The organism is Arthrobacter sp. NPDC058097, assembly GCF_042884885.1.
GTDB lineage: Bacteria > Actinomycetota > Actinomycetes > Actinomycetales > Micrococcaceae > Arthrobacter.
In genome coordinates, this window is record NZ_JBHVSZ010000009.1 from 56,894 (window position 1) to 113,129 (window position 56,236).

The 56,236-nt window shown below is 63.2% G+C and carries 56 protein-coding genes (1 of these 56 only partly in view); 34 read left to right on the top strand and 22 right to left on the bottom strand.

Going from position 1 to position 56,236, the window contains the following annotated elements; all coding sequences use genetic code 11:
- Nucleotides 1-1,285, bottom strand: the 5' portion of a protein-coding gene (locus ACFVTE_RS16175; RefSeq protein WP_387102005.1) for a CitMHS family transporter. It extends 158 nt beyond the left edge of the window; the window shows 1,285 of its 1,443 coding nt (coding positions 1-1,285); its start codon is at nt 1,283-1,285; the stop codon falls past the left edge of the window.
- Between the two features lie 125 nt (nt 1,286-1,410).
- Here ACFVTE_RS16175 and ACFVTE_RS16180 point away from each other — a divergent pair, with 125 nt between their 5' ends.
- Nucleotides 1,411-2,127 carry a GntR family transcriptional regulator gene (locus ACFVTE_RS16180; protein WP_387102007.1) on the top strand — a complete coding sequence of 239 codons (717 nt, stop codon included), beginning with the start codon at nt 1,411-1,413 and terminating at the stop codon, nt 2,125-2,127.
- A 4-nt stretch (nt 2,128-2,131) separates the two neighbouring features.
- Here ACFVTE_RS16180 and ACFVTE_RS16185 read toward each other — a convergent pair whose 3' ends face one another.
- On the bottom strand, nt 2,132-2,449 hold the full coding sequence (locus ACFVTE_RS16185; protein ID WP_387102009.1) for a putative quinol monooxygenase: 318 nt from the start codon (nt 2,447-2,449) through the stop codon (nt 2,132-2,134).
- Nucleotides 2,450-2,560: 111 nt separating this feature from the next.
- Here ACFVTE_RS16185 and ACFVTE_RS16190 point away from each other — a divergent pair, with 111 nt between their 5' ends.
- Both ACFVTE_RS16190 and ACFVTE_RS16195 read left to right on the top strand, forming a co-directional pair.
- Nucleotides 2,561-3,646, top strand: a complete 1,086-nt coding sequence (locus tag ACFVTE_RS16190) for an Ldh family oxidoreductase (RefSeq protein ID WP_387102011.1) — start codon at nt 2,561-2,563, stop codon at nt 3,644-3,646.
- A complete protein-coding gene (locus ACFVTE_RS16195) occupies nt 3,643-3,834 on the top strand; it encodes a hypothetical protein (protein ID WP_387102012.1) in 192 nt (63 codons plus the stop codon). Before ACFVTE_RS16190 ends, ACFVTE_RS16195 begins: the two co-directional genes overlap by 4 nt.
- A 361-nt stretch (nt 3,835-4,195) precedes the next feature.
- On the opposite strand, the gene ACFVTE_RS16200 is transcribed toward ACFVTE_RS16195, so the two are convergent.
- The 5 genes from ACFVTE_RS16200 to ACFVTE_RS16220 all read right to left on the bottom strand — a co-directional run bounded on the left by ACFVTE_RS16200 (nt 4,196) and on the right by ACFVTE_RS16220 (nt 10,280).
- Nucleotides 4,196-5,437 carry a lactonase family protein gene (locus ACFVTE_RS16200; RefSeq protein ID WP_387102014.1) on the bottom strand — a complete coding sequence of 414 codons (1,242 nt, stop codon included), beginning with the start codon at nt 5,435-5,437 and terminating at the stop codon, nt 4,196-4,198.
- A 728-nt stretch (nt 5,438-6,165) separates the two neighbouring features.
- A complete protein-coding gene (locus ACFVTE_RS16205; protein WP_387102016.1) occupies nt 6,166-7,707 on the bottom strand; it encodes a tripartite tricarboxylate transporter permease in 1,542 nt (513 codons plus the stop codon).
- Between the two features lie 12 nt (nt 7,708-7,719).
- Nucleotides 7,720-8,211 (bottom strand): tripartite tricarboxylate transporter TctB family protein, encoded by a 492-nt coding sequence (locus tag ACFVTE_RS16210; protein ID WP_387102018.1) that lies wholly within the window; start codon nt 8,209-8,211, stop codon nt 7,720-7,722.
- Nucleotides 8,208-9,221 (bottom strand): Bug family tripartite tricarboxylate transporter substrate binding protein, encoded by a 1,014-nt coding sequence (locus ACFVTE_RS16215; RefSeq protein ID WP_387102020.1) that lies wholly within the window; start codon nt 9,219-9,221, stop codon nt 8,208-8,210. Before ACFVTE_RS16215 ends, ACFVTE_RS16210 begins: the two co-directional genes overlap by 4 nt.
- Nucleotides 9,222-9,395: 174 nt before the next feature.
- Nucleotides 9,396-10,280 carry a GntR family transcriptional regulator gene (locus ACFVTE_RS16220; protein WP_387102022.1) on the bottom strand — a complete coding sequence of 295 codons (885 nt, stop codon included), beginning with the start codon at nt 10,278-10,280 and terminating at the stop codon, nt 9,396-9,398.
- 191 nt (nt 10,281-10,471) lie between these two features.
- Between ACFVTE_RS16220 and ACFVTE_RS16225 the strand changes: the two genes are divergently transcribed.
- From ACFVTE_RS16225 to ACFVTE_RS16265, 9 genes are all read left to right on the top strand, one after another.
- Nucleotides 10,472-11,368: an amidohydrolase family protein gene (locus ACFVTE_RS16225; protein WP_387102023.1), complete on the top strand. Its 897-nt coding sequence runs from the start codon at nt 10,472-10,474 to the stop codon at nt 11,366-11,368.
- A 32-nt stretch (nt 11,369-11,400) separates the two neighbouring features.
- Nucleotides 11,401-12,756: a 2-hydroxycarboxylate transporter family protein gene (locus ACFVTE_RS16230; RefSeq protein ID WP_387102025.1), complete on the top strand. Its 1,356-nt coding sequence runs from the start codon at nt 11,401-11,403 to the stop codon at nt 12,754-12,756.
- A 49-nt stretch (nt 12,757-12,805) separates the two neighbouring features.
- Nucleotides 12,806-13,891: an isocitrate/isopropylmalate dehydrogenase family protein gene (locus ACFVTE_RS16235; RefSeq protein ID WP_387102027.1), complete on the top strand. Its 1,086-nt coding sequence runs from the start codon at nt 12,806-12,808 to the stop codon at nt 13,889-13,891.
- A 29-nt stretch (nt 13,892-13,920) separates the two neighbouring features.
- Entirely contained in the window at nt 13,921-15,321 is a 1,401-nt protein-coding gene (locus ACFVTE_RS16240) for an NAD-dependent succinate-semialdehyde dehydrogenase (RefSeq protein WP_387102029.1), read from the top strand.
- A gap of 11 nt (nt 15,322-15,332) precedes the next feature.
- Nucleotides 15,333-15,791, top strand: coding sequence for a cupin domain-containing protein (locus ACFVTE_RS16245; RefSeq protein WP_387102031.1), 459 nt, complete (start codon nt 15,333-15,335; stop codon nt 15,789-15,791).
- On the top strand, nt 15,788-16,087 hold the full coding sequence (locus ACFVTE_RS16250) for an antibiotic biosynthesis monooxygenase family protein (RefSeq protein ID WP_387102033.1): 300 nt from the start codon (nt 15,788-15,790) through the stop codon (nt 16,085-16,087). Before ACFVTE_RS16245 ends, ACFVTE_RS16250 begins: the two co-directional genes overlap by 4 nt.
- Nucleotides 16,088-16,134: 47 nt before the next feature.
- Nucleotides 16,135-16,338, top strand: coding sequence for a hypothetical protein (locus tag ACFVTE_RS16255; RefSeq protein ID WP_387102035.1), 204 nt, complete (start codon nt 16,135-16,137; stop codon nt 16,336-16,338).
- 96 nt (nt 16,339-16,434) lie between these two features.
- The gene (locus tag ACFVTE_RS16260; RefSeq protein ID WP_387102037.1) at nt 16,435-16,839 is read left to right on the top strand and encodes a universal stress protein; all 405 of its coding nucleotides are present in this window, start codon (nt 16,435-16,437) and stop codon (nt 16,837-16,839) included.
- Between the two features lie 131 nt (nt 16,840-16,970).
- Nucleotides 16,971-17,969, top strand: a complete 999-nt coding sequence (locus tag ACFVTE_RS16265; RefSeq protein WP_387102039.1) for an amidohydrolase family protein — start codon at nt 16,971-16,973, stop codon at nt 17,967-17,969.
- A 323-nt stretch (nt 17,970-18,292) separates the two neighbouring features.
- On the opposite strand, the gene ACFVTE_RS16270 is transcribed toward ACFVTE_RS16265, so the two are convergent.
- From ACFVTE_RS16270 to ACFVTE_RS16295, 6 genes are all read right to left on the bottom strand, one after another.
- Nucleotides 18,293-19,378 carry an AAA family ATPase gene (locus ACFVTE_RS16270; RefSeq protein WP_387102041.1) on the bottom strand — a complete coding sequence of 362 codons (1,086 nt, stop codon included), beginning with the start codon at nt 19,376-19,378 and terminating at the stop codon, nt 18,293-18,295.
- Between the two features lie 919 nt (nt 19,379-20,297).
- Nucleotides 20,298-21,089, bottom strand: coding sequence for an SDR family NAD(P)-dependent oxidoreductase (locus ACFVTE_RS16275; protein ID WP_387102043.1), 792 nt, complete (start codon nt 21,087-21,089; stop codon nt 20,298-20,300).
- Between the two features lie 176 nt (nt 21,090-21,265).
- Nucleotides 21,266-22,078, bottom strand: coding sequence for a sugar phosphate isomerase/epimerase family protein (locus ACFVTE_RS16280; RefSeq protein ID WP_387102348.1), 813 nt, complete (start codon nt 22,076-22,078; stop codon nt 21,266-21,268).
- 186 nt (nt 22,079-22,264) lie between these two features.
- On the bottom strand, nt 22,265-23,683 hold the full coding sequence (locus tag ACFVTE_RS16285) for an MFS transporter (protein ID WP_387102045.1): 1,419 nt from the start codon (nt 23,681-23,683) through the stop codon (nt 22,265-22,267).
- A gap of 367 nt (nt 23,684-24,050) precedes the next feature.
- Nucleotides 24,051-24,599: an AAA family ATPase gene (locus tag ACFVTE_RS16290; RefSeq protein ID WP_387102047.1), complete on the bottom strand. Its 549-nt coding sequence runs from the start codon at nt 24,597-24,599 to the stop codon at nt 24,051-24,053.
- Entirely contained in the window at nt 24,596-25,243 is a 648-nt protein-coding gene (locus tag ACFVTE_RS16295) for a bifunctional 4-hydroxy-2-oxoglutarate aldolase/2-dehydro-3-deoxy-phosphogluconate aldolase (RefSeq protein WP_387102049.1), read from the bottom strand. The genes ACFVTE_RS16290 and ACFVTE_RS16295 overlap by 4 nt, the downstream gene beginning before the upstream one ends.
- 176 nt (nt 25,244-25,419) lie before the next feature.
- On the opposite strand from ACFVTE_RS16295, the gene ACFVTE_RS16300 reads away from it, so the two are divergent.
- From ACFVTE_RS16300 to ACFVTE_RS16325, 6 genes are all read left to right on the top strand, one after another.
- Nucleotides 25,420-26,406 carry a Gfo/Idh/MocA family protein gene (locus ACFVTE_RS16300; RefSeq protein ID WP_387102051.1) on the top strand — a complete coding sequence of 329 codons (987 nt, stop codon included), beginning with the start codon at nt 25,420-25,422 and terminating at the stop codon, nt 26,404-26,406.
- Nucleotides 26,393-27,388, top strand: a complete 996-nt coding sequence (locus ACFVTE_RS16305) for a LacI family DNA-binding transcriptional regulator (protein WP_387102053.1) — start codon at nt 26,393-26,395, stop codon at nt 27,386-27,388. The genes ACFVTE_RS16300 and ACFVTE_RS16305 overlap by 14 nt, the downstream gene beginning before the upstream one ends.
- Nucleotides 27,385-27,960, top strand: coding sequence for a VOC family protein (locus ACFVTE_RS16310; protein WP_387102055.1), 576 nt, complete (start codon nt 27,385-27,387; stop codon nt 27,958-27,960). Before ACFVTE_RS16305 ends, ACFVTE_RS16310 begins: the two co-directional genes overlap by 4 nt.
- Nucleotides 27,957-28,859, top strand: a complete 903-nt coding sequence (locus ACFVTE_RS16315; RefSeq protein WP_387102057.1) for a sugar phosphate isomerase/epimerase family protein — start codon at nt 27,957-27,959, stop codon at nt 28,857-28,859. Before ACFVTE_RS16310 ends, ACFVTE_RS16315 begins: the two co-directional genes overlap by 4 nt.
- A complete protein-coding gene (locus tag ACFVTE_RS16320; protein WP_387102059.1) occupies nt 28,856-29,854 on the top strand; it encodes a Gfo/Idh/MocA family protein in 999 nt (332 codons plus the stop codon). The genes ACFVTE_RS16315 and ACFVTE_RS16320 overlap by 4 nt, the downstream gene beginning before the upstream one ends.
- 342 nt (nt 29,855-30,196) lie before the next feature.
- Nucleotides 30,197-31,183 carry a shikimate dehydrogenase family protein gene (locus tag ACFVTE_RS16325; RefSeq protein ID WP_387102061.1) on the top strand — a complete coding sequence of 329 codons (987 nt, stop codon included), beginning with the start codon at nt 30,197-30,199 and terminating at the stop codon, nt 31,181-31,183.
- A 544-nt stretch (nt 31,184-31,727) separates the two neighbouring features.
- Here the strand turns inward: ACFVTE_RS16325 and ACFVTE_RS16330 are convergent.
- The 8 genes from ACFVTE_RS16330 to ACFVTE_RS16365 all read right to left on the bottom strand — a co-directional run bounded on the left by ACFVTE_RS16330 (nt 31,728) and on the right by ACFVTE_RS16365 (nt 38,368).
- Complete coding sequence (locus ACFVTE_RS16330) at nt 31,728-32,804, bottom strand: SDR family oxidoreductase (protein ID WP_387102063.1); 1,077 nt, start codon at nt 32,802-32,804, stop codon at nt 31,728-31,730.
- A 195-nt stretch (nt 32,805-32,999) separates the two neighbouring features.
- The gene (locus tag ACFVTE_RS16335; RefSeq protein WP_387102065.1) at nt 33,000-34,511 is read right to left on the bottom strand and encodes an amidohydrolase family protein; all 1,512 of its coding nucleotides are present in this window, start codon (nt 34,509-34,511) and stop codon (nt 33,000-33,002) included.
- Nucleotides 34,409-34,897, bottom strand: coding sequence for a fumarylacetoacetate hydrolase family protein (locus ACFVTE_RS16340; RefSeq protein ID WP_387102351.1), 489 nt, complete (start codon nt 34,895-34,897; stop codon nt 34,409-34,411). The genes ACFVTE_RS16335 and ACFVTE_RS16340 overlap by 103 nt, the downstream gene beginning before the upstream one ends.
- The gene (locus tag ACFVTE_RS16345) at nt 34,806-35,294 is read right to left on the bottom strand and encodes a fumarylacetoacetate hydrolase family protein (RefSeq protein WP_387102067.1); all 489 of its coding nucleotides are present in this window, start codon (nt 35,292-35,294) and stop codon (nt 34,806-34,808) included. Before ACFVTE_RS16345 ends, ACFVTE_RS16340 begins: the two co-directional genes overlap by 92 nt.
- Before the next feature lie 8 nt (nt 35,295-35,302).
- Entirely contained in the window at nt 35,303-35,986 is a 684-nt protein-coding gene (locus tag ACFVTE_RS16350; RefSeq protein WP_387102069.1) for a 3-oxoacid CoA-transferase subunit B, read from the bottom strand.
- Nucleotide 35,987: 1 nt separating this feature from the next.
- Nucleotides 35,988-36,698: a 3-oxoacid CoA-transferase subunit A gene (locus tag ACFVTE_RS16355; protein ID WP_387102071.1), complete on the bottom strand. Its 711-nt coding sequence runs from the start codon at nt 36,696-36,698 to the stop codon at nt 35,988-35,990.
- A gap of 3 nt (nt 36,699-36,701) precedes the next feature.
- Entirely contained in the window at nt 36,702-37,934 is a 1,233-nt protein-coding gene (locus ACFVTE_RS16360) for a thiolase family protein (protein ID WP_387102073.1), read from the bottom strand.
- A gap of 38 nt (nt 37,935-37,972) precedes the next feature.
- Complete coding sequence (locus tag ACFVTE_RS16365; RefSeq protein ID WP_387102075.1) at nt 37,973-38,368, bottom strand: nuclear transport factor 2 family protein; 396 nt, start codon at nt 38,366-38,368, stop codon at nt 37,973-37,975.
- Nucleotides 38,369-38,799: 431 nt separating this feature from the next.
- Between ACFVTE_RS16365 and ACFVTE_RS16370 the strand changes: the two genes are divergently transcribed.
- Genes ACFVTE_RS16370 through ACFVTE_RS16400 form a run of 7 tightly spaced genes read left to right on the top strand, consistent with a single transcriptional unit; the run spans nt 38,800 to nt 45,417 of the window.
- On the top strand, nt 38,800-40,260 hold the full coding sequence (locus tag ACFVTE_RS16370) for a sugar ABC transporter ATP-binding protein (RefSeq protein WP_387102077.1): 1,461 nt from the start codon (nt 38,800-38,802) through the stop codon (nt 40,258-40,260).
- Complete coding sequence (locus ACFVTE_RS16375) at nt 40,257-41,273, top strand: ABC transporter permease (RefSeq protein ID WP_387102079.1); 1,017 nt, start codon at nt 40,257-40,259, stop codon at nt 41,271-41,273. Before ACFVTE_RS16370 ends, ACFVTE_RS16375 begins: the two co-directional genes overlap by 4 nt.
- Before the next feature lie 4 nt (nt 41,274-41,277).
- Complete coding sequence (locus ACFVTE_RS16380) at nt 41,278-42,270, top strand: ABC transporter permease (protein ID WP_387102081.1); 993 nt, start codon at nt 41,278-41,280, stop codon at nt 42,268-42,270.
- A gap of 9 nt (nt 42,271-42,279) precedes the next feature.
- On the top strand, nt 42,280-43,296 hold the full coding sequence (locus ACFVTE_RS16385; protein WP_387102083.1) for a sugar ABC transporter substrate-binding protein: 1,017 nt from the start codon (nt 42,280-42,282) through the stop codon (nt 43,294-43,296).
- Between the two features lie 12 nt (nt 43,297-43,308).
- Nucleotides 43,309-44,109, top strand: a complete 801-nt coding sequence (locus ACFVTE_RS16390) for an SDR family NAD(P)-dependent oxidoreductase (RefSeq protein ID WP_387102085.1) — start codon at nt 43,309-43,311, stop codon at nt 44,107-44,109.
- A 38-nt stretch (nt 44,110-44,147) separates the two neighbouring features.
- Nucleotides 44,148-44,948 (top strand): SDR family NAD(P)-dependent oxidoreductase, encoded by an 801-nt coding sequence (locus ACFVTE_RS16395; protein ID WP_387102087.1) that lies wholly within the window; start codon nt 44,148-44,150, stop codon nt 44,946-44,948.
- Nucleotides 44,949-44,979: 31 nt separating this feature from the next.
- A complete protein-coding gene (locus tag ACFVTE_RS16400) occupies nt 44,980-45,417 on the top strand; it encodes a nuclear transport factor 2 family protein (protein ID WP_387102089.1) in 438 nt (145 codons plus the stop codon).
- Between the two features lie 188 nt (nt 45,418-45,605).
- Here the strand turns inward: ACFVTE_RS16400 and ACFVTE_RS16405 are convergent, their stop codons facing one another.
- Nucleotides 45,606-46,361: a helix-turn-helix domain-containing protein gene (locus ACFVTE_RS16405; RefSeq protein ID WP_387102091.1), complete on the bottom strand. Its 756-nt coding sequence runs from the start codon at nt 46,359-46,361 to the stop codon at nt 45,606-45,608.
- A gap of 406 nt (nt 46,362-46,767) precedes the next feature.
- On the opposite strand from ACFVTE_RS16405, the gene ACFVTE_RS16410 reads away from it, so the two are divergent.
- The 9 genes from ACFVTE_RS16410 to ACFVTE_RS16450 all read left to right on the top strand — a co-directional run bounded on the left by ACFVTE_RS16410 (nt 46,768) and on the right by ACFVTE_RS16450 (nt 56,236).
- Entirely contained in the window at nt 46,768-47,826 is a 1,059-nt protein-coding gene (locus ACFVTE_RS16410) for a sugar ABC transporter substrate-binding protein (RefSeq protein WP_387102093.1), read from the top strand.
- Nucleotides 47,827-47,883: 57 nt separating this feature from the next.
- Nucleotides 47,884-49,413, top strand: a complete 1,530-nt coding sequence (locus ACFVTE_RS16415) for a sugar ABC transporter ATP-binding protein (RefSeq protein WP_387102095.1) — start codon at nt 47,884-47,886, stop codon at nt 49,411-49,413.
- A gap of 62 nt (nt 49,414-49,475) precedes the next feature.
- On the top strand, nt 49,476-50,519 hold the full coding sequence (locus ACFVTE_RS16420; RefSeq protein WP_377951985.1) for an ABC transporter permease: 1,044 nt from the start codon (nt 49,476-49,478) through the stop codon (nt 50,517-50,519).
- A gap of 33 nt (nt 50,520-50,552) precedes the next feature.
- Nucleotides 50,553-51,287: an SDR family NAD(P)-dependent oxidoreductase gene (locus ACFVTE_RS16425; protein WP_387102097.1), complete on the top strand. Its 735-nt coding sequence runs from the start codon at nt 50,553-50,555 to the stop codon at nt 51,285-51,287.
- A 45-nt stretch (nt 51,288-51,332) separates the two neighbouring features.
- Nucleotides 51,333-52,280: a dioxygenase gene (locus tag ACFVTE_RS16430; protein ID WP_387102099.1), complete on the top strand. Its 948-nt coding sequence runs from the start codon at nt 51,333-51,335 to the stop codon at nt 52,278-52,280.
- Entirely contained in the window at nt 52,277-53,332 is a 1,056-nt protein-coding gene (locus ACFVTE_RS16435) for a maleylacetate reductase (protein WP_387102101.1), read from the top strand. The genes ACFVTE_RS16430 and ACFVTE_RS16435 overlap by 4 nt, the downstream gene beginning before the upstream one ends.
- A 48-nt stretch (nt 53,333-53,380) precedes the next feature.
- Nucleotides 53,381-54,478, top strand: coding sequence for a zinc-binding dehydrogenase (locus tag ACFVTE_RS16440; protein WP_387102103.1), 1,098 nt, complete (start codon nt 53,381-53,383; stop codon nt 54,476-54,478).
- A 12-nt stretch (nt 54,479-54,490) separates the two neighbouring features.
- Nucleotides 54,491-55,414 carry a sugar phosphate isomerase/epimerase family protein gene (locus tag ACFVTE_RS16445; protein WP_387102104.1) on the top strand — a complete coding sequence of 308 codons (924 nt, stop codon included), beginning with the start codon at nt 54,491-54,493 and terminating at the stop codon, nt 55,412-55,414.
- 87 nt (nt 55,415-55,501) lie between these two features.
- The gene (locus ACFVTE_RS16450) at nt 55,502-56,236 is read left to right on the top strand and encodes a helix-turn-helix domain-containing protein (RefSeq protein WP_387102106.1); all 735 of its coding nucleotides are present in this window, start codon (nt 55,502-55,504) and stop codon (nt 56,234-56,236) included.

Here is a 56,236-nt window from a genome sequence, read left to right on the forward strand (position 1 = left end):
GCAGAGCCTGCCCGACGAGGGAGGCGCGGGCCATTTCCACCGGTTCGATGCCGAAGTGGCCGGCGGTTTCGGAGAGGATGGGCAGGACGCCGAAGTAGAAGGCATCGTTGGTCATAATGAAGGTCAGCGGGATGCTGAGGATACCGGCGATCACGGCCATGAACGGGCCCATGAAGTCAGGGATGATCTGGACCAGCCACCCGGCCATGGCCTTGACCATGCCGGTGCCGTTCATGACGCCGGTGAGGACGGAAGCGGCGAAGACCATGCCGACCACGGAGATGACGGATGAGGCGTGGGCCTTGATCTGTGCGGACTGCTCGGTGACGCGGGGGAAGTTGATGACCAGGGCGATGCCGACGGCGACCATGAAGATCAGGGCCGGGGCGACGATGTCCATGACCAGTGTGGTCATGACGGCCATGGTGAGGATGAAGTTGATCCAGATGAGCTTGGGCTTGGCGTTCGGGCGCTGGATGAACTTGCCGTCTTCGGTGAAGGAGGCGGAGAAGTCGTTGGTGATGATGACCGAGGAGCCTTCCTCCCCGGCGTTGCCGCCGCTGGCCTTGCGGGAACCGCCCGAGGGGCCGCCGTCGGCACCGACAAGCACGCTTTCACGCTCAACGATGCGCTGGCCGAGGACACCGCGGTTGTCGTCGAGGAACACTTCGCCAAGGCGCTTCCGCTCGGACCGGCCCAGAATGTAGGCGAGGACCAGCACGGCGGCGAGGCCGGCGACGATGGAGGGAATCATCGGGACGAAGATGTCGATGGGGGAGACGTTCAGCGCGGCGGCGGCCCGGGAGGTGGATCCGCCCCAGGGCACGGTGTTGAGAACGCCGTTGGACATCGCGGCGACCACGGTCAACACCACGGGGCTCATGCCCAGGCGCAGGTAGAGCGGCAGGAACGCTGAGGTGACGATGATGAAGGTCGTGGACCCGTCGCCGTCCAGGGAGACGATGGTGGTGAGCAGGGCGGTGCCGATGACCAGCTTCATCGGGTCGTTGCCGGCGAACTTCAGGATCGCGCGGATCAGCGGGTCAAAGAGTCCGACGTCGATCATCGTTCCGAAGAAGATGATCGCGAAGAACAGCAGCGCCGCGGTCGGGGCGAGCTTGCCCACGGACTCCATCACCATGTCCCCGATCCCCAGGCCGGCGCCTGCGAACAGGCCGAAGGCAAGCGGGACCAGGATCAGGGTGGCAATGGGCGTGGCTTTCTTCGCCATGACCAGATACATAAACAAGGCAATCATCAGAAAGCCGAGAGCTACGAGCATCATCGCTCCTTACTAAGTACAAGAAGGGGGGACCGCCGAGGGGCGGAGTGATTGGGCACACACCAAAGGTACATGTATACAATTCAGTGCACAAGTCAGTACGCACAATGGCATCTATACTGGTAGGCATGACGGAACAAGCGGGGGCAAAGCGCGTGGGCAAGACCGAGGCGATCTACCTGCAGCTCAAGGCGGAGATCGAGAACGGCGACTTCGAGCCGGGGCAGGCGCTGACCGAGTTCATGCTGGTCGAACACACAGGGGCGTCCCGCACGCCCGTCCGCGAGGCACTGCGCCGCCTCGCCGCCGAAGGCCTTGTCGACATCGCGCCCAGGGTCGGCGCCACCGTGGCCCGCATTTCCCTGCGCACCGTGCGCGAACTCTTTGACTACCGCAGAGTGCTGGAGCCGGCCGCCATCCGGATGGTCGTGGATGAAGCATCCGTGGACCCTTCAATCGCGGCCAGATTCGCTGATATTCATGCGCGTTTTGCCCGCCTGGCTGAGACACCGCAGTCCGGAACGTTCACCACCGAGTACCGGCAGCTGGCCGATGAATTCGACCTGACCCTCATTGACTGCACGCCCAATGGGCACCTGTCCCGGGCGATCCGTGACCTTCGGCCGCACACCGCCCGGCTTCGCCGGATAGCCCACGCCAACCGCGCCCGCCTCATGGACGCGGTGGGCGAGCATCTGGCCATGTGCAAGGCAATCGTCGACGGTGAAGCCGGAGCAGCTGCCGAGGCGCTCCGGCTTCACCTGGTCCATGTCGACGAGGCGATCTTCAAAGCTCTGCTGTCCGGGCGGGACAGCCGGGGCAGCGACATCGACCTCGTCTCCTGAGTTTCTATTCGACCCAGGTGAAGGTGTTCAGCAGGTCTCCGCTGACGTTCACCTGGCTGCCGGGCACGACAACCCGCGCCGAGACGTCACGGTAGGTGAAGTAGTGGGGGGCCTGCTTGTGCTCGTTCTCAAACGCGTCCCGATCCCGGTACACCTCATAAAACGCGAAGCGGTTGGTGCCTGAACCGCCGAGTTCGATCACGTCAAACCGGAAGCATCCTTCCTCATCCCGCACGGACGCCCGCGCATTCTCTGCGATGGCCTTGAGGAATTCCCCGCGCCCTTCAGGGGTGACTTCCAGGGTGACCCAGAGGCTGAACATAACTTTCTCCTTTTCTCGGATAACAGGTCCATGCTATTGTATACATCTAGGTGTACAGGAGGGTGTGCCGCCAATGAAGGGGCCACCTGCTCCAACGAAAGGAAATAGCCAATGCCGGTTACCGAAACCAAGGTCAGCCAGGACCATTTGGTCCCCGAAAACATCGTTGGCCTTGCAGCCGACATCCTTCTGGCCCACGGTGTCCCGCGGGACGACGCCCTGCTTGTCGCGGACAGCCTGGTGCAGTCCGACCTTTGGGGCCACCAGTCCCACGGCGTACTCCGCCTGCCCTGGTACGTCGAGCGGATCCGGCAAGGCGCCATGAAAGCCGTCACCGCCCCCGAAACCCTCGTCGACACCGGCGCACTGCTGCTGCTCGACGGCAGGGACGGCATCGGCCAGGTCATCACCGAACGCGCCCGGGTGGAAGCCGTCGCCCGGGCCAAGGCCCACGGCGTGGGCGCCGTGGGGGTCCGCAACTCCAACCACTTCGGCACCGCAATGTACTTCACCCGCCGCGCCGCCGCCGACGGCTGCGTCGCGATCCTCACCACCAACGCCTCACCGGCCATGGCACCGTGGGGCGGCCGCGAAAAGCTGATCGGAACCAACCCCTGGTCCATCGCCGCCCCGTACGGCGACTCTGCCGTCGCCGTCGACATCGCCAACACCGCTGTAGCCCGCGGCAAAATCTACCTCGCCCGCCAGCGCGGCGAAGCAATCCCCGACACCTGGGCCCTCACGCCCGAGGGTGCCCGGACCACGGACGCCGCCGAGGCCGTCGATGGCGTTATCCTGCCGATGGCCGGCCACAAGGGCTACGCGATCTCCTTCATGATGGACATCCTCTCCGGCGCCCTCACCGGCAGCCAGTCCGGCAAGGGCGTGAACGGCCCCTACGTGGCCAACAAGCCCAGCGGCTGCGGCCACATGCTCATCGCCATCGACGTCGCAACCCTCGGGTCCCCGGACGAGTTCCAGGCCCGGGTCCGGGAACTGATCGTTGACGTCAAGTCCACCCCGCTGGCGCAGGACGCCACCGAGATCTTCTACCCGGGGGAAATTGAGGACCGCAACAACGCCCGCCACCGCGCCGAGGGAGGCCTCGTCCTTCCCGAACAGACCCTCCTGGACCTGCACACCCTCGCGGAGCAGTCGGGCCTGGACGCCACCGCCGTCCTGGGAGAGCGGCCATGAGCGTTGTGCAGGACTGGGCGCGACTCGAAGCGGGCGACCGTGTAGTCGTCATCGACGACGGCGTGGAATCCCCGGCAATCGTCGCCGCGAAGATGGACGACTCCACCGTGGTGTGGGTGCTCGGCGCGGCCGGCCGGCATAGGCGGGCCATCGACTACCGCGAAGGCGTGGTCCTGGTTCCGACCTGATCAGACCATAACTTCAGCCCAATACCTAAGGATGGTGCTGCCGGATTCCTCCGGCAGCACCATCCTTTTTCCCGTTCATCGTCTTGCTCCACTTCAGCGCGGCCGGGACAGGACGCGGACCGGCATGCCCGCCGCGGTGACGACTGGAAGTTGGCGCCATCGGAAGCCTTACCTGCGGCGTAGATTCCGCTGGAACTCATCGATACGAGAATCGACGGTTCCCGCGCGGCAGGGCCGGCAGGGGACGGAGGCCCCGCCTGCCGCGGGCGCGGAGATGTCCTTGTACCCACTGGCAAACACAAAAGGGAAGGCGCGGCCGGATTCCCCCGGCAGCGCCTTCCCTCTCTTCCTTTGATTTCGCCTAGTCGGCCGGCGCCGCCCGGAACAGGATGCAAACCGGCGACCCCGTCCTGGCGATGATGCCTGCCTCCCGGCGGACGGCCCCATCCTGACCCAATTCAAAGGCCGCGATGCTGTCGCTGAGCTCGTTGGCAGCGTAAAGAACGGCCCCCTCCGAATCCGTGCCGATGAAGCGCGGCCGCAGCCCACGCGTGGAGTAGACGCCCGCAACAGTGGGCAGATAGTCCTTGCGGCCCAGTTCCAGCACGGTGACGCTGTCATCGCCGGGGCCCGCAGTGGAGGCGCCTCCCGTGCCGGAACGGTTGGAGGAATACACGTGCCGGCCGGAGGGGTGGATGGAGATTTCTGCGCCGGTCATGTTGCGAAGGTCTGTGGGTGGCGCTGTCCGCAGGGCATGCAGCGGCGTCAGCGCCCCCGAAGCCGCGTCCCACCTGTAGGTGGTGACGGAGCAACTGATCTCGTTCACGACGTACGCGTGGGATCCGTCCGGATGGAAGACTAAGTGGCGGGGCCCGTCTCCCGGGCGGGTTGGCGTCGACCCCACGAGACGGAGGACACCTGTGGAGGAGTCCAGCTGGACGCGGTGAATGGCGTCCTGGCCCCTGTCCGGAACGAGGATCCACTTGCCGGTAGGATCCCAAGGCACGTGGTGGGGGTTGGGACCGTCCTGCAGCCCCCGGGTCCGTCCCGTCTGCCCCGGGAGGGACAGCCTCGACGACACGGTCCCCAACTGACCATCAGATCTGATGGAAATGGCGCACAAGTCCCCGGGCACGGCGAAATTCGCCACGACCAGCCACTTGCCGTCCGGCGACACCGAAAGGTGCACCGGATTCTCATGACCGGTACCCACCGTGTTCAAGTGGGTGAGCTTGCCGGTGGACGGATCCACCGCGAATGAACTGGCGAGAGCGAGGTCGCCATGCACGCAGTAGGCGCGGCTCCCGTCCCAAGAGAACGTCAGGAAGCTGGGGTTCGCCGGGATTCCCGGCCGGCCGGTTCCGTCGTCCGCTGTCACGGTCTGTAGGAGTTCCCAGTCCGAGCCGGACGAAGAAACCCTCCATACAGTGATTCCCGCCCCGCGGGCATCACGGGCTGCGGTGGTGCGGGAACCCACATAGGCCAGCTGCGCCCCACCCGACCTGCTGCCGGCAAAAGCCACCCCAGTGCCGGTGGCCGGCACAACGGTGGCCGCGAGGGCTCCAGCGAGCAGATGCCGTCGTTGAACATGCTTATTGAGCATCCTTGCTCCTTCAGGGACTGGTGCCGGCATCACAGTGTCGGCAATGGAACGCCACCCGCATTTCCCGGGGCGGCCGTCTTGCTGAGTGTCGCGGCCATAGTGACCGGGACCACGTCAGGTAAACAAACATACTTGTATACACTTCAGTGCACAACTAAGAACACTCGCGATCGCCCTCCGGCAGCTCAAATCGTCTTTACCCGTAATTGCGTTGAACGGAGGTGCGGGCACTGCGCTGCAACCTGAGGTCGGCCCGATGTCCTCATCTGATACGCGAAGTTCGATGCAACGATTTGCGCGGCGTCAGAATAGAGCGAAATTCCCCTTTATTGACGGTGGCTCAACGATGTTCTCAGACACCACCCTGACAGTTGGAGGGGCGGGAAAGCTAGTTGCGGTAGCCCGAGAAACAGCGAAATACTCCTAAGAATTGGGGCCTGAAGGAAGTCGCTTGGCGTAGGCGCCGTCGATGTCACCTCTTGTGGCTCGCAGGTGCCTGAAGAACCAGACAGGGAACTCCACCGACAGGCGAATCCTCCCTAGTCACACGCTCCGACGTCAGGTTGGGGTGTGCTTAAGTCGGACTGATCCGATCGCTACAAGCGCTCCGGGTAGTCGTTTGGCTCCACGTCAGTATCTTCTCGTCTTCGAACGCCGGGGCGACATTGCGAAATGCCCGGAAGGATAATTCCTTCCGGGCACTTCGGTATTTGCGATGCTTTTGGGGGCTACTTACTGCCGGCGGATACGTGTTCGAATTCGTCGAGGACGCCGACTTCCTTGGCGGTGCGGCGTTCCCAGCGTTTCATGACCTGGGGAACGATCGCGACCAGCACCACGACGGAGTAGGCCACGATGGAGAACGGGGAAGAAACCAGGGCAGTGAAGTCTCCGTCTGCAATGGACATGGCACGGCGCAACTGGGTTTCCGCCAGCGGCCCGAGGATCGCGCCAATGATGAGCGGTGCGATCGGGAACCCGTACTGCCGGAGGAAGTACCCAAGGATTCCGATGGCCAGCATGACGTAGACGTCGAACACTGAACCGTTGATGCTGTACGCACCCAGGAGTGCAAAGGTGGCAATGCCGGCGTACAGGTACGGAGTGGGGATCAGCAGGACCTTCGCCCACAGGCCGACCAGCGGCAGGTTCAGCAGCAGGAGCATCACGTTGCCGATCAGCAGGGCGGCAACCAGGCCCCAGACCAGTTCCGGTTCCTTCTGCAGCAGCAGGGGTCCCGGCTGGAGGCCGTACTGCTGGAAGGCGACCAGGATGACGGCGGCCGTTGCCGACGTCGGAAGTCCCAGGGTGAGCAGGGGCATGAGGGAGCCGGCGGCGTTGGCGTTGTTGGTTGCTTCCGGACCTGCGACGCCTTCGATGGCGCCCTTACCGAATTCATCCTTGTGCTTGCTGAGTTTCTTTTCCAGCGCGTACGACATGAAGGTGGGGATCTCCGATCCGCCGACCGGAATCGCGCCAAGTGGCCAGCCGATTGCCGTGCCACGCAGCCAGGCGGGCCAGGAGCGCCGCCAGTCCTGCCGGGTCATGCCGGCCCGTCCCTTGAGCTGCATGAGCTTGGGCTTGGTCTTGCGCATCTTGGCCGCCAGGTAGATGGCCTCGCCCATGGCGAAGAGGGCCACGATCAGCACCACGGTATCGATGCCGTCCAGCAACAGCGGGACGCCGAACGTGAACCTGGCCGAGCCGCTCTGGGCGTCGAGGCCGATGATGCCGATGACCAGGCCGATCGCCACACTCGTGAAGCCGCGGGCTGCGGATGATCCGAGGAGGGCACCTACGGTCATGAAGGCCACGACCATGAGGGCGAGGTAGTCGGCGGATCCGAGGCCGATGGCGATGTCCACCACATACGGCGCGCAGAAGGCCAGGGCCACGGTGGCGATGGTGCCGGCCACGAAGGAGCCGATGGCTGCGGTGGCCAGTGCCGCGGCGGCACGGCCGGCCCTGGCCATCTTGTTGCCTTCGATCGCCGTCATCATCGACCCGGATTCACCGGGGGCGTTGAGCAGGATGGAGGTGGTGGAGCCGCCGTACATGGCGCCGTAGTAGATGCCGGCGAACAGGATGAACGCTGCGGACGGGGGCATGTTGTAGGTGACGGGCAGGAGCAGCGCGATGGTCAGCGCGGGGCCGATGCCGGGCAGAACACCGACGAACGTTCCGGCGATGACGCCGAGCAGGGCGAAGAGCAGGTTCTCCGGAGTTGCCGCGACGGCAAAGCCTTGGATGAGCCCGTTGATTCCTTCCATTAAGGGACTTCCTTACAGGATCCCGGCCAGCACGCCCGGCGGCAGGAAGATGCCCAGGGGTCGCGTGAACAGGAGGTAGATGGCAAGAGACAGGGCAATAGAGGCGATGGCAAGACGCCAGCTGAACCTGGCCCCGAGGGTCACGGCAATGCCAAAGAACGACATGGTGCAGGCGATGACGTAGCCGGCCGGTTCGAGCAGGACGGCAAAGGCAAGGACGGAGGCGAGCAGCAGGGCCACCCGCTTCTTATCCATGGGCAGGCTGGGGTCCACGAGCTCGCCGTCTTCGGGGGAGGCACTGTTGCCGCGGATGACATCGATGACGACGAACGCCGACGCGGCGGTCAGCAAGGTACCGATGACGTACGGGAAGAACCGCGGACCCACATTGCTTGCGGCGACCGGTTCGTTGATGAACGTGGTCCCGACGAGGATGAGGATACCCAGGGCGAGGGTGAGCCCGGCAAAGACGAGCTCACCCCTGCTCTTGACGTTGACGGTCATGCCAGTCCCAGCGTGGTCAGGATTTCCTGGGTGCTGCTTTGCTGGGTCTTGAGGTCCTCGGCGAACTTATCGCTGTCCAGGTACTGATCGGACCAGCCGTTGGTCTTGAGGGTCTCTTTCCAGGTGTTGCTCTGGGTCAGCGTGGAGAAGACGTCGGACAGGGCCTTGCGGTCGGCGTCGCTGACGCCGGGAGGGGCGAAGATTCCGCGCCAGTTGACCAGGACAGCGTCGGGGTAGCCGGCGGAGACCACGGTGGGAGCGTCGGGTGCAAGGTCAAGGGGCTTGTCCGAGGAGACGGCGAGGATGCGGAGCTTGCCGGCTTCGACCTGGTCGGCGAATTCACCGTAGCCGGCGATGCCGGCGGCGACCTTGTTGCCGAGCAGGGCAACGAGCGCCTCGCCGCCGCCGGAGAAGGTCACGAAGTTGACGTCTGTTGGCTTGACGCCCGCGTCCTGCACGAGCTTGCCGCCCCAAATGTGGTCGATACCGCCCTGGTTGCCGATAGCGATCGGGTTCGACCCCGGCTTGGTCTTGAGTGCGTCCAGGAATTCCTTGAGCGTCTTGTACGGCGAGGCGGCCGGGACCACGATGACTTCGTATTCGCCGATGAGCCGCGAAACGGGGGTCAGGTCGCTCAGCTTGTTCGGGGCGGAGTTGGTGATGGTGGCGCCAACCAGGGACAGCCCGCCCAGCATGAGGTCCTTGGTGCCGCTCTTCTGCACGAACTGGGACAAGGCGACGGTCCCGCCGGCACCCTGGGTGTTCCGGACTTCGATCTTATCGCTGAGCTTCTCGCCCTTGAGCGCCTTCTCCAAGGCCCGGGCGGTCTGGTCGTAGCCGCTGCCCGGGCCGGAGGGGGCATCGATGGTGAGCTCCTTGGCGACGGAAGCGCTACCCGCAGCGTTTGGGTTCTGGGCTGCCGGACCACATCCGGTCAGGAGTACGGCCGCTGCGAGGGCCGCGGCAGAGCCGGCGAGAAACTGCCGGCGGCGAGGGGAACTGATCTTCATTGATTTTCCGCTTTCTTGGTCAACGAGCGTGACGAGCACAACAAAGCATGACAAGGAGAGTGGTTTTTTGCAACCTAAAAAACCAACATTCGGCTTTTTTGTGGCTTAAAAGGCCAGCAGCCCTCCCTTATCTGGGCGGGCGGCTCGGCTCTCAGGGCTGAAAGGGCTGGATTTTTAGCGGGATTTCTCGCTGCCCACGGTGGAAAGGTGCAGGCGGAGATGGTCGGAGGCAGCCTCCAGCTCACCCTCAAGGAGTAGCCGTGCGAGCTCCACATGCTCCGCGCAGCGGATGACGGCCCGTTCCGGGACTAGGGCTTGGCGGTACTCGATCAGCCGGCGCAATCTGTTGATGCGCGCCAGGCTTTCGATAAAGAAATCGTTGTTGCTGCAACGCGCAACTGTTTCGTGGAACCGGGTGTTGAGGTCGAACAGTTCCGAGCCGGTGATCGACCAAATCCTGCCGTCAACGAGCTCCTGCTGCTCGGCCATGCGTTCACGTACAGCCTCGCGGTCCAGGACAAACGTGTCCTCCAAAATGGCGGCCGGCTCTACGACGAGGCGAAAGTGGTAGCTGTCCCGGTATGACTTCACTGAGGTGAGAACCGGAAGGAACTCCCAGCCGTAGCCCGGAAGGGGTGCGATCCAGCCCTCTGCAGAGATCCGGAGCAGGAGTTGGCTGACCTGGCCGCGTGTGAGGTCATAGCGGCGCATCAGCCCGCTCTCGGTCACCCTCTCCGGTAATCCTCCATTGAGGCGGTCTGTTGCGATCCTCATGTAGGCGCTGTCGTCGGCCTGCTCGGAAGGGGCTTCAGTCACGTGTACATCGTGTCCCGTTCTAGCCACGACATACCCCCCGGACTCTGTTCGGGTAAGCGTCCCCTCCCGCTGCAGTTCCTGCAAAGCCTTCCTGACGGGGGAGCGGGACACTCTAAGGCGTTCTGCGAGGAACCGTTCCGTGATCCGCTCGCCCACCGCCGGGTTTTCCTCCCGCAGGTAGGTGCGGATCTCGGTTTCGATCATGGAAGTCAGTTCTGTACTTCCGGCTGCGCTTGTTGGCACCTGCACTCCTTTGTTCGGCCTATTGTTTCCAACCTGTCGAGGCTGGCGGCCGCGCCCCGGACCCTTACTGGTACTTTACCAACCCAAAAACCGCAGTGTGGTTTTTTCGTCTTGCAAAAAACCGGAGCGCTTGTCATGATTGTTGTGTTCGTCACCGACGAGCGCCACACAAAGCAGTGAGGAAGTTCCCAATGTCCGATGTGATCCATCGCGTAGTGCCCGAAGGGTCGATCGACACCCACGTGCATGTTTTTGACCCGGCGTCATTTGCCTACGCCGATGACCGTGACTACACGCCAGCAGCAGCTGATCTGGGTGACGTGCAGGCTTACGGAAAGAAGCTGGGGGTGGAACGCTTCGTGTTCGTACAGCCCAGCGTCTACGGCACCGACAACTCCGCTTTGCTGGCTGCGTTGAAACTGCACGGCAGCTCGCGGAGCAGGGGGGTTGCGGTCGTAGGATCGGAAACTTCCGAAGGTGAGCTCGCAGCGCTCGTCGCCGCCGGCGTCCGTGGGCTGCGGTTGAACGTCAAGTCCAACCCCGATGGCGGTAAAGCCGACATCCGCGAGCCCCTCAAGGCACTCATGGCCCGGGCCGAACCGCACAACCTTGCCGTCGAGCTCTTTTGCAGTGCTACATCGCTCGCGCAGGCCGGTGACCTCATCGCCGCCTCTCCGGTCCCGGTCATCCTGGATCACTTCGGCGGCATCAAGGTGGGCGCCGACGGCGCGGTGGCCGGACTCGAGCAGGTGGCCGAACTGCTGTCCCTGCCCCACGTTTGGGTCAAACTCTCGGCCCCCTACCGGGTGGCAGCCGAAGGCGCAGCTCCGGGGGCGATCCCGGCCATTGTCAGCTATCTCATCGATACCCGCCCGGACCGCCTCGTCTGGGCCTCTGACTGGCCCCACACCGGGGGCGGGTCAGACCGTAAGCGTCGGGGACCCGGAGCCGTCGAACCCTTTCGGGATATCGACGACGTTGCCGAAACCGGCAGCTTCGTCTCCTGGCTCCAGTCCCCCCAAACCGTTCAGCAGATTCTGGTTGACAATCCGGCCGAGCTTTTCGGTTTCAGCCCTGCCACCCATTAATCCTTCCCCAACAAACACACCCGAGGACGACGATGTCTACTCACAAGACAAAAACCACACCCCAACCGCCGGAAACCAAGGAAGGCGTCATTCCCAAGGGCCGCGCCTTCTGGTGGAAGCTCATGGACACCGATGTCGGCATCATCCCGCTGCCGTTCTACCTGCTTCTGATCATCCTGCTCATCGCCTTTACGGCAACCAAGGGGGTCACCGGCGAACTCGCGATGGTCATCGCGATCTCTGCCGTCTTCGCCTTCACGCTGGGAGAGATCGGCAACCGACTCCCTCTGGTCCGGCAGATCGGCGGAGCAGCCATCCTGGTGACCTTCATCCCGTCGCTGCTGGGTTACCTGGGCCTTGTCCCTGAACCGATGAAAAAAGCGGTCGGCGACTTCTTCTCCAGCAGCAAGGTCCTGAACCTCTTCATCGCAGCGGTCATCGTCGGGTCCATCCTCAGCATGGACCGGCGCGTCCTGATCAAAGGCTTCCTGAAGATCTTCGTTCCGCTGCTGGCCGGCAGCGTCCTGGCCATCGTGTGCGGAACCGCCATGGGCACACTCCTGGGCCTTGGGCTGCACGACACGTTCTTCTTCACCGTGGTACCGATCATGGCCGGCGGTGTGGGCGAAGGCGCCATCCCGCTGACCATCGGCTACTCCCAGATCCTGGGCATGGACCAGGGCGAAGCGCTGGCCCGCGTCCTGCCTCCGATCATGGTTGGCAACCTCACCGCCGTGCTGCTGGCAGGCATCCTGGCACTCGTGGGCAAGAAGTTCCCGCACCTGACCGGCAACGGCCAGCTCCAGCCCGGTGGCAGTGACCTGCTGGACGCAAAGGACGAAGAGAAGCCCGCCGGCCTGGACCTGAAGGCCATCGCCGCCGCCGGTATTGTCGCCGTTTCCCTGTACCTCCTGGGTGTCCTGGCCTTCGAGCTCCTCGATTGGCCCGCTCCCGTTGTGATGCTCTTCGCCGCCGTCCTGCTGGCCCTGGCCCACGGCGTATCGCCCCGCATCCAGGCCGGATCCAAGGTCGTCTACAAGTTCGCGCTAACCGCTGTCGCATTCCCGATCCTGTTCACCTTCAGCCTCATCCTCACCCCGTGGCAGAGCCTGATCGCAGGGTTTGCCCCCGCCAACCTCATCACGATCGTCACTACCGTCACCGCCATGGTCGCCGGAGGCTTCTTCGCAGCCCGCTGGGTCAAACTCCACCCGGTCGAATCCGGAATCGTGACCAGCACCCACAGCGGCATGGGCGGGGCAGGCGACATCGCCATCCTCACCGCCAGCAACAGGATGCAGCTCATGCCGTTCGCCCAGATCGCCACCCGCATCGGCGGCGGACTCACCGTCGCCGGCGCCCTCATCCTCGTCAGCATCTTCCACTAGTTCCTCCCGCGTACCTCCCTGAAGTTTTCTCCTGAAAGGCACCACCAACATGAAGATCCTCGTACTCCCCGGCGACGGCATCGGTCCCGAAATCACCGACACCACCCTCGATGTCCTCAAGGTCGTTGACCAGGTCCACGACCTTGGCCTGGAATTCGAGCAGCAGGACATCGGACTGAAGAGCCTGGCCGAGCAGGGCACCACCCTTCCTGACGCTGTCATGGAACGCATCCCGCAGGTGGACGGCGTCATCCTCGGCCCCGTCTCCCACTACGAGTACCCGTCCAAGCAGGAAGGCGGCTACAACCCCTCCGCTGAACTCCGGGTCCAGTTCGAACTGTTCGCCAACGTCCGTCCGTGCCGTTCCCGCCCCGACCTGAGCATCCTCCGCACGCCGATGGACCTGGTGATTGTCCGCGAGAACACCGAAGGCTTCTACTCGGACCGCAACATGTTCGCCGGCACCGGCGAATTCATGCCCGACGAAAACATGGCCCTGAGCGTCCGCAAGGTCACCGCCAAGGCCTCCGAGCGGGTTGCACGCGCGGCCTTCGAAATCGCCCAGAATCGGAACAAGAAGGTCACCGCCGTCCACAAGGCCAACGTCGTCAAGCTCTCCGACGGGCTCTTCCTCCGCGAAGTCCGCAAGGTCGCCGCCGAATTCCCCGACGTCGAGCTTGAGGAACTGATCGTCGACGCCGCGGCGGCACTGCTGATCCGCCGCCCGCACACCTTCGACGTCATCGTCACCACCAACATGTTCGGCGACATCCTCTCCGACGAAGCCTCCGAACTCTCCGGCAGCCTCGGCCTCGGCGGGTCCCTCAACGCCGGGGAGAACATCGGCGTCGCCCAGGCACAGCACGGCTCCGCCCCGGACATCGCCAACCAGGGCATCGCCAACCCGACCTCCCTGATCCTGTCCGCCGCCATGCTCCTGGACTGGCGCGGCCGCCGCGACAACAACCCGGCACTGATCGCTGCAGCAGCGGACATCGAAGCCGCCGTCGAAAAGGTTCTCTCCAACCCCCAGACACGCACCGGCGACATCGGCGGCACCCTGGGCACCCGGGAATTCGCCGACGAGGTCATCGCCGCACTGCCCCGGGAACGCGTCAGCCAAGCCACGGCCTAAGCCATCCCAACAGATTCAAAGGAGCACTCATGATTTCTACGATCAATCCCGTGAACGGTGAAACCACTGCCACATTTGACGCCCATTCGGATATCCAGGTGGACGCTGCGCTGACAGCTGCAGCGGATGCCCAGCAGGCATGGCGCCTCGTTCCGGTCGAGGAACGCGTCCAGGTCCTGCGCAACACCGCCAAAGTCCTGCGCGAAGGCAAGGCCGAGTACGCCCGGAACATCACGCTGGAAATGGGCAAGCCCATCACCGAAGCCGAAGCCGAGATCGAAAAGTGCGCGCTCACGGCCGAGTACTACGCCGAAACCGCCCCGCAGCACCTGGCCCCGGAAACCATCGAATCCAACGCCCTGCACAGCGGTGTGACGTTTGAACCCCTGGGCGTGGTCCTGGCCATCATGCCGTGGAACTACCCGTTCTGGCAGTTCTTCCGCTTCATCCTCCCCGCCGTCGCCGCCGGCAACGGGGCAATCCTCAAGCACGCCAACAACGTCCCCCAGTCAGCCCTGGCCGTGCAGGACATCATGGACAAGGCAGGCCTGCCCGAAGGGCTGTTCGCCACCGTCCTGGTCGAGGCGAACCGGGTGGCCGGCCTCATCGCCGATGACCGGATCGCCGCCGTCACCCTCACCGGATCCACCCAGGTCGGGCAGATCGTCGCGTCCCAGGCGGGCTCCGCCTTGAAGAAGCAGGTCCTGGAACTGGGCGGGTCCGACCCGTTCATCGTCCTCGCCGATGCCGACATCAAGGCCGCCGCGAAGGTCGCCGTCAAGGCACGGTTCACCAACAACGGCCAGTCCTGCGTGAACGCCAAACGCTTCATCGTCGATGAAAAGATCGCCGATGAGTTCGTCGCCGAGTTTGTTGCCAACACCAAGGAACTCGTCGTCGGAGACCCGACCGATCCGGCCACGACCATCGGCCCGATGGCGAGGGAGAACCTCCGTACCGAACTGCACGACCAGGTCACCCGCACGATCGAAGCCGGCGGGAAAGTCCTGCTCGGCGGAGACGTCGTGGACGGTCCCGGGTACTTCTACCAGCCCACAGTCATCGACCACGTGGTTCCCGGCCAGGCAGCGTTTGACGAGGAAACCTTCGGCCCCGTCGCCGCCATCATCAGGGTTTCATCCACGCAGGAAGCCATCAACCTCGCAAACAAGACGGAGTACGGCCTCGGCGCCGCCCTCTGGACCTCCGACACCGAAACCGCGGCGCGGGACCTGCTGCCCCGGATTGATGCCGGTGCGGTGTTCATCAACGGCATGGTCGCCTCCGACCCGCGCCTGCCCTTCGGTGGCATCAAGAAGTCCGGTTACGGGCGGGAGCTGGGCTCTTACGGCATCCGGGAGTTCACCAACATGAAGACCTTCTGGACGGGCCAGCCAACCACAACCTCCACCCCGGCCGTCGCCGACTAAGGAAACCGACCATGACCCATATCAGCACCAGCATCAGCTCAGTGGACGCGGTGATCCTGCGTCCGAAGGAACTGCCCCGTAAGGACCGCGGCAACGGCGCGTCCACCGTGCCCCTGGTTGGAGCGCACCTGGGCGCCACCGCGTTCCTGAACGGCATCACCACCTTCGCCCCGGGAGCGGCGATCGGGCACCACTCGCACAACTGCGTCGAGTCCGTGGCGGTGATCGAAGGCACGGCGTACGTGGACATCGACGGGACCGAGCACTACCTGGACACCTACGACACCACGTTTGTCCCCGCGAACATCGTGCACCGGTTCCGGAACGCTTCGGAAACGGAAGAGATGAAGATCTTCTGGACCTACGCCTCGATCGATGCGACCCGCACCATGGCCGGCACTACCGACCGGAACCGCATCGACGAAGAACAGGCCAACCAGCCACCCGTCACCGAAGGAGTGAACGCGTGATCCAGGAAATCGCTACCCTGACCATCACCCCCGGCGCCGAGAAGGACTTCGAGGAGGCGGCGGCGAAGGCTGTGCCGTTGTTCCAAAAACAACCAGGTGCGCTCAGCTGGCGTCTGGACCGCAGCATCGAAAGCCCCAACGAATACACCCTCACCGTTGGCTGGGCGACCCTTGAAGACCACATCGTTGGGTTCCGTGAATCCCCGGACTTCCAGCAATGGCGGGAACTCGTCGGACCCCACTTCGCCGCCCCACCGCAGGTCAAGCACCTCCAGCACGCCTACGTCGGCTTCTGAACATGCGGACACCAGTACTCCACGGAACCCGGGACAAGGTGTTGCCAATGGGCAAAGTCGTACGCAACTGGGCAGACCTGGAAGCAGGTCGCTGGGTTGACGTGATGAACGAAGCAGGACAACTTGAGCGCGCGTGCGTCGATGCGGTGACTCCCGATGGCTCCATCATTTGGCTGGTCACGGAAGGGACAGGTGCCAGATCGCTGCACCTCAGCACCGATCCCGTAACGCTCTACCTGCATAGCGAATAGCGTCGGCGGGGGATGCCGGGCCGTCCGGCGGAGGCATCCCCTGCTTCCTCTCCATCCCTCTAACCGTGGCCACGGCCACCCATTGCAAGGAGCAAAATGACCATCGTTGTCGGATACGTCCCAACACAGGAAGGGGCCGCCGCCCTGGACTACGCGGTCGCTCAGGCGAGGAAGAGCAACAGTCTGCTGATTGTCATCAACTCATCCCGCGGCACGGCCCTCGTGGACCAGAACTATGCAAGCTCCGATGAAGTAAGCGGCCTTGAGGAACAGCTGACCAGGGAAGGCATTGAACACAAGGTTCTCCAGCCCGTTCGTGGCCAGGACGCCACCGACGAAATCCTGGACGCCGCGCAACAGCACAGCGCGGACCTGATCGTCATCGGCATGCGCAAACGCACCCCTGTGGGAAAACTCATCATGGGCAGCACCGCCCAACGAATCCTCCTCGAAGCGTCCTGTCCCGTCCTTGCCGTGAAGGCCGGCTGGCACGCGAACTAGCGCGACCTTCCTGTCAGGGGAGGCATTCCTCACAGACCCGCGCGCCCCCGCACGCCACTGAACACTGATCGCAGTGCCCGGACCTCAGAGGCTTGTCCGGCCAAAATTTGCACTACTCAAGGAAGAGACCAATGACGGACCACCCGCAGGAAGCCAAAGGCCCCGGAAAGAAGCAACGCATTAGCCGCCGCAGCATGCTTCAGGGCGCGCTGGCAGGGGCTGCCATTACGGCGATAGGAGCAGTCCCGGCGCAGGCCTCGGACCAGCGGGAAGCGCCCTTCTCCGCCGGTACCGGCCGGGCAGAGTACCGTGTCCTTGGGCATGCCGCCGATTGTCACATGCATATCTATGACCCGGACAGGTTCCCCTATCCCGTTCCGACCGCCGCACCTCCGCCCAAGGCGACAGTGGCCGACTATCGTCTCCTGCAGCGGAGGACCGGCACCACACGCACCGTCGTCGTCACGCCGTCAAACTACAGCACGGATAACCGGTGCACCCTTGATGCAATAGCCCAGCTCGGGCTGTGCAACGCCCGCGGCATCGCAGTCATCGATGAGAGCTTTTCCCAGAGCCAGTTACGGGACCTGGACCAGTCCGGCATCAGGGGCATCAGGTTCAACCTGACCCGTCCCGGTGGAGCAGGGGCAGAATTGATCAGGCCGCTGGCTTCACGCATCGCTGACATGGGGTGGCACGTACAAATCCACATGACTGCGGAGGGAATACTCGAAAACCTGGTATCCCTTACCGACCTGCCCACGGATTTGGTGATCGACCACATGGGGCGCATCCCAGGCGCGGCAGGAACAGCCCACCCCGCCTACACCGCCGTCACCAGGCTCGTGGACGAGGGCAACACCTGGGTCAAGCTCTCCGGCGTCTACCATGAATCCCAGGCCGGTCCGCCGTCCTACAGCGACCGGGCGGCTGTCGGCGCCGCCTTCACCGCACACGCCCCGGAACGGATGCTCTGGGGATCCGACTGGCCGCACCCCACTGCTTCCCGCGGGGAGGTCCCCATGCCTGACGACGCCGCGATGCTAGACCTGTTCGCACGATGGGCTCCTAAGCAGCAGGACCGCAGACGCATTCTGGTAGAGAACCCGGAAAAGCTCTACCGGTTCTAAACGACCCGGATGCGGGGTCAGCTGAACCTGCCCCATCGGCGGCATCACTTCGCTTCCCGCTACAGGCTAAGCCCCTGAAACACCCCTGCCTCGGCTTTTGCCGGGGACCCATGCTGACAGTTCCGGAAGAGAAAGGCACTGCTCTGACGGGAACTGTCATACGCGACGGCGGCCTCCAAGACCTGAACCTTGGGGCCGCCGCCTCCCTAACTTTATTGGTCCCGCTTACCCGTTGCTGAAGCAACAAGGCCTGCAACTGAATGAGCGATTCCCGCATCTACTGACGGCCTGGATCCAACGCCAATAATTGCGATTCTGTCGCTTTATTGGCGGAGATATTGGCGGAGTCCGGGAATTGCGAAGTCGACTTTTCCGTAGCCTGCGGACTCGATGAGTCCTGCGGCGATGAGCCGGTTGCGGTATTTGGACACGACGTTGGGTTTGGCCTTAAGGACGGCCCCGATCTGCCCTGCGGCCGAGGGGCCATCCTGCGTGGCCATGGCGTCGAGGAACTGACGGTCTCTGTCGGAGATGTCCGAGAGGGCCGATTCGACGACGACCAGGGTGTTGCGGCGTTGAGCTGTGGCGATGGCACGCTGGACGCTCGCCTTCTCCAGCGTCCATCCGGCTTTGTCGGCTTCGAGCCAGAGGTAGTAGCCGACCAGTTGGATCAGGAACGGGTATCCCTCGGTTGCCTCTGCCGCTTCGCTGATGAGGTCGGGGGAGATGGTGATGCCTCCCTGGCTGAACAATTGGCTGTACGAGGTGGTGACTTCGGCGATGGCTGCTTCGTGAAGATTGATCCTGTCGGCCCGCCGGAGGAAGGTTGCGACGCCTTCGTTGAGGAGGTCGGACACGGCTGAGGGCAGGCCTGCGAAGATCAGGCCGATGGGCAGCCCGTCCCGGATGAAGTGCTGGACATCGGCTGCCAGTTGCGAGATCTCCGTCCGGTCGACGGCGTGAATCTCGTCAACGGTAATGACCAGTCCTGTGCCCTTCGAATCCAGAACACGCAGCAACTCATTACCCGTCCGGCGCCAATCCACGGCCCGTTCCGGAGGAAGTTGGGTTGTCAGCCCGAACCCGGCTGCAGAGAAGGCGGTGATTTTCCGGGCGGGAGGCCCGTCCCCGAGTTCCTCGAGGAGCCGGAGCATGTCATCACCGACCCGGGCCAGGAACCCCGGGGTCGCTGTCCGTGAGATCACTGCCCATCCCTGAGCTCGAGCGATGTCTTCGGCGGCGCTCAACATGACGGTCTTGCCGATGCCTCGGGATCCCGTGATGATGGTCAGCAGGCCAGGGGCACCGGAGCCTTGCTGCAGGCCGTACTCGAACTCGTCCAGAAGGCCAGCCCGCCCCACGAGCTCCGGCGGCGTCGCTCCGGCCGTGGGCTTGAAGGGGTTCTGCACCCGACCTCCCGTGGACGATAGGTGAAACTAGGTGAAACTAGGTGAAACTGGTGAAAGTGGTGAAACTCCTGCGACTATACGTCCAACTCCCCGTGCTGGGCAAGGCGGAGCGCCAACGAGATCCGCGCGAGCGGAAAGAAACCTAAGCGACGTCAGAATAGGGCGACATTCACCAATAACTGACAGTGGCTCCCGGAAACCCTAGATCCCACCCTGACAGACAAGGGACCGAAACCCGGTCCAGCTGCTGGACAAAAAGCCCCCAGTCCCCCTCGCGGCGCAGGCGCTACGGGGTCGAAATAGTCCCAAGAATTTGGACGCGACGAATTCCACCGAGGAAAAGGCCTCTGATGTCACCTGCCATGGCTCCTCGGCGTCTGGAGAACAGGACCGGACCTACGCCGGCATGCTGAATACTCCCTTGTCAGGGCGCCCTGACGTCAGGTTGGGGTGTAGCCAAACCTGGCTAGGGAGTTTCAGGGCGGCCGCATGCAGAGGGTGTGCCTGATGTTTTCTGAAGGGGCCTCCGCGTACCAAGTCTTGGTCATCCAGCGGTTGCGATGGCAGTTGAGCTGTCGCCCGAGCAGGGCGTTTTCTCGTCCTGATCCAGCACGCTCGGGCGCACGTACCCGATTCGCTGTCCAGCCACCTGCGCCCACACGCCTCGTCCTGCTAGTCTGACGAGCGCCGGAGCGCCGGCATTTAGTAAACCGGAACGGTCCTCCTGTCGAGGTTGGGGGGTCGGCGCCGCCACTGGCGAGCATACCGGCGACGCGATAGTGGAGCGCCCCCTAACGCATTAGCCCTGGCCCGCGAAGGCGGGCCAGGGTATGTTTGGGCATCACTTCCCCGGCGGCGGGGCCGTCGCTGTATTGGGGCGACGGTTACTTCACTTCAGGAGTACCGGTACAACCCAGGCTCAGGACTTTGAACTGGGACGACCAGGAATATGACTGAGGATGGACTTAGAGAAACCGCCATCGACGCAGATGTCCTGGCCGGTGACATATCCCGAGAGCGGACTTACAAGGAATTCGATCACATTCGCAATGTCCATGGGATCGCCAATTCTTGCCAGCGGGATGATGTCTTCCCTTGCCTTTTTGATTTGGGGATCGGCGTACATCTTTTCGGTCATCCGTGTGTGAGTCATGCCCGGAGAGACCACATTTGCGCGAATTCCGTCCGGCGCCCATTCCAACGCGAGTGTTTGGGCGAGCATGGTCAGCGCAGCCTTGCTCGGGCTGTAGGCTCCGGATCCGGCATGTGGCTGTTGACCGGACATGGAAGAGGTGAAACAGGCCGCACCGCGGCTCTGCTTCAAGTGTGGGTAGCTTGCTTTGGCAAGGAGCCACGCTCCGCGGAGGTTAACGGAGAACATGTTGTCCCAGTCCTCAAGGGACACGTCGCAGATGGCGCCGGGGTTAGCGATTCCGGCGTTTGCTACCAACGCGTCCAAACCACCGAATTCAGTTACCGCAGCCTCTACCAATTGACCTGGCACGTCGGGGTTACCGAGGTCACCGGCCAATGCGATGGCGGTACCGCCCATCTCTTCGATGGAACGAACGACTTCCTTTTGGCTGCTGTTCGCCTCGTGCCCACACACGGCAATCATCGGGTGCACACCCCGAGCCAGAGCCGCCTCTGCGATTCTCAGGCAGGTAGCCGCGCCTATGCCGCTGCTTCCGCCACTGACCAGTGCTCTCATCGCACTCATTCCTTTTAGTAGGGGTATCAGATGAAAAGTTTTTTAATCGTCAAAGGATGATAGAAAATTGGCAGTAGTAAAACTGATTAGCTTTTCAGTTTCGCCGGCGCCCGTTTGTCGATACCAATATGTTCGTAACAAGCATCTGCAGGTGGGCGGCATTCTACTACGCGCGGCTAATCTCCCAGATCCCAGCCTTGATTCTTGAGGTCTTCCATTGCCTTCTTGAATTCCTGCTCAGGGTTCTCTTCACGAATGATCTCAAGAACCACGTTTTCGACGCCGCATGTTTTTTTTACGGCCTTGCCTAATCCCTTCCAGTCGATCACTCCAGTGCCGATTGGGTCGTGGCCCCAGGTTTCCGTTCCTGTGTCAGAAATGTGCACAAGCCCAATCGATTCGTGGTTGGAGAGCAGGCTATCTACGGGGTCTTCTCCGATGTAGGCGGCGTTGGCGACGTCGTACACGATCTTGACCGCGTCATCGTTGATGGTTTTTACGACGCCTGCCAGGTCCTGGATGGTAGGGGTGAAGCAGTAGGGAGTGTTTTCGAAGAGCAGTCGTGTGCCAGTCTCTTTGGCCAGTGGGATGAGGTTCTCCATGCTCTCGTACATCCACCCATGGACTTTTTCAAGTGACGGCGAGATCATCGGACGCCTCGTGCCGGGGGATATCACGACTTCCTGGACGTCCCAGGCCGCGGCCAGGTCGATCACCGACTTAATGTGCTCGACGCTTTTGCGACGCATGTTGGCGGCGGGACTGGCCAGGTTGATGTCGTAGCCACCGGCGTTCAGCGACCTGATTTTGGCGCCGTATTCATTGAGTCTTGCATGAGTTGCCGAGCGCTCTTGGCCGGATATTTCATCGGGCCAGCAATGGGGTGAGCTGACCGGAACTTCAAAGTTTTTATACCCGTGGTCGACTAATTCAGCTATCGCATCAATGGCCGTTGATGACCAGAGGTAGGAGAATGTATTGATAATCATTTGGTTCACGTGAACGCATCCTCTCTGTTCTTCACCTCTGGAGAAGAAGTGTTTTGTTTATGACGCACTGCGGATTTCGATCCCGCGGAGGGGATCTCACACGCGAGCCGGGCGGCTCGACGAGACCCGGGCAGATAGCCCCTTCCTGTCTGGTCGAGCCACCCCGGCTTACTGGGTGCCGCGTGCCTACCGGGAACGCTTCGCCCCGTCGCTGGCCGGCGAAGTGCTCGAGACAAGGTGTTCACCTTCGAGTACTTCAGGGTCGGCAAGCGCGACGGTGGCACGGTCACCGCGGTTGCCAGTCTCCGGCAGGGTGAAGTAGACGACGAGGCAGAGGGCAACAATGGCGATCATGTAGACCGCGACGAGCATCGGCTGTCCGGCTCCGACGAAGGCGGCGGCGATCAGCGGCGCGGTGCCGCCGAAGACGGCGATCACGATCTGGTGCGCGAACCCGATGCCCGATACCCGTACCGCAGCCGGGAACAGTTCGGCCTGGATGGTCGGATAGATGGACTGCCAGATGCCGAGGACCACCCAACCGGACGCCGATACCAGAACGTATACGCCGAAACCTGGCTGGTTCAGCAGCAGGAGCAGGGGGTAGAAGAGCACGATCATGCCGATGGCGCCGATGATGGGGAAGATTTTGCGTCGGCCGAGTCGATCAGAGAGAGCGCCGCAGACGGGAACAATGACTACGAGCAGGGCCAGTCCGATAACGCTCCCGGCCAGGGTGGAGGCCAGGTCCCGGCCGGTGGTCAGCTTGGCGTAGGTAGGGAGAAAGGTGGCCCAGGTGTAGTAGGCGACGGCCGGGGCGGAGAGCGCCGCTGCCTGCAGCAGAGCCTTCGGGTGTTCGCGAAGCAGGTCCATCAGGCGGGCCGCCGCGGACTTTTGGTCGACGAGGGCAGTTGCCTCAAACTCCGGGGTCTCTTCTGCCCGGGCCCTCAAGATAAGGCCGACGACGCCGAGGATGCCGCCTGCGACGAACGGGATGCGCCAACCCCAGGCTGCGAGGTCCGTTGGAGTGAAGGATGAGGTCACCAGTGCGGCGGCGCCGGTGGCGGCGAGGGTCGCGAAGCCGCTGGCCATGTTGGAGAACGAGCCGAACAGGCCCCTTCGGTTGGCGGGAGCGTGTTCAACCATGAATGCGATGGCGCTCTGCGCCTCACTGCCGGCGGAGATTCCCTGGAGGATGCGCGCAAAAAGGAAGAGAACCGGTGCTGCGTAGCCGATCGTCGCGAATGACGGTGTGAGGCCGATGATCAGAGCGCCGAGGGCCATGCCGGAGATGGACAGGGTCAGGATGAGCCGCCGGCCGAAGCGGTCGGCCAGTGGAGAGATGATGATTCCGCTGAGCGGGCGCACAACAAACCCGACCGCGTAGGTGAGCAGTGCTGCGATAAGGGAGGCAAACGGGGAATCGCTGGGAAAAATCTGCGATGAGAACACCGCGGCCATCAGCCCGTAGATGTACCAGTCGTACCACTCCACGAAGTGGCCGATCGTGCCTGCCACCATATTCACGGTGCGGCGAGGGGGCTCAGACACTTCGGGAAGATCCGAAGAATCGGGGCTGCCGACGGCTTCTTTTGAGGTCTTCATTGAACTCTCCATACTTTCACGTTTGCTGGGTAAGGGTACTGGGATATTCGGGAACCGAAGCGACGTGGCGGGCCGGCCTTTGTCCGGCTTGTGTCCCGCCTCGAGGTATGGCTGGGCCACACTTGATGGCTGATGCGGCTGCCCTGCGCAATGAGATCGGTTGCAATAAATCTCAGTACTGAGATCGGTTGCAATAAATCTCAGTACTGAGATCGGTTGCTGAGATCGGTTGCAAGCAACGATACGTACGCTGCTCGGCTCTGTCAATGGGTCTTTTTTGGAATCAGAGATAGGGGAGGTCTGAACCTTTGGCCGGCACGTGACGGGAGGGCAAAGAGGCCCGATCCGCAGGAGCCGGGACCATGAGTCATCCCTGAATGGGCAGGGACTTCTCGTTGTTGAGGTCGTGGAAACGGACTCCGGACCAGGTGCAGTTTAAGCTGCCGTACGACGCCCAGTACTCGTCCCAGTGCGCAAGCTTCCACCGGTCCCTTTCCAGGCCCCGCTTGAGAAGCCGTTCCCGGAGCATGTCTGGTGAGACCTGTACCCGCACCACGGTGGTCTCCGCGGGAGGCCAGTGGAATTCTTCCGCGGCGCGCGCCAGGTAGTTCGGTACGGCAAAGTAGGCACCGAAGGGTGCATCGAGTACGACTGATCGGCCCAGGCGCAGGTTCACTCCGGCAACATCCATGAGTGTCTGGTACTCCAGGGGCAGCAGATTGTCCCGGTAGAAGTCGTTGGCTTCGCGGTCAGTGGGGTCGTGTCCTGTGGCCTTCAGTGCGAACTCGACGAGGCGGCCGCAGAGCCGGTCCTTGTCCAGGTATGCGGCTCCATGCTCTTGTGCTGTTTGCTGGGCAATGGTTGTCTTTCCGGACCCGGCAGGGCCGATGACGATGAAGACTTGGGGGGCTGTCACTGGCGTGCCTTTGCCACTGCTGAGAGGAACTCCCTGGCCGCGTCGGTGACGCGGGAGAAGTCGCCGTCGGGCTGCCATGCTTTGGTGACGTAGCTGCCGACGCCGACGCCTGCTACGCCGGCGGCGAACCATTCGCCGACGTTCTCTACGGTTACGCCGCCTGCTGGCATGATCGGCAGGTGTGCGAGCGGGGCGAGGACTGATTTGGCGTAGGGGATTCCGCCGGCTTCGGTGGGGAAGAGCTTGAGGATGTCAGCGCCTGCCTCGGCGGAGTTAACTAGCTCGGTGGGCGTGTAGGCGCCGCTGATGGTGGGTATCTGATAGCGGTTGGCTGTCCGGATCATTGCCGGGTTGAGCTGGGGACTGACGAGGAAGTCGGCGCCGGCGCGGATGCACTCGTAGGCCGAGTGCTCGTCCAGAACTGTTCCGGCTCCCACTGCTACTCCGTTGGGCCCGTGCTTGACGGAGAGCTGGCGGATCACGTCCACGGCGCCCGGGATCGACAGCGTGATCTCCAGGGCGCGGAATCCTCCGGCGATGGCAGCTTCGGCCACGCGTTCTGCGACGTCAGCGTTCTCGAGGCGGACGATGAGGACGGCGCCGGATTCATCGATGGTCTGCAGGGTGCGAAGTTTTTTGTACATTGCTGGTCCTTTCTTCTGACCCGGGCCGGTCCCTGTTCCGGGACGGCCACGGGCCACTCTTGAAGTGTCGTTGACAAACTCTCCCACCATCCATACTGTTATTGCAACCGATCTCAGCAATCGATCTCATGCTGAGCAGAACAATCGAACTCCTACTTAGCAAAGGGGCTGGCAGGGTGAGTAGAACTCGCACGATCATCCTTGGTGCTTCGCACTGGCACGTCCCGCTCTGCACGCGGGCGATCGGTGAAGAACACCAGGTCGTGGGCATCAGTGACGAAGACGTATCGCGTGTCCGGGGACTTGCCGAAGCATGGGGCGCTCCCGTGGAGGCTGATTGGCGGCGCCTGGTGGATCTGCCCGATCTCGGGCTCGCCTATGTCTTCGGCCCCCACGATGGCATGGCGGAAAAGTGCTTGGCCCTGATTGAGCGCGGCATTCCGTTCGTGGTGGAGAAGCCGCTGGGAACGTCCCTGGCGGACCTTTCCCGGGTGCGGAAGGCTGCGGAGGCGGCCGGTGTGCCCGCGACAGTCCCGCTCGTTCAGCGCGGCGGTCCCGTCGACCGGTGGCTGGCCAAGGCGGGCCGGCCGACGTACCAGAGGATGTCCTTCATCGCCGGGCCGCCCTCACGTTACCTGGACAACGGCAACTCCTGGATGCTGGACCCGGCCAGGGCAGGGGGCGGGTGCCTGACCAACCTGGGACCGCATTTCGTTGAGCTGTTCCTGCGGGCCTGTGACGAGCAAGCGGCGGGTGTCGACTCGCGGCTCTCCTCGGCCCTGCATGGCGGGACTGTTGAGGACCATGCCAGCCTCATCATCACCACCCCCGGCGGGCGCGAAGCGATCATCGAGGTCGGGTACGCCTTCCCGGGGTCGCCGTTGAAGCGCTACTGCAGCTACACGTCGGCCGGCGCGGCGGGATTCGCCGCCGTCAACTCGGACGGTTCGGCCACGTTCACCGCGTTGGACGGGACAACGGAGTCCGCCGTAATCGTCGTGGACAGCGACCCCCTCTACGATCCGTTCGTGCGGCGGGTCGCGCATACGCTGGAAGATGGATTCCGGGGACTGCCGACACTGGCCCAACTCGAAGATGTGATGCGCCCGATTTGGCAGGCATACGACGACCAGCACGGAGGAAAAGAAAATGGCCGACCTTAGTATTGACGTTGTCGCGAAGGCGGCCGGTGTCCATCGCTCAACGGTGTCCCGGGCATTCTCCCGGCCGGAAGCGGTGAAAAGCGAGACCCGCGAACACATCCTCCGCGTCGCCGAAGGGCTCGGATACACCATGAGTCCGCTGGCCCAGGCTCTGCGCCGAAAGACCAGCACCTTCATCCCGCTGATCGTCCCCGACATCACCAACCCGTTCTTTGCAGAACTTGCCAAGACCATGACGCAGGCCGCCGATGAGCGCGGCTACCAGCTGCTGCTGTGTGTCACGAACGGAGACCCGGCCAAGACGGACGGGTATTTCACCGCTATGCAGGCCATGTATGCGCCCTTCGGGATCGTCGCGCCCTCCACAAAAGTCGACACCGAGGCCCTGAAACGCTTCGATTTCGGCCACAAGGTGGTGGTGATCGACCGTGTGGAAGGCGACACCTCGGTCCCCACGGTCACCGTCGACAGCCGCCGCGGAATCATGCTGGCCCTGGAGCACCTGCATTCACTCGGCCACACCTCGATCGGCTACGTTTCCGGCATCGCCGGCACCCACACCGCCCAGGACCGTATGGACGCCTACCTTGAACTGTCAGCCGACGGCGACGGCACGCCCCTGGTGCTCGACAGCGGCTCCGATCCGGACGCAGGAGCCCGCGCGGCCAACCACTACCTGGAGATGGAGAATCCACCGACGGCGATCATCGCCGCCAATGACATGGTCGCCTTCGCGGTCATCTCAGCCCTGGGCCAACACGGCGTCCGCGTGCCGGAGGACGTATCGGTCATGGGCTTCGACGGGCTGGCTCTGGGGTCCCGGTTCAACCCGGCCCTGACGACCGTGCGCCAGCCGATCGACGACATGGGAAACATCGCCATCGAACTGGCCGAGAAGCAGAACCTGACCGGCTCGGTGGACCACATCGTCCTGGAACCCGAACTTCTGGTGCGCGCCTCCACCGCAGGACCGCGCAAATGACCGCGGCCACCGAAGCAACCCTGCGGCGGCTGCCCGGGCTGCGGCACACCGACCATGTCGGCCTGACAGTTCCGAACCTCGAGGACGCCATCAGGTTCTTCGTCGAGGTGCTCGGCGCCGAGGAGCTGTACCGCTCCGACCGTGGACCCGACCCGGAGTTCATGCCCACCAACTTCGACGTTCCTGCCGATGCGCGGCTCACCCTGGCCATGCTCCGCCTGCCCCCGAACCTGAACATCGAGCTGTTCGAATGGAGCAGCGCAGAGCGTCGCCGCACTCCGCCGCGGCACTGTGACGCCGGCGGGCACCACCTGTGCTTCGTTGTGGACGACGTCGACGAAGCGATCGCGGTGCTGCAGGAAACCCCCGGAGTGCGGGTGCTCGGAGAGCGCAAGGAAGTCGCCGGCGACAGCCCGCGCGTGGCCGGCAACCGCTGGACCTACTTCGTCACCCCCTGGGGGCTGCTGATGGAAATCGTCGACCGGTCCCGCGTCGCATCCCCACCCCGGCTCGTCGGTCCAGCGGACTGGACAGCCACCCAAGACACTTCCCGGAAGGACAATCAACAATGAGGCTTGCAGGTCACACGCTGGGCACTCCGGACCATACGGTCCCCCAGGCACTGAAGCTTTTCCGGGCGGCAGGGCTCGACGCCGCCGAAGTCATCTACCAGGACGGCTACACATCAGGCCTGCCCCGAGGGGACCGGCGCGCCGCCATGGAGGCACTGAAGGCGGCAGAGGGCGAGGGCCTGCCGATCATCGGCCTCACCCCCTACACCACGGCCATCAACTCCCTGGACGAGAATGAGTGGTGCGGGGGAGTCGACGAATTCCGTGGCGCGATTGAGACCGCCCATCTGCTCGGCGCCGACCGGGTGCGCGTGTACGCCGGGGCCTGGCACCCAGGCGACACCGATCACGACCGGCGATGGGCGAAACTGCGGGAAGCCCTGCAGACCCTGGCCCCCGAAGCCGAACAGGCCGGCGTACGGCTGTGCGTGGAAAACCACTTCGGCACCATGACCCAGACCGCGGCCGAAACCGCCGCGCTCGTCCGGGAGATTGCCCACCCGGCCATACGTGTCCTCTACGACCAGGCCAACCTCACCTTCACCCACGACGAATCATTCGAGGAGGCCTTTGCCGTCCAGGGCGACCTGATCGGTCACGTCCACGCAAAGGACCTCATCTTCACCGACCCCAACGCAGCTTTCCGCGCCACGGAAACAGCCCGAGTCAACGCCTCCGAGCGCGCCGTACGGTCCCGGGTCATCGGCACCGGTGTCCTTCCCTGGCCCCAGATCCTCGCTGCCCTGCTGCGCCACGGCTACGACGACCTGCTCAGCATCGAGTACGAATACCGGTGGCACCCGCAGGACCTCCCCGCCCCCGAGGACGGATTCCGGGAATCCGCGGCCGCACTGCGCGGAATGCTCACGGAAATCGCCGAAATGGAGAACGCCCGATGAACAGCCAGCGCCTCCGCGTCGGCGTCATCGGCGCCGGCAACATCGCCACCATCGCCCAACTGCCCACACTCGTCCAGCGTGACGATGTGGAGCTGGCAGCCCTGGTATCCCGGCGTGAGGACCCGGGAAGCCTGGTCCGGCGCTGGGGTTTCGGCGCCGCATACCGCTCAGTGGAGGACATGCTGGACGCCCAAGACCTGGACGCCGTCTTCGTCCTCACACCCCGATCCGAACACGCCCACGCCGTCCAACTGTGCCTTAACAACAACGTCGACGTGTTCTGCGAAAAACCCCTGGCCCCCGCCACCGAAGAAGCTGAGCATTTGGCCGACCTCGCCGACGAACGCGGCCGCATCCTGATGGTCGACTTCAACCGCCGCTACGCACCCGTCTACACCGCCGGCCGCGAGCTCTTCGGCGCGAAAGGCGCCACCTTCTGCGTCGCGCAAAAGAATCGCCCCGGATCCGAATACCGCGCAACGTTCGAGAACGCCATCCACATGGTCGACCTGCTCCGCTGGTACTGCGGCGGCGAACCCGTGGACGTGACCGCACACGCCGCCGGCAACGATCCCTGGGAAGAAGACGGCACCGCAGCCATGATCCGCTTCAGCACCGGCAACACCGGGGTACTCATGGCGGCCCGGACAGCAGGTGCCTGGAACGAAAAACTCGACGCCTACGGCGACGGCAAGACCGTAGAAGTCAGGGCACCGGAAACCGTCGCGACCACCGTCCAGGGAGTCACGACATCACGCGAACTCAGCGCCGAAGCCTACGGCTGGGCAACAGCGACCGACACACTCGGATTCTCAGCAGCAGTCCACCACTTCCTGGACCGGGTCGCCGACAGGGCACAGCCGCTTACCTCCGGCCGCGAAGCCGTCCACACCCAAAGGCTGCTCGATCGGATCCTCGCCGCCTCAGGCCTGCCAACCGAAGAACAAGCCGGCCGGGCATGGGCCAGCCACGCCACCAGCGCGAACAACAGCTAGGCAGCACAGGCACGTACGCGACCCTGGACCGGGGGATTGGAGACAGCAGGGCTTCAACAGTGCAGCAGGTCAGGGCACGGAGCGATGCGCACTGAAGCAGCCGCGCCCGGAGCCATGGCACACCCTTTGAGAACACCTCAAGTAAGGACCTAGAAAGATGAAACGAGCGAATCAAGTCGTCCTGGTGGCCGGATCAAGCGGCGGAATTGGCGATGCAGTCGTCGACGCGTTCACCGCCGAAGGGACCCTCGTCGTAGGTGCCGTCCGTGGCCCGAAGGAGGGCCAAGAACTGGCCGGCTTCTTGTCACCGAAGTCGTCCAGGTCCGGGCGGCTCCCGATATCTTGCAGGACAGGCTGCCCAAGCGAGGCCTCGAGCGCGACCCTGTCAAGCTCGCACAGTGGGACGAGTACCAGGCTGAGCACGGCGACCAACTCTGCTCCTGGACAGATGCTCCAGTGACGGAGCCGGGCGCACCGCGCAAACGGGCGAACCCGATGATCAGCGGAACGACGACGCTCATCGCGCACCTGGGATATCCCACGCACACGTTCAAGTCGTCTTTAATCTGCAACCCATGGTTCGAAGCGCACGCGATCGATGCAGCCGTCGTCCCCATGGGGATCAAACCGGCGGACTACCCCGACTTCTTCCGCTCCGTCTTCACGCTAACCAACATCCGAGGTGCGCTTGTCACCATGCCGCACAAGGTGGCCACCATGAACCTCGTCGACGAGGTCAGCCCAACCGCCCAGATCGCCGGTGCCACCAATGCCGTCCTCAGGCGAGATGATGGATCCCTGTTGGCCGAGCAGTTTGACGGAGCAGGCTTCGTCCGCGGCGCCCTGCGCAAAGGATTCGACCCTCACGGCAAGCGGGCCCTGGTCGTCGGCAACGGCGGCGTGGGCTCGCCAATCGCCGCCTCACTGGCCGGCCTCGGAGTTGCCGGCATCGGCTTGTTCGACCCCGATAAAAGCGCCTCCGACACGCTCGCCCAGCGCATCAGCGCGCACTACCCTGAGGTGCAGATCACCATGGGGTCCAAAGATCCCGAGGGCTACGATCTGATCGTCAACGCCACCCCGCTCGGCATGAGGGACGGCGACCCCATGCCTGTCGACATCGACAGGATCACCCCCGGCTCCTATGTCGGAGACGTCGTGCTGAAGGCCGGAATGACCCCATTCCTGCAGGCCGCCCAGCAGAAGGGATGCACAGTTCAGGTGGGCAGCGACATGCTGTTCGAGATGATCCCCGCTTACCTCGAGTTCTTCGGATTCGGCACTGCGACAGCCGAAGAACTGCGCACAACAGCGCAACTGCCCTTATGAAGAAAGAGTCGACCTAAGGCATCCCTCACCGATAAAGATCCTTTGCGGCATGACCGCTCGAAGCCGGCCTCGGGTGGCCACCCCGATAGTGGTGGCTTACTCGGTTCGGGCGATCGTCCTAATTTGCATTTCTCGGAGAGGGCACGCGCCGCTCTCACGCGCTGGTATCAGAATAGAGCGAAATTCCGCTTCCCTGACAGTGGCTCCATGATGTTCTCGGAATCCACCCTGACAGTCGCCGGAAGTTCGAAAACGGAAAGTCCATGGAGTTGCACACCTTATGAAGTCCATTTCGGGCAGTGGGCGGCCATGTCACCTGATGTAACTGGTCGGACGTCGGAGAACAACCCAGAGCTCCACCCCACAGGCCGAGTCCTCCCACGTCAGGCCGCTCCGACGTCAGGTTGGGGTGTGCCCCAATCGGACGACGCCCCCGAGCCCGGCAAGATTTACCTCGCCTAGCATTCGTTCAGCGGCGGCCGACCAGCTTGTCGATAGCAAGCCTGGCTCCGCCGGCACTGGCGTGACTAGCTTGTGGAACCCCTTACGGAACGATGCGTTCGACCCTGTAGCGGTCGAACAGGCGGATGAAGCAGTCCTGAGTGCGGCGGTAACCGCTAAAGCCAGCTAGCCGACTCTTGCTCATATCGGCAACTACTTCGATGGGACGGCCCAGGTCCGCGTCCGTGTGCCACCAGGAGGCCACACGCGCGAGGACCGGCTCGGCCAGGCCGTGCTGGGCAACAATCCGGGCCCAGCTGTCCTCGACGCCACGCATTTGCTCCTCTAGTGGCCGCGGCGCATCTTGGTAGCCCTCCCAGTCGAGCCCGAAGTAGTCGGCAAGCGCTGGCCACATTCGACGCCAGCGGAAGACGTCCCCGTTAACGACGTTATAGGCCTCGTCGCCGGCAGTCTCCGTCGTGGCGGCCCAGATCATGTGCTCGGCCAGCTGCGTGGCATCCGTCATGTCGGTTAAGCTGTTCCACTGAGTCTCGGAGCCGGGGAACACGAACGCGCGTCCGGTCTCCCGGCAGATCGCGGCTTGGGCGGCGAGGGTAAGTGCCATGTTCATGGCGTTGCCCACCGCGTGGCCGATCACGGTGTGCGCCCGGTGCACCGACCAGCGGAACCCTTGACGTTCAGCGGCGGCCCACAGCTCATCCTCCTGAGCGTAGTAAAAGTTGTCCACAGGTAGGCGCGGCTCCTCCTCGAGGAAAGGGGTGTCCGGCATTTCGCCTTGCCCGTAGGCCTCGAAGGGACCGAGGTAGTGCTTGAGCCCGGTCATCAGTGCCACGTGCTCCACCGGGGCGTGGGCCAGGGCGCCCAGGAGGTTCCGGACCATCGCGCCGTTGACCTCGATGTTCTCCTTTTCGGTGGCTTGGCGGGACCACGCAGTGAAAAACACGTGCGTGGGCCGCTCTTTGGCAAGCGCCGTTTTAAGGCTTTCGGCCGAGCGCAAGTCAGCGCTTACGTGCCGCGCCTTGCTGCCGGGCATTGGGGTGCGCGACAGAGCCACTACGTCCCAGTTCTGGGAGGTCAGTTCCTCGGTGATCGCAGAGCCGGCGATGCCACTGGCGCCTACGACCAGGGCGGTCCGGGAGGAGGTTTCAGCTGTATCCATAGGTTCCACTGTGCCATCCCAAGGTCGTGCACCGGGCGATCGACAGGCGTTCCAGGGACGCTTGGATCGTAGGATGGACAACCGCTCATGTTCTGCACGCCGGCCGTCCTGGTGCACGACTCAATAGAATTCAGGGGAGATAACCGGCCTTCCGGGAGCTGAGGACGTGCAACATCGACATTCCGGTGTCTTGCGTCAGCGTGGGGAGGAGTTCAACCCTGGTTTCATGGAGGAGCTTATCCGCTGACCGGATTCCCGGAGGGGGTCCAGCCATGATGCGGGATTGAGCGTCCTGCCTTCGATGCTGACGAGTCTGTTATGCCGTTTGCGCCAGATACCATCGATCATCACGGCTTCAATGTTCGCCAGGCTCGTCTGCATGACGACCGTGTCGATCGGATTGTGCACCGGCTGCATGTTGGGTTGCGTCGCATCGATGAGGATGAGGTCTGCCTTCTTGCCGCGGGTGATTGATCCGATGCTGTCGCTCAGACCCATCATCCGGGCGCCTTCGATGGTTGCCCAGCGGAGGGCTTCATGGGTCGTTATTGTCGTTGTTTCAGGGATGGGCGCCCCTGTCGACTTGCTGTTTCTGTAGTCGAAATTATCGAGTGCGCGCTGGTGGACGAGTGCCATGCGGGCAGCGAGGAACATTTCGCCGGAAAGTCCTGACTCTAAGTCGATCCCTAGCGATGGACGGGCACCTAAGTCCCGGAGTCGACCGGTGAGGGGGTGGCCATGTCCTTGTGTCATCTCGTTCTCGGGCGTCACCGAGAACGTTACTCCGTGATCGATGAAGGTTTTTAGTTGTTTCGTCGACAGTTCGTTTCCGTGAACGATGTTGATGTGCGGTCCGAGCAGGCCTTCCCGTTCCAGGATTAGCCAGCCCTCGGGGGCACGGGCCGGGCCGCCGCCCTGGTGCATGGAGGTGATGAGGGAGAGCTCTTGGGCAAGCCTGAAGTCAGTAAGTGCTACCTGGGGGGCGGAGTAGTGCGGGCCGAGGATGGCCATGCCGAGTTGGAGTTTGCTGTCTGTCGACAGCCGTGGATCGTTCAGAAGCCGTTCTATTTCGGACCGGTCGTGGGGAATTTCCCAGAAGGGTTTTTGCCCGGGCTGCGGATCCGGCTTTGGACTGCCGTGGAAGTAGATGGCCCGTATGCCGCTGTCATGGAGGGCGTCGACGGCGGCGTCGGTATGCGCAGGGGTGGGGTTGTTGTGGCACCAGTCAGCAAGCGTTGTCGTTCCGCAGTTGATCTGGTTCATCGCGCCGGAGAAGGTGCCCCAATAGACATCTGACGGCCGGTAGTGCGTCGCGAGCCCGGCGTGAGTCCACCGGAAGTACTCGAGAAGCGTCCAATTGCTGGCAATGCTGCGAAGCCCGGTCTGCCATGTGTGCATGTGGGCGTTGACGAAGCCCGGGATGATGATGCGTCCGGTGGTATCTATGACGTCGGTTGCGGGGGAGTGGTTGCCCAGGTCTGCGCCGACATCTTTGATGTGCCCGTCTTCGACCAGGATGTCAGCGATTGGCAGGACCCCTATCGAATCGTCCATCGAGATGACGGTTGCCCCCTTGAGCAAGGTCCGTCCGGGTGCACCGGGAGTCATCGCGGCCCGATCCGATGTTGGTTGGAGACGATAGGGTTGGTCAGCGTCCCGAGTTTTTCCACTTCGACCTCTACGATGTCGCCTGGCTGAAGGAGCCATTCGGGGGTGCGCGCGTAGCCGACTCCGTCCGGAGTCCCTGTGCAAAGGATGTCTCCGGGGTTCAGGGTCAGGGTGTGGGAAATGTGCGAGAGCGTCTCGCCTAGTTCAAAGAGCATGTCCTTTGAAGTGCCGTCTTGGACCACCGTGCCGTTGACGCGCGTCCGTATGCGAAGACCGTCACGGAGGTCCCCCACTTCGTCTGCGGTCACGATCGGTCCTAACGGGCCGCTGTGATCGGCATTTTTGCCAAGCGTCCACTGGGAAGTGCGTTTCTGTGCTGCCCGGGCCGTCAGATCATTGAATGTCGAAAACCCTAAGACTGCCGTCCGAGCTGTGTCGGCTGAGGCATCTGCCAGTGGGCTGCCGATGTCCGATGTAGGCGGCAATTTCGCCTTCCCAGTCCAGACCGTTTTCACCGGAGGGGACGGGAACGGGAGTGTCCCCTGTCGTAAGTGACTGGCTCCACCGGCCAAAAACGGTCGGGTGCGACGGCAGTTCCTCGTGACGGTGGCTTCCCTCCGCGGCATGGGCCAGGTAGTTCAGCCCGACACACAGGACTCTGGCGGACGGAAGGACAGGGGGAACAATGCTGACATCCCGCACTGGGACGGGACGTTCAGCGGGCGTTGTCGAGTCGTCACCGAAGGATACCCACCAGAAGGGGTCCGACCAGAACGTCTGCAGGTCGGTGAGGGGCTGAACTGATGCTTGGTCGCCGTTATCTTCCAGTCGCCCAGCAAAAACTGGACCGGTGTGCGAGAACCTGACGCCGACAATTCTCACCTGCGTCCTTACTGCCCGGCGGCGGGTGCTGCCGTGAGGGGGACGGGGACGAGTTCCCGGAGTTCTTCGAGCGTGCAGCCGAAGGTTTCGCGGACGGTGACGCCGTCGGGGCCGGTGAGGAACACTGCTTTGTCGGTGTAGACGCGGGTGACGCAGCCGACGCCGGTGAGCGGGTAGGTGCAGGCTTCCACGATCTTCGACGCACCTTCCCGGGTCAGCAGGGTCATCATGACGAACACGTCCTTGGCGCCCGTGGCCAGGTCCATGGCGCCACCGACGGCAGGGATCGCGTCGGGTGCGCCGGTGTGCCAGTTGGCGAGGTCGCCGGTGGCAGAGACCTGGAACGCGCCGAGGACGCAGATGTCCAGGTGCCCGCCGCGCATGATCGCGAACGAGTCGGCGTGGTGGAAGTACGAGGCGCCGGGCAGTTCGGTGACGGGGATCTTGCCGGCGTTGATGAGGTCCTCATCGATCTGGTCGCCGGTCGCTACAGGTCCCATGCCGAGCATGCCGTTCTCGGTGTGCAGGGTGATGTTCTGTTCGGGCTGGAGGTAGTTCGAGACCAGGGTGGGCTGGCCGATGCCGAGGTTCACGAACGAGCCGGGAGCAATGTCGCGGGCGACGAGCCGGGCGAGGTCGTCGCGGCCGAGCGGGGTTTCGGATGTCTGGATGGACGTTTCTACGAGGCTCATCTCAGGCCACCTGTTCCTTCAGGTCGGAGCCGGCGCCGGCGGCGGCGCCGCTGGATTCAATGCGGACGATGCTGTTGACATAAATGCCCGGGGTCACGATGTTTTCCGGGTCCAGCGCACCGGTGGGCACGATCTCGGACACCTGGACAATGGTGTGTTTCGCGGCGGCGGCCATGATCGGACCGAAGTTCCGGGCCGTCTTCCGGTAGACAAGGTTCCCGATGCCGTCGGCCTTCAAAGCCTTGATCAGCGCGACGTCGGCGTGGATCGGGGTCTCGAACACCTGGCCGCGGCCGTCGATGATACGGGTTTCCTTGCCCTCGGCGAGCATGGTGCCGTACCCGGTGGGGGTGAAGAACCCACCGATCCCGGCGCCGGCGGCGCGGATCCGTTCGGCCAGGTTGCCCTGCGGCACCAGTTCGAGTTCGATCTGCCCTGCCTTGTACTTGGCATCGAAGTGCCAGGAGTCGGACTGCCGCGGGAAGGAGCAGATCATCTTGCGGACCCGGCCTTCCTTGATCAGCAGCGCGAGGCCATGGTCGCCCTGGCCGGCGTTGTTGTTCACCACTGTCAGGTCCGTGGCGCCGGACTCCAGCAAAGCGTCGATCAGTTCGAACGGCTGCCCCGCGTTGCCGAACCCGCCGATCATCACGGTGGAGCCGTCCTTGACGGCTGAGACGGCTTCCCCGACGGTTTCAATGAAATTCAGCATCGCCTATGCCTTTCCTGTAGAAGCAGTCACGTTTTCCAGGACGACGGCCAGGCCCTGGCCGACGCCGATGCAGATCGCCGCGACACCCCAGCGCTGCCCGGAGGCCTGCAGGGACCGGGCGAGGGTGCCCAGGATGCGGGTGCCGGACGCGCCCAGCGGGTGGCCCATCGCGATCGCGCCGCCGTGCCGGTTCACGATTGCGGGGTCGATGCCCCAGGCGTTGATGCAGGCCAGGGACTGCGCGGCGAACGCTTCGTTAAGTTCGACGGCGCCCACCTGGTCCCAGCCGATGCCCGCCTTCGCGAGGGCCTTGTTCGCCGCCTCCACCGGGGCGAACCCGAAGAACTGGGGGTCATTGCCGTGCGCACCGCGGCCGGCGATCCGGGCCAGCGGCTCCAGACCCAGGATCGAGGACGCGTTCTCGGACCCGATCCACGCCGCGGAGGCACCATCGGACAGCGGTGACGCGTTGCCCGCGGTGACCGTGCCGCCCTTGGTGGCCCCCGACGCGGCGTCGTCGGCCTCGGCCCGGAACACGGTCTTCAAACCGGCCAGCTTCTCCGCCGAGGAACCCGGGCGGATGCCCTCATCACGGACCAGGTCAGTGCCCGGGACCGGGGCCACCAGGTTGTCGTAGAACCCCTCGTCCCACGCCGCGGCGGACAGGTTGTGCGAGGCAGCGGCGAACTCGTCCTGCTGCGCCCGGGTCACCCCGTACTTCTCCCGCAACCGCTCGGTGGCCTCGCCCAGGGAGATGGTCCACTCCTTCGACATCGCCTTGTTGACCAGGCGCCAGCCCAGCGTGGTGGACGCCAGCGTCATGTCCCCGGCCGGGTAGGGCTTCTCGGTCTTGGGCAGCACCCAGGGGGCCCGCGACATGGACTCGGCGCCGCCCACCAGGACCAGGTCGGCGTCACCGGCGTTGATCTGCCGGGAGGCAATGATCGCCGCGTCCAGCGACGACCCGCACAAACGGTTCACCGTCGTACCGGGGATCGAGACCGGCAGCCCGGCCAGCAGCGTGCCCATCCGGGCGATGTTGCGGTTCTCCTCACCGGCGCCGTTCGCGTTGCCGAACACCACCTCGTCGATCCGCTCAGGATCAAGCGAAGGTGCACGCTTCAACGATTCCCTGATCACATGTGCGGCAAGGTCATCCGGACGCACACCGGCAAGTCCGGAGCCGAACTTCCCGAACGGTGTGCGCACGGCGTCGTAAACAAAAGCCTGGTTCATGGTTCTTCCTTCGTTGGCGTGAACAGAGGTTGCGGGTTCTAAGCGGCAGCAGGCTTACGGGGAGTCGGCTGGTACGCCAGGAACTTCCAGGTTTCGTCCTCTTTGACCCATACGGACAAGGCACTGTTTGCAAGAGTTTTGTGGGTTCCGTTAACCGTGAGGTCTGCGTTCATCTGCCCCAATACGAGGGCGGTGTCCCCAATCAGGACGATGTCTTCGATGGGGTGGTCAATGCGGTGGTACCTATAAAAACCTTTACGAAGCTTTTCCATGTAGCTGCTTAGGGTGTCCCGGTCACCCAGCGAATGCGTGTACACCAGACGCTGGTGGCAGAGGCCTTCAAAGGCGTCGTAGTCCGCGTCGACTACGGCCTGGTAGCGCTTTGCTTCCAAAGTTTCGATCTGGTTTTTCTCGGCTTCAGCGGAGTTATCCACGGAGCGCTCTCCTTGATTGAAGTGTTCGGGGCTGTGGGCGACCTGTTGTGCATCCGCCGGCGGGCCAGGTTCAAGCGCTTCTTCACGCCGTCCAACCGCACGGTCGTACAGCCCGGGCTGATGACTCTTGGCCCCAGTCTCAGTCCAAAGTAATTGACAGCATAACCGGCTGTCAATCACTAGTTTACATCCACGGGCTGCTGTAACTTTCTGGAGTCGCTGCGTGCTCAGTTCCCGCTAGGCCACAGACGCCGGGATTCAGCGATTCGAGGGGCATTCCGCCACTCTCACTGTTGAAAACTTCCGGTTTACACCGGAAAGCATTTGTACTCTTTTACTTGACAACCGTGTGCTGAGTCACTTAACGTCGGGGCGAACCAATTCAACGGAATGAGGTCAACGTGGTCCTTAATACCGAGGTTCTGCTTTCAGTGAGCAGGATCAGTAAGAGCTTCGGCGGGGCGAAGGCGCTCAACGATGTCGCGGTGGACTTCCGGGCGGGTGAAGTGCATGCCCTGCTGGGCGAGAACGGAGCCGGAAAGAGCACCCTGGTCAAAGTGATCGCCGGCGTCATCACTGCGGACGCCGGCGAGGTGAAATTCTCGGGCGATTCCAAGAGCGCCGATGTTGCGATGGTCTTCCAGGAACTCTCCGTCATTCCCGAACTTTCGGTCAGGGACAACATGGCTCTGAGCATGCGTAGGTCCTCTGGCGTGCTGGTGAAAAGGGAGAAGCTCCAGGACCGGATGCAGTCCGCTTTGGCTGCCGCTGGGCTGGGGGATCTGGACCTTGACATGCCGGTGGAGGCGCTGCCTCTGGCCAAACGCCAGTTGCTGGAGATCGCTCGGGGACTGGTCGCAGATGCCCGCACCCTGATCCTGGACGAACCGACTGCCACTTTGTCCGACGTCGAGATCGCCCGCGTCCATGAAGTCGTGCGGTCACTTGTGGCGGCCGGACATTCGATCGTTTACATCACCCACCGGATGGGTGAAGTGTTCAAGCTGTCCGATCGGATCACCATCATGCGCTCCGGCAGCGTTGTGGCCAGTGGGCCGACCGGTGAGTTCACAATGGACTCAGTTGTGACGCACATGTTGGGCGAAGAGCACGTCGCGGGAGCGGCTATCCAGATCAAGGAGAACTTCGCTCCGGAAAACCGCCGGAAGATGGCTATCCGCGGCTTGTCCTCCGGGCACCGCTTCTCCGATGTCTCTTTTACCGCGCAGGCCGGGGAGGTCACGGCTCTTTTCGGTCAGATAGGCTCCGGGGCCGATGACTTCGTCCGCGCCCTGGTCGGCCTTGTCCCGGTCACCGACGGCGAAATTCAGCTCAATGATGTCTCCTTGTCGGCTTTGACCCGGCCAAAATCCCAGAAACACGGCATCGCCTACGTTTCGGCGGACCGCGTCCTCGAGGGCGTCTTCCTCAGCGGCAGCGTCGCCCAGAACGTGAGTTCGGGTGCTCTGGCAGCCGTTAGCAAGTTCGGGACCATCAGGGCTGAACTTGAAACAGACCTGGCCCGTTCCGTCGCATCGCAGGTGGCCTTCGATCCAGCCCGCATCCGGGTTCCGGTCGGCTCGCTGAGCGGCGGAAATCAACAGAAGATCGCCATCGGCAGGGCGCTGGCCACGCAGCCTGACGTTTTGGTTCTCAACGAACCCACCCGTGGTGTGGATGTTGGTGCCCGTGCCGAGATCTACCGGGCACTGCGGCAGCTGTCGGCGAACAACGTCATCGTCATCGTCTATTCGAGCGACATTGTCGAGCTTCGCGAGCTGGCCGATCGCGTCATCACCATGTTCCGCGGCAGGCCGGTGAGCAGCAACAGGACAACCGATGTCACCGACTCCCAGATCCTCACCGAAATCCTCCACGGAGCCAAAGCATGAACACCAAGATCGCGGCACGGTCCGCCTTGCAGAAACCCGCCGCCGCTCCACCCAAACCCGTAGCCGAAACCATCAAACGCATCAGCACAGACAGCTCCGCCATCATCGCAGTAACCACGGTCCTGCTGTTCAGCCTGGCATGCGTCTTTGTGAACGAGTTCGCCACGGTCACAAACCTCCGGGCCCTGTTCCTGTCGGTCGCGCTGGTCGGCATCGCCGCTGTCGGGCTGAGCATCATCACCATCGTCGGCAGGCTTTTTGCCCTTTCAGTCAGTGCAATGGTCGCGGTTTCGACCATTGTGTTCGCATCCCTGCTCCAGTCGGGACCTTGGGCCGCCATGGCCGCCGCGGTCCTGTTCGGGGCTCTGGCCGGTGCCATCCAGGGGTTCTTCGTGGGACGCTTGGGCACCGACCCCATCGTTACCACCATCGCGGCCGCAGCAATCCTTGTCGGCTTCGCTCAAATCGTGACCGGTGGACGCAACATCCAGGGCACAGGCGATGCCAGCGTCTTTGGACAGACCATCCTAGGCGTCCTTCCCCTCCAGGTCCTGGCTTTCTTCGTCCTCACCGTCCTCGCCTGGTGGACCCACCGCTACACAGTGCTGGGCCGACGTGTCACCCTCGTTGGCCTGAACGAAAAGGCAGCCCTCGTGTCGGGAAACCGCGCATGGCCCGTAGTGCTGTTCGCCTTCATCGTCTCCGGTGCCCTGGCCGGTCTCGCCGGCGGCCTTCTCTCCTCGGAATCGGGGCAGGGCAACCTTCAGCTTGGTGGCACATTCGGGTTTGACGCCATCACGGCCGTTGTCGTTGGCGGCGTCAGCGTCAAAGGTGGAACCGGCAACCCCGTCGGCGCCGCAACCGGAGCCATCCTCGTCGGTCTGCTCGGCAACGCACTGGTTCTGTTGGGCCTGAGCTACGAAGTGCAGCTCATCTTCAAGGGAGTCCTCGTCCTGCTCGCCGTCGTGGCAACAGGCATCGCATCAAATCGTCAATCAGGAAGAAAGCGCTGATCCCGTGGTTAGACTCTACTGGCACTTCCGGACCCTGCTGGCCTGGTCTCTGGCAGTCTTGGCCTTCATTGCCTTCGCAGTGACCAACCCGGCCTTCCTCAACGCCGGAAACCTCTACTCCCTCCTGCAGTCCTTCGCGATCCTGGCCCTGGTCGCAACTGGCTTGGCCCTAGTCATGATCGCCGGCGAATTCGACCTCTCCATCGCCGGGACGATCCCGCTTGCCGGCATGATCGCCGTAAAAGTAGGCGACAGCGCAGGGGTGCCCCTGGGCGTGGCAGCCGCTATTGCGATCGCCGTGGCAGTCGGCGTCCTCAACGGCTGGCTGACCGCCCACTACTCCGTCCCGTCCCTAGCCGTAACTGTCGGAACCCTCGTCCTCACCATCGGCATTGGCTTTGCGGTCGCCGGCGGAAAGATCGTCACCCTTACCGACTTTGAACCCGGGCTTTGGCTGGATCAGGCGTTGGGCGACGTCGTGTCCCCACGAGCCCTGGTCCACATTGTTTTCGTTGTTGCCGCTGCGTGGCTAATGGCCAAGACCTGGTCGGGCATGAAGATCCGCGCCGTCGGCAGCGACCGCCAACGCTCCTCGGCTTCAGGTCTGCCGGTCACACGTGTCCTGATCCTGGCCTTCGTCATTTCCGGCCTGTTCGCAGGCGTGGCAGGGGCTCTTCAGGGCATCACCCTGGCATCCGGCGCCCCGGGATCAGACGAGGCCACGCTTCTGCAGGCTGTAACCGCCGCGATCATCGGAGGCGTCGCCCTCACCGGCGGCAAAGGTTCCATACCCGGCGTCGCCGCCGGGGCCATGCTGCTCGCCGTCGTCGGCAACGGACTCAGCCTGCAAGGGACCTCGACCGCCATCATCCAACTCATCAACGGCGGAATCCTCCTCCTCATCGTCGTCATCGACCGGCCTCTGAACCGCGTCGTCAACAAAGCGGTCGAAACCAGCATGTCCGCTCCCCAACCCCGCGTAGCAACCAACCACTGAAGGATCACCATGGAAACCACCTCAATGAAGAGACTGGCTGTCGCCCTTTCCCTCACCTCAGCGCTGTTCCTGTCAGCCTGCGGTTCCACACCGTCAGCGGCGACGAGCCCAAGTGGTGGGGGAGGGGACGCCAAAGGCAAGAAGGTCACCCTGCTGACGGTCGCCCAGAGCTGTGACTACTGCGCCAAGCACACCGAGGAATTCAAGAAGGTCGCCGAGGCAGCAGGCATCCAGGTGACTGTCGTTGTCAACGACTTCAACGCCGCCGAACAGGCACAGCAGGTCACCCAGGCCATCAGCACGCACCCCGACGCCGTCGTGCTGTGGCCGGCCGACGCCACCGCCATCACGCCGTCCCTGCAGCGCCTTAAGCAGTCCAAGATCCCGGTCGTCGTGACCAACTCACACCCCCAGACCGAGGACGAGAGCCTGTGGACCACCTTCACCGGCCCCGATGACTACGCCAACGGACAAGAGGCTGCCAAAGCCATGATCGCCGGCTTCAAAGCCAAGGGTTTCGGCGACTCCGGATCGGTGGCCATCGTCGAAGGCGTCCCCGGCACACCGCCGGCCATCAACCGCACCAAGGGATTCAAGGACGAGCTGGCAAAGACTGCTCCCGGAATCACTGTCGCCGGTTCACAGCCCGGAAACTGGGACCAGACGCAGGCTACGTCCGCGGCAGCCAGCCTGATCACACAGTTCGGCAACAAGAACCTTCGCGGGATCTACGCGCAGGCCGACAACATGCTAGCCGGTGCCATCGTTGCCGCAGAGAGGGCCGGGCTGAAATCCTCTGACGTGACCATGGTTGGGTCCAACTGCTCCATCGAGGGTTACACGGGCATCCAAAAGGGCGTTCAGTACGCCTCTGTGCTGCAAAGCCCCATTGAGGACGGCGAGTTCGCCGCCAAGGCCGTCATCGACGTCCTTGAAGGAAAGGGCGTTCAGAAGAACAACTACCTGACCCCGAAAACCATCACGAAAGCCAACCTTGCCGACTGCGCTGCAGCAGTCGGCAAATAGCAGAGGAATGTCATGACCAACTGGACACTCACACTTCCGGACCACGTCATTGTGACGGGCACGTCAAGCGGACTGGGCTTGGAATGTGCAAAGGCGCTGCTGGAGGCAGGCAGCCACGTCTACGGTGTCGATCTGGGGAACAAGCCCGAGGAACTCCAGGCCTTCCCACGCTACCGGCATATCGTCGGCAGCGTCGCCGAGGAGGCAACCTGGCAGGAAGCTGCCGAAACAGCAACCATGGAGTCCAACGGCTCCCTCGGCCTGATCGCCGCGGCCGCAATCCTCGCTGTCGGCACCCTGGAGGAAGAGACGCTCGAGTCATGGAAGCGGACGTGGGAAGTCAACGTCCTCGGAAACGTCATGGGCCTCAGGACCCTCATGCCCCACCTCCAGAAGGCAGACCACGCAGCCGTAGTGGTGGTCACCAGCGTGGACGCCCACTTCGCCGAACAACAGCTTGGCTCATACGCCTCGTCCAAAGCCGCCCTGACCGGAGCCGTCCGAACCATTGCACTGGACTACGCCCGTACAGGGATCCAGTTCAACCTCCTGGCACCTGGCCCCATGCGCGCCGGATTGTTCGAACGCCACTTGGCCTCTGCCAGCGACCCCGAAAAGTTCCTCGCCACCCGCCAGGCACGGCAGCCACTGGGACGCATCACGGGAGCCAATGAAGTCGCAAATTCGGCGCTCTTCCTGCTCTCCAAGGAATCCTCGGCCGTCTTCGGAACCACGCTCGTCGCCGACGGGGGACTGACCACAGGATTTGATTTCCGGACAGGCTCCGAAGGATCGTCAGCTTCGGGGAACTGAAGCAGCCCCGAACACCGCACCACTGAAAGGCATACCTCATGGAACTGGAACTGACCGGCAAGAAAGCCATTATCACCGGCGCTGCAACGGGCATCGGCCGGGCTACCGCCCTGCTGCTGACCGCAGAGGGCGCCACCGTAGCAGCTCTGGACATCGACAAGTCCGCACTGTCCGAGCTGGAAGAACTGGCGGCCGACAACCCGGGCCGCATCGTGCCCTCCGTCGTCGACTTCACCCAGGCCACAGCCACCACCGAAGCCGTGACTGCAATCATCGACCAGCTCGGGGGCCTTGATCTCCTCATCAACAACGTCGGCTCCGGAGCAGTCCGAACCTTCGACGAACTGACCGATGAGGACTGGTCACGCACCATCGAGCTGAACTTCATGAGCTATGTCCGTACCATCCGCGCGGCACTGCCCGCCCTTCGCCAAGCGGCCGCTCCATGCATTGTGAACAACGCCTCGGATCTGGCCCGCCAACCCGAAGCACAGCCGGTCGATTATGCAGCCAGCAAGGCAGCTGTACTGGCCCTTACGAAGTCCATTGCACGCGCCGAGGGCCCGAAGATCCGGGTCAACGCTGTAGCACCGGGTCCCATCTGGACCCCCTTCTGGACCAAGCCGGGCGGATTTGCGGACACGCTTGCCACCGTTCACGGCATGGATCCCCAGGCAGCGGTCGAGCACGAAATGAAGCTCCGTCAATTGCCTCTGGAACGGCTAGGCACTCCGGAGGAAGTAGCACGCATCATCGCTCTGCTCTGCAGCCCGGTAACCAGCTTCGTCACCGGCTCCGTCTGGGGCGTGGACGGCGGCAGCATCCGCGGACTCATCTAGTCTCCAGCACCCTGATCGGGAGGAACCTCACGTGCCTGAACAGCATTCGTCAGATGAACAGGACATCCTGTCCCTCGAGGACAGCCGCTACGAAGCGGTCCTCAGGGCAGACTTTGAAGCCTTCGCCGATCTCTGCCACGAGGACCTTGTCTATGCGCATTCAAACGGGGACCGCGATGACCTGGACAGCTACATGGAAAAGTGCCGACAGGGTGTGTACGTCTATCACCGCATCTCTCATCCGGTGGAACAGGTCAAAATCATCGGCGATGTGGCCCTGGTGATGGGCGAAATGCAGGCCGACCTGACTATCAGGGGGACGCACACTTCGCTGGATAACACCGCCTTGGCAGTGTGGGTCCGTTCGGGGTCTTCGTGGAAGCTGCTCGCTTATCAGCCAACGCCAAGGCCCGGACCCGTTGCCCTCGGTCAAAAAGGAAAAACGGCCTCCTCGGGCTCAGCTGCATAATCAACCGGGGCCAAAATGAGTGCCGGCGACAGACGTCGCCGGCACTCTTTCACTTAATTGCCTCTACTGTTCGGAACCGCGGTCAATCCGGCCCAAGAGCCGAATCCCACCGCAGTCGCCGGTTGACACCTGTCCATAGCGCTGGTGTTGGCCCTTTGCTATAGATGGCAGGCGCAAAGGGGGAGGCATCAGGAGTGTGAGTGGCCGATCGCCGCGGAATGGTCACCGTTCGACGCGTGTCCAGCCCCAGCCAGATCCAGGGGATGAGCGAAACCCTGACGGCCCACCACGGCCCAGAGGGCGACACAGTCTTCCGAGGAGGTGTTGCTAAGACGGTGCGGCACTGTCGAGTCAAAATTCATGCTGTCCCCTGGCCCAAGAACGTCGCTGTCAAAAGACACCTGAACATTCAGCTGACCGGACAGAATGTGGATGTACTCCCAGCCAGGGTGGCGCATGAGTTCACCGGCGGGGCAGGACTCGCTGCCGGGTGTGTACGTTACCCGCAAGAACTCGACCAGAGGATCCGCGCGTTCCGTAAGCCGCTCCCAGCGGACGCCTCCCACGTTAATCTCGGGACGGTCACTGGCACGCTGGATTCCAGGGAGCGAGGCGCCTGCAGACGGGATGAACGCCGAGATACCGGGCAGCGTGGTGACCGGGGCCTTGACCGCAGTGTCATTGGGCTGGGGGGCGGGCGCCGAGTGCTCACCGCTCATCAGGGCGTCCAGTGACAGCCCCAGCTCCGAAACGATGGTGTACAGGGTCCCGATTGACGGCACGGCACGACCCAGCTCGACCTGTGACATGAAGCTCGCGGAAATTCCGACCCTCCGGGCGAGTTCCCTGAGGGAGATCTTCGCCTTCGTCCTGGCAGCCCGGAGCTGACTGCCCAGCTGGGCACGACCCTCTTCGGTAACCGGTACCGTGTCTTGAATACTCATTCTGGGCCCTTCCGGTGGTGCAACCCGGCACAGAGGCTGACCGCTGATATGTCTGTCCACCGCACAGCCACCAAGTTGGCCCGTGGATGTACAGTGTGCGCTCACACAAGTTTACCCGTTCGGGCTGCCTGTGCCCACTGTCCATCGGGTTTATTCGACCTAAACGCGCTTGGAATGCGGCCTGCCGGTCCGCCTGTAAAGCAAAACGTGCTGTATTACTTGACACTGTGCGGTGTGTCACTTTACATTTGAAGGGTGAAGACAGCGACGGCTGGCCGCGATGGAGGATCTCCCCACCGGCCCGCGTACGCCAAGCTTCCGGAAAGCGCCGAACTCGAAGCCGAGAACGGAGCGCGCCGGAGCAAGAAGAGTTCCACTGGTATATCTACTTTCTGACTAGGAGCAAATGATGGTGCAGGATCGCAAAGGCGCCTCCGCATTCAAACTGGGCCGCCGCCACGTTGGTGTCGCCATGCTGGGCGGGGCCATGTTAGCGCTATCCGCTTGCGGTGGCGCGTCCTCGGGAAGCGGCGACGCCAAGCCCACCGTCGGCTTCTCGGCGGGTGTACTTGATAACCCGTTCACGGCCGGCCTGGTCGACTCCGTTGTCACCGAGGCGAACTCGAACGGTCTGAACATGCTCCCGGCCTCCAATGCCGAAGGCGACCCCGCCAAGCAGGTGACCGACATCAACACACTGATCTCCCAGGGCATCAAGGGTCTCGTAACCATCCCCCGGGACAGCGATGCTATCGTGCCGGCAATCCAGGCCGCGAACAACGCAAACATCCCCGTCGTGACCGTGGACACCGCAGCAAACGGCGGCAAGATCTACATGAACATCAGGGCTGACAATGTTGCCATGGGCACCAGCGTCTGTGAGCAGATCGGCAAGCTCACCGGTGGCAAGGGCACTGTGCTGGAACTGCACGGCGCACTGTCGACCACGTCCGGTTTCGACCGCGACAAGGGCTTCAGCGACTGCATGAAGGACAAGTTCCCCAACATGCAGATCATCAAGAAAGACACCAACTGGGAGTCCGCAAAGGCTGTGGAGAATGCCCAGACGGTTCTAAGCACCTCCAAGATTGATGCAGTCTTCCTCGCCAGCGACTCCGTGATGCTCTCGGGCGTGCAGACCGTGATGGAAGGCCAGAACAAGTGGGCTCCCGCCGGACAGCCCGGCCACGTTCCGCTGGTAACGATTGACGGTTCGAAGGGTTCCCTGGACGCTGTCCGGTCCGGCCACGTTGACGCTGTCGTTTCCCAGCCGGTGGACCTCTACGGCAAGTACGGGGTCCAGTACCTCAAAGATGCCATCGCCGGCAAGGAATACAAGGTCGGCCCGTCTGATCACGGCAGCCAGATCGTCGACTACAAGGGCAACCTCGCCGACATGCTTCCCTCCCCGGTCATAACCAAAGCCAATGTTGATGACAAGAACCTCTGGGGCAACAAAAAGTAGCCCCCTTCCTTCCGGGCCGGGCCTGGGTGAAGACTGAATTTGAGAAAGGGTGACATCGTGGTCACAGCCAACACGCAAAACGCCATCGAGATTCGCGGGCTCCAGAAGTCCTTCGGATCGACCCAGGCGCTGACAGATGCCAACCTGATCGTCCGTTCAGGTGAATCCCGGGCCCTTCTCGGCCGGAACGGCGCCGGAAAATCCACATTAATTGCGATGCTCACAGGTCTGGTCACTCCCGACGCCGGCACCATCCGCATCCAGGGCGCCAACGGTGAAATCACAGAAGGCCCCGGATCCGATGCCATCGCGTGTGTTTACCAGAAGAGCACCCTCGTCCCCGAACTGACGGTAGCGGAAAACATCAGCCTCGGTGCCTACCCGCGCAAGCGCTGGGGAAGTGTGGACTGGCCCGCCATCCGCAAGACGGCCACCGACCAGCTCAAGGACTGGGGCTACGAGCGCATCGCCGACAAGACCGTCGCTGACCTGGAGCCGCTGGAAAAGAAGATCGTCGAAGTGTGTCGCGCGCTGTCCCGGGGACCCCGGATCCTCCTTCTGGATGAACCGACCGCCGGACTGGATGAAGGCGCATCCCACGAACTCTTCACCCAGATTGACAGCCTCCGCCAGCGCGGAGTCACCGTAATCTACGTGTCCCACCACCTGGAGGAAATCTTCAAGGTCTGCGACTCCGTCACCATCCTGCGCGACGGGCGGGACGTCATGACGGCCCAGACAGCGGACCTCACCGTCAACCGGATTGTCAACGTCATGGCCGGGGTGAGCGAGGAAGAAGCTGCCGCAGCAAAGAAAGAGACCGCCAATGAACACCGGCGGCACGACCAGCTCGGCGAGACACGCCTCACCGTTACCGGAGCCGGCGTCGGCTCCCGCGTCTTGGGAGCCAGCCTGACAATCCGCGCTGGCGAATGCGTCGGGCTGACGGGCCTCGACGGAGCCGGCCACGTCCAGCTCGCACAGGCCATCGCCGGCCAAATCGCGCTGGACAGGGGAACCGTCGAACACAACGGCCACAGCCTCGGCCAGGGAAACGTCATCAAGACCATCAACGCCGGTGTCGGTTTCGTTCCCGAAGACCGCCACGTCGACGGCTACGTCCCGGAGATGTCGGTCGAAGAGAACGCCACCCTGACCATCGTTGACCGTCTCCGCGGCGGCGGGGGACTCATCAACGCAGGCCGTCGCCGCAACCGCTTCACGGAACTTTCGGGTGCCTGGGCCATCAAGTGCGACGGACCCACCCAGTCCGTCGAAGAACTCTCGGGAGGCAACCAGCAAAAGGTCGTGCTCGCACGGGCCCTGGCCTCGAACCCGGACACGCTCGTTCTCGTCCACCCCACGGCCGGTGTGGACGTGACGGCCAAGGAATCCATCTACGAATCACTCCGGGCACTGCGGGACAGCGGAAGGTCCCTGCTGATCGTCTCCACCGACGACACCGACCTGGAAATCTGCGACCGGGTGATCGTCATGTACAAGGGCGAAATCCACGCCGAACTCAACGCCGGCTACGAAGAGTGGGAACTCGTAGGCGCCATCCAGGGAGCGGAGGAAGCGGCATGAAAACGCCCTCCCCGATCCTGCAGCCAACTCCCACAGAGCCAAAAAACCAAGGAGAACCTCCCATGTCCACGCATACCCCGACCGTTGCGGGTACGCCGACCAGCCGCCGGCCCCTCAATCTCATCGGTCAAGTCCGCACGTCCGGATGGGCCCGTGAGCTCGCACTGTTGCCCGCCATTATCCTGGCGATGGTGGTCGGGGCCTTCCTTTCCCCGCAGTTCCTGACCGCGAACAACCTCCTGAACAACGTTCTCGTCACCTCTGCCGTGCTTGGGATCGTCGTGATCGCTGAAAGCATCATCCTGATCTCCGGGTACTTCGATCTCTCCCTCGAATCCGTCGTCGGCCTGGCCCCGATGCTGGCCGTCTGGCTGGTCCTGCCCGCCGCTGTCGGCGGTTCCGGTTTTGGATGGTCGCCCTGGGCCGCCATCGCCGTCATGTTTGTCCTCAGCATTGTCATCGGCTTCACCAACGGGTTCCTTGTCGGGAAACTGAAGCTCAATGCCTTCATGGTCACCCTCGCCATGCTCACCCTTCTCCGTGGCCTCACCATGGGCCTGTCCGGCGGTAAAACCCTCTCCGGCCTGCCCGCCGAGTTCCTGGCCCTCGGCAACACCAAGTGGTTCGGGATTTCCATCCAGATCTGGCTCTTCGTGATCTTCCTGGTCGCTGCCGCTATCTTCATGCGCAGCCACCCGGTCGGCCGCAAGCTCTACGCCATGGGCGGCAACAACGCTGCAGCAGCCGCAGCAGGCATCAAGACGCTGCGCCTGACCATCGGCGTCTTCGTCGCCGGCTCGGTCATCGCCGCATTCGCCGGCCTCATGCTCACCGGCCGCATCGCATCGGTGACCGCCAACCAGGGCGACGGCCTCATCTTCACCGTGTTTGCTGCGGCAGTCATCGGCGGCATCAGCCTCAACGGCGGCAAGGGATCCATGATCGGCGCACTGAGCGGCGTGCTGCTGCTAGGCATTATCCAGAACATCCTCGTCCTGTCCCAGGTGCCCTCCTTCTGGATCAAGGCCATCTACGGCCTGATCATCCTCAGCGCCCTGATCTTCAACTACTTCGCCGGTTCCCGGAGTACCCGCCGCGTCGTCTGACCAGTCCCGCCACCCTGAAACGAGGAGCATCCAGTGAGTTCACCAGCCTTCGACGGAAAAGTCGCCATCGTAACCGGCGCGGCCAGCGGCATCGGCTACGCCACCGCCACGGCGCTGGCCGCGGAAGGGGCAGTCGTCTACGGAGCCGACATAACAGTCCCCACCGGTGAGAAAGCAGACGGAGCCATCCAGTGGCGACGCCTCGACGTTGCCGAAGAAGACGGGTGGAAGGCGCTCACGGAAGACGTGCTCCAGGCGCACGGGCGGATCGACGTGCTAGTCAACAACGCAGGGCTGGTCGGGTCCTACGACTCCATCACGGACATCGACATCCAGGACTGGCACCGGATCATCTCGATCAACCAGACCGGGGTCTTCCTCGGCATGCGCTCGGTCGCACCGGCCATGCTGGCCCAGGAGTCCGGCGCCATCGTGAACGTCTCCTCGATCTGGGGGCTCGTCGGCGCTGCCGGCGTCGCTGCCTATCAGGCCTCCAAGGGGGCCGTGACCGTGATGACGAAAAACGCCTCCGCCACCTGGGCAGCGCAGGGGATCCGGGTGAACTCCATCCACCCCGGGCTTATCACGACGCCGCTGACGGAAAACCAGGATCAGGCCATCTCCGATGACCTCATCGCCAAGACCCCCATGCACAGGGCAGGGCAGGCCAGCGAAGTCGCAGATGCCATCGTCTACCTCGCCTCCGACCGGGCCTCCTACATCACCGGCGCCCAACTGGTTGTCGACGGCGGATTCACCAGCATCTGAGCCGGCATCAGCTACACGCTCCAGTTTCCAAGGAAGGACAACACCATGAGCACCGACCTCGGCCCCGCGACACTCACCGCCGCGGTGATCGACAGCTTCCGCAACACCCCCGACGACCGGCTGCGGACCATCCTGACCAGCCTCACCACCCACCTTCACAACTTCGTCCGAGACATTGAACCGACGATCGAAGAATGGGAAACGGCCATCAATTTCCTGACCGCCACAGGCCAGAAGTGCGACTCCGTCCGCCAGGAGTTCATCCTCTTGTCCGACGTGCTGGGCGTATCCATGATGGTGGAAACGATCAACGACGCCGAAACCCCGGACGCAACCGACTCAACTGTCCTTGGACCTTTCCACATGGTCGAATCACCGAAACGGGAACTGGGCGAGAACGCCTCGCCGGAGAGCGAAGGGGACATCTGCCTGGTACGTGGCCGCATCCTGTCCGTCACCGGTGAGCCCGTCCCGAATGCTTCCATCGACATCTGGCAGGCCAATACCAAGGGCTTCTACGACGTACAGCAACCGGGTATCCAGAGCATCGGCAACGGCCGCGGCCTATTCACGTCCAACGACGCCGGAGAGTTCTACTTCCGCAGCGTCATCCCCAGCTATTACCCGATTCCGACCGACGGACCCGTCGGGGACCTGCTGCATGCCACCAACCGGCACCCGAACAGACCGGCACACATCCACTTCATCGTCAGCGCCCCGGGGTTCCGGGAACTGACAACACACATTTTTGTGGGAGGCAGCGACTACATCGACTCGGACGCTGTCTTCGCCGTGAAACAGAGCCTGATCGCCGAATTCGTCCCCAACACCTCGGAAGCTGACGCAGCCCGCTACGGGCTCACCTCCCCGTTCATGGAGGCAGTTATCGACATCGTGATCCACCCCGACCTCGTCGACCCCGACATCATCAACACCGCCGTGATGTCCCCGTCCACGGCACGGATTATCGAAGCACAGGAGAACACCAAATGAAGGATTTTCAATACCAGGCACTTCCGATGCGCGTCCGCTTCGGAGCGGGCTCCCTCGCCTCCCTCAACGATGAGGTCACCAACCTGGGCCTCAAGCGAGTCCTGGTCCTGGCCACCCCGTTCCAAGCGGACCTGGCCGAAAAAGTTTCCGCCCAGTTGGGCGAGCTCAGCGCCGGAGTGCATGCAGAAGCTGAAATGCACGTACCCATCGAATCTGCCCACAAGGCGCGTGAAGTAGCCGCAGCATCCCAAGCCGACGGGTACGTCGCTGTCGGCGGCGGATCGACGACGGGCCTGGGCAAAGCCATCGCACTTGAGTTCGGCCAGCCCATTATCGCCGTTCCCACCACCTACGCCGGCTCCGAGATGACGCCGGTATGGGGGCTGACCGCGGAGGGCGAAAAGAAAACCGGGCGTGACCCCAAAGTCCTGCCCACCAGCGTCATCTACGACCCGGAACTCACCGTCACCCTCCCGGTGGCCATGTCCGTCACCAGCGGTTTCAACGCCATCGCCCACGCCGTGGAAGCCTTGTACGCACCCGACGGGTCGCCGATCATCTCCCTGATGGCCGAGGAAGGCACCCGGGCCCTGCTCGAAGCGATGCCCAAGATCGCCGAAGACCCCGCCAGCATCGAAGCACGCTCTGACGCCCTTTACGGCGCCTGGCTCTGCGGAGCAACCCTAGGCGCGACCACCATGTCCCTGCACCACAAGCTCTGCCACACCCTCGGCGGAACCTTCAACCTTCCGCACGCCGAAACGCATACAGTTGTTCTGCCCTACGCGCTTGCCTACAACGCCCAGCACGCGCCCCAAGCCATCGCCGCCCTGCAGCGGGCAACCGGTTCAGATAACCCTGCCGCCCACTTCAAGAAGCTGAGCGTCGCTCTTGGTGCACCGTCGTCCCTGGCTGAACTGGGCCTAAAAGAATCCGACATCGACAAGATCGTTGAAATCGCGACCAAGAACCCCTACGCCAACCCGAGGGAAGTGACCCCCGAAGGCATCCGGGAACTCGTCACCGCGGCTCTGCACGGCAGCGACGTCTAAACCAGCGAAATCACTCCTCGTTGCCTGAACCCACAGAAGGAACACATCATGTCTGAGACCGTCAATGTGCGGGCGGTATCCGCAGCACCCCTGCTGGACACCGTCCCCGCCGTCCTGGTCCGCAAAGACGCCGACGGCACCATCACGGTCAAGCCGGGCACGGCGCCTGTCACCGCGCCCAAGCCCACTGAGCTGCTGATCCGCCCCGCCTACGTAGGGGTGTGCGGCACCGATATTGAAATCCTGCACGGCAGTATGCCGGAATCCTTCAAGATCAACTACCCCCACGTACTCGGCCACGAATGGTCAGGCTTCGTAGTGGAAGCAGGCGCAGAGGTTGAAGGGTTCCACCCCGGAGACCGGGTCCTCGGCCACGGCCACCTGGGCGGAAATGACTGGTTCGGAGTCACCCACGACGGAGCAGCCGCGGAACTGTTCACTGTTCCTGCAGACATGTGCTTCCACATTCCCGCCGACGTGGACATGCTCACGGCCGCTGTTATCGAGCCCTTCGCCTGCGTGTTGAACGGCCTGACCAAGATTGGCGGCATCAGCGCCGCCGACACCGTCCACGTGCACGGGCTCGGAGCCATCGGCCTGAACGCAGTCCTCCAGACAGTCACCGCAGGGGCGGAAGTCGTTGTCTTCGACCCCAGCCCGCTCCGGCGTGACACCGCGATGAAACTGGGGGCCGCGGCTGCCGTGAACCCCCTGGAGTATCGGGACACCACCGCAGCCGCAGCAGAGGCCATAGGCCGGCCCTTCGCCGACGTGGTCATTGAAGCCTCCGGCAACTCGTCGGCTCAGGCGGCCGCGCTGGAGAGCGCGGACCATAACGGACGAGTCCTGCTGATGGGTGTCTCCACTCCCAAGTTCGCGCCGGCACGGCTGGGCCTTGTCCAGGAACGGAACCTGACGATCACCAGCTCTACCGGCGCGCCGGTGGCGGTGTGGCCCGCAGCAATCCGTTACGTAGCCAACACACGGCTCAACCTGGCGCAGATTGTCTCCACCGTCGTCCCGTTCTCCCGTGGAGACGAAGCCCTGCAGCGGGCCCAGGATTCGAGCCATGAAACGAAGGTCATGCTCGCCCCGGACGACACTGCGGCCGAGGGCCTGCCCTCCTCAGCCCACAAAGCCAACTAACAAAGGACGAAAGTGAACGACACGAACATCATCCAAAACCGGGACCTGCTGGCATCCTGCTGGACCTGGGCTGGAAACGCAGCACCGCTGCGCGGCGACGAAACGAGCCCCATCGATGTCCGGACCCGGGTTGAGGCCGCCGCAAAAGCCGGCTGGACCGGGCTTGGCTTTATCCACGCCGACCTTCCCGAGATTGAACGAAGCATCGGCCTCAAGGGCCTCCGCCAGCTGCTGGACGACAACGGCATCATCCACGTTGAGATGGAATTCCTCGCAGACTGGTGGAAAACCGGCCCCGCACGCGAAGAATCCGACCGCTGGCGCAAAATCCTGTTCAACGCTGCGGAGATCCTCGGCGTCAAGACCATCAAAATCGGGGCCGAGCTGGCACTCGAAGGTGAACCGGCACCCGTCGAAGAGACTGCATTCCACCAGGAATTCGACCGGCTCGCTACCGAGGCCGGCGAAGTCGGCACCCGCGTCGCCCTTGAACCGATGCCGATGAACAACCTCAAGACGATCGAAATCGGCGCGAAATTCATCAACGAGGTCAACAACCCCCATGGCGGACTCACCGTTGACACCTGGCACACCAGCCGCGGCGGGACTCGCTACGAAGACCTGGCCGCCATCCTGCCGATGGACAAAGTCTTCATCGTCGAAATCGATGACGCCCGCAAGGACGTGGTGGGTTCGCTGTGGGAAGACACCATCAATGAACGGCTCTACCCCGGCGAGGGCGACCTGGACACCGTCAGCTTCGTCAAGACCATCTACGAAGCCGGGTGGCGGGGACACTGGGGCGTGGAAATCCTCGCGGAATCACACCGCCTCCTGCCCCTGGACCAGGCCCTGGCCCGCGCCCATGACACGGCGGCGGCAACACTCGAGGCAGCATCACAGCTGATCGCCGCAGAACAGTCCGAAAAGGTCTGAAGCCGCTGAGCTCCCGTTAGCCCTGGCCCGCGGGCTGCCCAAAAGGCAGCCCGCGGGCCACGAGCGACCCTAGAGAAGCAGGACACAATGAGCGCACCAGCCCCCGAGGCACGATCGGACGCCGCCATACAGCTTGGCATGCGGCTCCGGGACGCCCGGCAAAGCGCCAGGCTGTCCCTGCGGGAACTCGCCCGGCGTGTGGACGTCTCCGCCAGCCTCGTTTCGCAAATCGAGCTTGGCCGCACCTCACCATCTGTAGGAACCCTTTACGCTCTCGTATCAGAATTAGGCCTATCCCTCGACACTCTGATGCAGGACGGGACACTGTTGCCTTATCCCGCTCCCGAAACCAGCGTCCGGCTTGCAGAATTTGCACCCGGAGATGCGGCAACCAAGGCCACGCAGAGTCGGAACCTGGCCACACCGGTGATGGCCTCCGTGACCGATCAACTCCCCGGGCTCCTTGAAGCGAAGGACCGCCCGAAACTCCGGGTCGAGGGTGTCCTGTGGGAGCGGCTGACCGCGGAGAACGATCCCAGCGTGGAACTGCTCCGCGTCACCTACAGGGCCGGCACTGAGTCCTGCCCGTCCGACAACCTCTTGCGGCACGGGGGACACGAGTACTTCCACGTCCTTGAAGGAAGGCTCCATGTCGAGGCCGGATCGGCTTCAGGAACACTTAACCCGGGGGACAGCATCAATTTCCTGTCTTCCGTCCCTCACCGCCTTAGCAATCCCTTCACCGAAGACTGCATTGTCATTTGGGTGGTGGTCGGCCGAAGAAGCCAAGGGCCAGACAAGGCTGTCTCTCCGGTCGCATAA

What these genes read in the sequence shown, in the direction of transcription:
- ACFVTE_RS16180 (WP_387102007.1), top strand. Translation starts at nt 1,411, where the DNA reads ATGACGGAACAAGCGGGGGCAAAGCGCGTGGGCAAGACCGAGGCGATC.
- ACFVTE_RS16185 (WP_387102009.1), bottom strand. Translation starts at nt 2,449, where the DNA reads ATGTTCAGCCTCTGGGTCACCCTGGAAGTCACCCCTGAAGGGCGCGGG.
- ACFVTE_RS16190 (WP_387102011.1), top strand. Translation starts at nt 2,561, where the DNA reads ATGCCGGTTACCGAAACCAAGGTCAGCCAGGACCATTTGGTCCCCGAA.
- ACFVTE_RS16195 (WP_387102012.1), top strand. Translation starts at nt 3,643, where the DNA reads ATGAGCGTTGTGCAGGACTGGGCGCGACTCGAAGCGGGCGACCGTGTA.
- ACFVTE_RS16200 (WP_387102014.1), bottom strand. Translation starts at nt 5,437, where the DNA reads ATGCTCAATAAGCATGTTCAACGACGGCATCTGCTCGCTGGAGCCCTC.
- ACFVTE_RS16205 (WP_387102016.1), bottom strand. Translation starts at nt 7,707, where the DNA reads ATGGAAGGAATCAACGGGCTCATCCAAGGCTTTGCCGTCGCGGCAACT.
- ACFVTE_RS16210 (WP_387102018.1), bottom strand. Translation starts at nt 8,211, where the DNA reads ATGACCGTCAACGTCAAGAGCAGGGGTGAGCTCGTCTTTGCCGGGCTC.
- ACFVTE_RS16215 (WP_387102020.1), bottom strand. Translation starts at nt 9,221, where the DNA reads ATGAAGATCAGTTCCCCTCGCCGCCGGCAGTTTCTCGCCGGCTCTGCC.
- ACFVTE_RS16225 (WP_387102023.1), top strand. Translation starts at nt 10,472, where the DNA reads ATGTCCGATGTGATCCATCGCGTAGTGCCCGAAGGGTCGATCGACACC.
- ACFVTE_RS16230 (WP_387102025.1), top strand. Translation starts at nt 11,401, where the DNA reads ATGTCTACTCACAAGACAAAAACCACACCCCAACCGCCGGAAACCAAG.
- ACFVTE_RS16235 (WP_387102027.1), top strand. Translation starts at nt 12,806, where the DNA reads ATGAAGATCCTCGTACTCCCCGGCGACGGCATCGGTCCCGAAATCACC.
- ACFVTE_RS16240 (WP_387102029.1), top strand. Translation starts at nt 13,921, where the DNA reads ATGATTTCTACGATCAATCCCGTGAACGGTGAAACCACTGCCACATTT.
- ACFVTE_RS16245 (WP_387102031.1), top strand. Translation starts at nt 15,333, where the DNA reads ATGACCCATATCAGCACCAGCATCAGCTCAGTGGACGCGGTGATCCTG.
- ACFVTE_RS16255 (WP_387102035.1), top strand. Translation starts at nt 16,135, where the DNA reads ATGGGCAAAGTCGTACGCAACTGGGCAGACCTGGAAGCAGGTCGCTGG.
- ACFVTE_RS16260 (WP_387102037.1), top strand. Translation starts at nt 16,435, where the DNA reads ATGACCATCGTTGTCGGATACGTCCCAACACAGGAAGGGGCCGCCGCC.
- ACFVTE_RS16265 (WP_387102039.1), top strand. Translation starts at nt 16,971, where the DNA reads ATGACGGACCACCCGCAGGAAGCCAAAGGCCCCGGAAAGAAGCAACGC.
- ACFVTE_RS16275 (WP_387102043.1), bottom strand. Translation starts at nt 21,089, where the DNA reads ATGAGAGCACTGGTCAGTGGCGGAAGCAGCGGCATAGGCGCGGCTACC.
- ACFVTE_RS16280 (WP_387102348.1), bottom strand. Translation starts at nt 22,078, where the DNA reads ATGATTATCAATACATTCTCCTACCTCTGGTCATCAACGGCCATTGAT.
- ACFVTE_RS16285 (WP_387102045.1), bottom strand. Translation starts at nt 23,683, where the DNA reads ATGAAGACCTCAAAAGAAGCCGTCGGCAGCCCCGATTCTTCGGATCTT.
- ACFVTE_RS16295 (WP_387102049.1), bottom strand. Translation starts at nt 25,243, where the DNA reads ATGTACAAAAAACTTCGCACCCTGCAGACCATCGATGAATCCGGCGCC.
- ACFVTE_RS16305 (WP_387102053.1), top strand. Translation starts at nt 26,393, where the DNA reads ATGGCCGACCTTAGTATTGACGTTGTCGCGAAGGCGGCCGGTGTCCAT.
- ACFVTE_RS16310 (WP_387102055.1), top strand. Translation starts at nt 27,385, where the DNA reads ATGACCGCGGCCACCGAAGCAACCCTGCGGCGGCTGCCCGGGCTGCGG.
- ACFVTE_RS16315 (WP_387102057.1), top strand. Translation starts at nt 27,957, where the DNA reads ATGAGGCTTGCAGGTCACACGCTGGGCACTCCGGACCATACGGTCCCC.
- ACFVTE_RS16320 (WP_387102059.1), top strand. Translation starts at nt 28,856, where the DNA reads ATGAACAGCCAGCGCCTCCGCGTCGGCGTCATCGGCGCCGGCAACATC.
- ACFVTE_RS16330 (WP_387102063.1), bottom strand. Translation starts at nt 32,804, where the DNA reads ATGGATACAGCTGAAACCTCCTCCCGGACCGCCCTGGTCGTAGGCGCC.
- ACFVTE_RS16335 (WP_387102065.1), bottom strand. Translation starts at nt 34,511, where the DNA reads ATGGCTCCTTCAGCCAGGCGACATCGTAGAGGTCGAAGTGGAAAAACT.
- ACFVTE_RS16350 (WP_387102069.1), bottom strand. Translation starts at nt 35,986, where the DNA reads ATGAGCCTCGTAGAAACGTCCATCCAGACATCCGAAACCCCGCTCGGC.
- ACFVTE_RS16355 (WP_387102071.1), bottom strand. Translation starts at nt 36,698, where the DNA reads ATGCTGAATTTCATTGAAACCGTCGGGGAAGCCGTCTCAGCCGTCAAG.
- ACFVTE_RS16360 (WP_387102073.1), bottom strand. Translation starts at nt 37,934, where the DNA reads ATGAACCAGGCTTTTGTTTACGACGCCGTGCGCACACCGTTCGGGAAG.
- ACFVTE_RS16375 (WP_387102079.1), top strand. Translation starts at nt 40,257, where the DNA reads ATGAACACCAAGATCGCGGCACGGTCCGCCTTGCAGAAACCCGCCGCC.
- ACFVTE_RS16385 (WP_387102083.1), top strand. Translation starts at nt 42,280, where the DNA reads ATGGAAACCACCTCAATGAAGAGACTGGCTGTCGCCCTTTCCCTCACC.
- ACFVTE_RS16390 (WP_387102085.1), top strand. Translation starts at nt 43,309, where the DNA reads ATGACCAACTGGACACTCACACTTCCGGACCACGTCATTGTGACGGGC.
- ACFVTE_RS16395 (WP_387102087.1), top strand. Translation starts at nt 44,148, where the DNA reads ATGGAACTGGAACTGACCGGCAAGAAAGCCATTATCACCGGCGCTGCA.
- ACFVTE_RS16405 (WP_387102091.1), bottom strand. Translation starts at nt 46,361, where the DNA reads ATGAGTATTCAAGACACGGTACCGGTTACCGAAGAGGGTCGTGCCCAG.
- ACFVTE_RS16410 (WP_387102093.1), top strand. Translation starts at nt 46,768, where the DNA reads ATGATGGTGCAGGATCGCAAAGGCGCCTCCGCATTCAAACTGGGCCGC.
- ACFVTE_RS16420 (WP_377951985.1), top strand. Translation starts at nt 49,476, where the DNA reads ATGTCCACGCATACCCCGACCGTTGCGGGTACGCCGACCAGCCGCCGG.
- ACFVTE_RS16430 (WP_387102099.1), top strand. Translation starts at nt 51,333, where the DNA reads ATGAGCACCGACCTCGGCCCCGCGACACTCACCGCCGCGGTGATCGAC.
- ACFVTE_RS16435 (WP_387102101.1), top strand. Translation starts at nt 52,277, where the DNA reads ATGAAGGATTTTCAATACCAGGCACTTCCGATGCGCGTCCGCTTCGGA.
- ACFVTE_RS16440 (WP_387102103.1), top strand. Translation starts at nt 53,381, where the DNA reads ATGTCTGAGACCGTCAATGTGCGGGCGGTATCCGCAGCACCCCTGCTG.
- ACFVTE_RS16450 (WP_387102106.1), top strand. Translation starts at nt 55,502, where the DNA reads ATGAGCGCACCAGCCCCCGAGGCACGATCGGACGCCGCCATACAGCTT.